This is a genomic window from Aureispira sp. CCB-E, from assembly GCF_031326345.1.
GTDB lineage: Bacteria > Bacteroidota > Bacteroidia > Chitinophagales > Saprospiraceae > Aureispira.
The window spans coordinates 1,845,485-1,903,155 of record NZ_CP133671.1 but is presented as its reverse complement, the minus strand read 5'-3'; the positions used below and the strand labels follow the sequence as shown (position 1 = coordinate 1,903,155).

The following is a 57,671-nucleotide window of genomic DNA, read 5'->3' as shown; positions in this document are numbered from 1 at the left end:
GCCAAACAAAACTATTATGATAGCCTAATGTTTCATCGAGTGATCAAAAATTTCATGGCTCAGGGAGGTGATCCAAATTCTAGAATGGCAAAAAAAGGACAACGGTTAGGAAATGGTGGTCCCCAATACAAACAAGATGCGGAAATTGGACAACATTACTACCATATTAAGGGCGCTCTTGCTGCTGCTCGTCAACCTGATGAAATGAATCCAGATAAGCAATCTTCGGGCTCTCAATTTTACATCGTTCACGGTAGCTCTGTTTCTCCTGGACAATTAGACAAGAATGAACGAGAATATAATATTATTTATACAGAAGAACAACGAAAGTTATATTATAAACTAGGCGGTGCTCCCCAATTGGATATGGAGTACACTGTTTTTGGGCGTGTTTACGAACGATTGGATATCATTGATAGCATTTGCTACAAAGAAACGGATGCCTATGCTCGTCCCAAGGAAGATATTAGAATCAAAGTGAGGGTCATTCGCGAATAATAAACAAACACTAGCTTCCTCTATGGATGGGGAAGCTAATGTTTTATAATAACGTTGCGCTTCAAGCAAGCAACATTCTACTCTGCATTTAACAACTGTTCTTCTTCACTACTGAAATCCAATTCAGGTACTATTTGGTTTCTCAACAAATCTTCAAATGTCTCTCGTTGACGAATTAAATGAGCCTGTCCATTATGGACTAAAACTTCTGCTGGGCGGTACCGACTATTATAATTAGAAGCCATAGAAAAACAATAAGCCCCAGCATTCTTAAAACACAAAACATCTCCTTCCTTAATTTCATTAATTTTTCGATTCCAACCAAAAGTATCCGTTTCACAAATATAACCAACTACAGTGTATATTTTAGGTTTCCCATTGGGATTCGATGCATTGATAATTTCATGGTGCGCACCATAAAACATAGGTCGTATCATGTGATTAAATCCTGTATCAATGCCTGCAAAGACAGTTGAAGTGGTTTGCTTAACGACATTGGTTCTAGCCAAGAAATAACCTGCCTCACTAACTAGAAATTTACCAGGTTCAAATGCTAATGTTAAATCTTTTCCCGTTTCTTCGCAAAAAGCATTAAACCGCTCTGACATCATTTCTCCAAACTGTTCCATATCAGTTTCGATGTCATTAGACTTGTATTTCACTTTAAATCCAGAACCAAAGTCAATGTATTTTAAATCATCAAATTTTCGAGCAACATTAAACAACAACGTTGCCGCATGAGAAAAGACATCCACATCCAATATATCTGAGCCCGTATGCATGTGTACACCTTCTACTTTGATGTTCAAAGTTTTTACTAAACGCTCTACCAAAGGCATTTGATGAATAGAGATTCCAAACTTAGAATCGATATGACCGACTGAAATTTTGGCATTTCCTCCAGCCATGATATGTGGATTGATTCGAATACAAAACGTCTGATTGGGATGATGAACTCCCATGTATTCCAAGGTTTCAATATTATCAATATTTACCTTAACCCCTAGTTTCATAGCCGCTTCCAATTCTTCTATAGACACAGAATTAGGCGTATAGATAATATCTTTGGCCGCAAAACCTGCTTCTAAGCCCAATCGAATCTCTTGATAAGAAACAGCATCCAAACCAGCCCCCAAGTTTTTGAGTAGCTTCAAAACGCTTAAGTTCGTCAAAGCTTTGCAGGCATAATTAATTTTAAGCTTTTTTACTTGACCTAAAGCCTGTTTCATTTTTTTGTATTGGCTAATGATTTTATTAGAATCATAAACAAACAAAGGGGTACCATAAGAGGCTGCTATTTCCAATGCGTTTACGCCACCGATTTCAAACTGTTGTGTCTCGTCATTTAATAACATGATGCTTAAAATTTTATAAATTATGCAAAAGAATTAATAAGAATATAATATCCTATAAATAAAAAAAAGCGATTGGTTCATTTTGACCAATCGCTTTTCACTGTATAAGAAGTTAGCTTTGTTTATGTCAAAATGCACCGAAGTCGAGGATACTTCTTATCCGCCTTTTTACAACATACCATAGCCTTTTTGTCCTTGCTAATACAAGTCAATTCTGATACCAATAATATGTGTTTTGTCCGTTGCATAATACGAATATAGAGATTTTGAAGAAAGAAACAAATTTTTACAACAAAATAGCCCACCCCCATTTTAAATCAACCAAGAGATTCAACTCTTTTTTTTTCATTATTAAAATTCCTTTTTCTATTTTATCAAGCTAAAAAAAAACAAACGACCTATTAAAGATTATCAAAACAAACACAAGATGTACAAAACCTTACTGATTAGTTTTCTCCTTTCTTTTCCACTTTCTTCTTATGCTCAAACAAAAATAGAAGCCGCTCTAAAAAGCTTTGAAAATGACAATGAGTTAAAGTATGCTTCTATTGGATTCTGTGCCATAGATATCAATACCAATCAAATCTATGCGCAGCGTTCACCTAATCGAGCATTAATTCCCGCTTCTTCTATGAAAGTCATTACTACAGGTTCTGCTTTGGCTATTTTAGGAAGCGATTATAAATTTAAAACCTACTTAGAATATAGTGGGTCTATCTCAAATGGAACGCTCAACGGCAATTTGTACATTAGAGGTACTGGCGATCCTTCTTTGGCATCTCCAATTATGGAAGAAGTTCCTACCAAAGAGGCATTAATGGCAGAATTTGTTGCTGTCATAAAAAAAGCAGGCATCCAAAAAATCAATGGTGCTATTGTTGGTGATGGAAGTTTTTTTGACGACCAAGTAATGATTCCCACTTGGCAATGGGGTGATATTGGCAACCATTATGGCGCAGGAACATCTGGCTTGAACTATCACGACAATTTGTACTACATCCACTTCAAACAAGCAAGGGATTATGGAGCTACCCCAACAGTTGATCACACTGTTCCTAATATTCCTCAACTTAAATTTGATAACCGAGTAACTAGTGCTGGAAGCCGAACAGGGGACAATGCGTATGTTTATGCTGCTCCTTATGGAACAGAAGTGACCCTTCGAGGGACAATTCCCAAAGGAAGTGGTTTGTTTGATATCAAGGGCGCAACTCCAGACCCCAGCCTACTCTGTGCTCATGACTTGCGCAACGCTTTGATTACTGAAGGAATCCCCGTGTCTAAAAAAGAAACCACACAACGTTTACTAAAAGACAAAAACGCTAGGAGAAAAATTCATACGCACTTCTCTCCTTCTATGACTGCCATTTGTAAACACACAAATGAAGATAGTCGTAATATGTATTGTGAAGCTTTATTAAAAGCGATTGGAGCCAAAGTTAAAGGTCTTGGTAGCACAGAAAATGGGATTGCGGCAGTCACTGACTTTTGGCGAAGCAGAGGATTGGATATGTCTGGCTTTTTCATGAAAGACGGCTGTGGGCTGTCTGCTAGAAATGGTGTTTCTCCCAAAACATTTGCTGAAATTATGCGTAAAATGTACATTGACAAAAAAACGTTTGGAGATTTTTATAACCAAATGGCTATTGCTGGTAGAACAGGAACTCTACGCAATATGTGCCGCAACTCTTCTGCTGAAAATAATGTACGAGCAAAAAGTGGTTCTATGAACAGAATCCGAAGCTATACAGGTTTTGTGACCACTAAAGGAGGAAAAAAGCTGGCTTTTAGTATGATTGTCAATAATTATTCTTGTTCTGGATACATGATGAAAAAGAAATTGGAAACGTTAATGATTGCTTTAGCAGAATCAAATTAAACTTTTTGATTATTAAAGTATTTTACTTTTATTTTTAGTTAATATTAAAAAAAATAAAATGACGATTTTCTTTTTCTTTTATTAACTTTCTAGTTAGTTTTAACTCTGGATTTAGAAGTTATTTAAATAGGCTATTCCTATTTGATAATAGTGCTGTATGTTCTTTTTTAATAAAAAGATCAAAAGCAACAGGCTACTAGTAAAAAAGACGCTATTGTAAACAACTTTTTAGACCAATCTCGACTAAACAACCATAATAGACCAAATACTATGGAGTATCAAACTAAAGAATTAACAATCAAAATCCGTCCTGATAATATCATCGAAATAAAAGCAAAAAAGGACCTTGAAGAATTTACCCTAGAAGGGGCGAAAGAAAACGTAGCGATGATGGAAGAAATAGTTGGTAATGATCCTAGATGTGTCATAGCATGGATGCCTGATAAGTACATGAAAAAAGACATCATTAAATATTACAATGACTTTGAACAAGAGTTTGTCACCACTGCCTTAATCACAAAATCCTTTTCTTCTAAAATTATTGGTAACCTTTTCATCACTTTAAGAACACGATTTGTTTCTAAAGGCAAAAGAAAAACCAATCCCATTCAATTATTTACATCTGAAGAAGAAGCTGTTAAGTGGTTATTAAGTGTAATGGCAACCTATGATAATTAATAGATTTTAATAGTAATATAGGCGGGGAAACGCATGGTTGTTTTCCCCGCCTACCTTATAGTAGGCACAGGCTACTGAGCCTCTCCAACACATAATTATGCTCCTTGAACATAATCTGTTAAATACTGAAAGTGAGGTCCAAGTTGTCCATCTTTAGCAATCATTGCTCGTTCCAACATTCCTGTGTTTTTGAGTCCCAATAATTCCTCTATTACATGCGCTGTAAATTGTTCTCCAAATGATTTTGAAGCATCTTTTGGCAACTCATTAGGCAGATTGTCAATTGTCATCATATCAATCGTATGTGCTTGATAAGGCTCTACAGCTGATTCCGATTCAGGATCATATCCAAATACAGGCTTTGCAATTGTTGTAGCAAATAAAGTAGATGGAATAGAAGCCACTGGCGCAATATCACAGGTAACATCGGCAATTACCTTGATGTTAAAATCTTCCTCCTTCATAGCAGCTTTAGTAAAGAAAGCGGGTGCCTCATTTGCCCAATAAATACCATTGACCATCAAATCAGCAACTTTGGTATAAGGCTCAAAGATTGATTTATAGTTTTGTGGATTTTGATAAAAATCCATCAATTCAAAGGGCTTATCTTCTTTAGGAGCTGCATAATGCTCACAATCCAACTGTGTATAAACAGCTTCATCGTACTCCTTTTCTAAAAAATCTTGAGGGCTAACCTTTCTTATCTCCATATGGTCGAATACTTCTGCCGCACCATTGGCAACACGTCCAGTTCCTGTCACAACAATTTTCATTTTAGGAAAGGACAATGTTTTGTAATAAGCTATTGCAGCAGCATAATCGTCGTATTTGTGCATTTGTTTTAGTTCAAATGCTCCTGTACGATTGCCATAAGTCATCATACCATTGTGCGCGCCAACAATTCCTGCAAAACGCCCAAAAGCAATCACTCGTTGTTTTTTCTCGTTCGTTAACACCTCATAATCAAACAAAGTGATGTTCTCCTCTAAGATTTTTTGTAGTAAAGCACGATTATATGGTTGTGCTTTGATTGTGTGTGAAAAGAAAAAGTATTTTTTGTTAGGAATCAGCTGCTCTTTAGGAACTTCTTTAATTCCCATCAATACGTCACAATCGGAAACATCCTCTTGCACTTTAATTCCCTCTGATGCATACGCTTCATCTGGCAAACAGCGCCCTGGTGACGGTTGTACAACAAACTGAAGATCGTATTTCTCTTGTAAAGTGGCACACTGCTTGGGTGTGAACAATACTCTAGAATCTGGTGGCACTTTTCCTTCTCTAATAATTCCTATTTTCATAATTGCGTGTTTTACTTTTTTTTGATGGTGGAATTTAGCCATTTTGAAGTTAAAAGCACCTTAAATGAACAGCAATTTTTAAAATCTTTTGAGAATAAACATCTTCCTTCGCACCAATAGACTACTAAACATTATCTATCAGCAATTTATATTTTTTTTCACCTTTTTCAATTAAAAAATTATCCTAAAAAACCTATTCTGAAAGTCGAATAGACCATTTGTGACGATAAATTTCCCTACACGAACTTTTTTTTATTTCAGAAACGTACACTTTTTAAATCGAGAAGAAGCTCTTTGAAAATATCGGAATAAAAATCGTGAAATTCAAAATAGGCATCCCACAACATTTTGCCTATGCAAAAGATAGAAAAATGGGAAGGTTGATCTTGTCTACATATTTTCTTTAAGGTTTTAAGGTCAACTTTTTTTGAATTTAAACCTGCTAAAACAGTGAATAAATAGGCTAAACAAACTGCTATTAAAAGTCTAGATACTCTATCTGGTGCTCTTAATTTACTTTTGTGAATATTAAAACCTCTAGATTTTAAGTCTCCAAATAAGGTTTCTATACTGAATCGTTTTTTGTATAAACGGATTACTTCGGGTGGATAATCTATATTCGAAACTAAATACCAAGGGTCTTTATGTTTAGGATCATGATGACAAAAAACGTGAATAGGACCATACTTTTTATGGGTATAAAGCACATTCGGAATCCAATTTGTCTGTGTTCCTTCACTAGGATATAAATAAGCACCTAGTGTTATTTTCTCATCTCTACCCTTAAATCTAATTAACCTATTTTTAGCAGTACGGCAAACAACATCCCAACCTTGGGTTTTACAAAAGTTTAATAATTCTATTTTTGAAAACTCGCCATCTCCCAAAAGTGTCACTTTACAAGTTTGAGGTAGTAGTTTAGAAAAATTCTCTAATAACTCAAGATGCATTTCAACTGGGAAATGACCTTTTTTGCCTCTACGAACTAACCAACACAGGGGAATTGCTCTTTTACGCCAAACCAAACTAATCATCAAGCAAACACAGCCATTTCCAACAGGACTTCCATCTATAGCAAATACTGCTTGTTTACGAGTAGCTAGATTCTCTAGTATCTTAGCTAAAAATGGCAAAAAAAATGCTCAGTATCTATATATTCATTACTTACCCAACGTTTAAATTTCTTTACTCGACTTTGGAAATCAAGATCGGGGCAAACAACCTTAGAGAGGTTGGTTAATCGACTATGATTTGTTTTTAAAAGGCTATAAATCATTATTGAAAGGGTTGCTAATCTCCTTGATGCATTACCTTTTAACTCTCCTCCTTGTGCATTTTCTAATGCTTTTTTTATATCTTTGATCTTCATGGTTAGTGCTATTTATTGTGTCCGCTAAAACACTTTTTTATAATAAATACACTAACCTATTTTTTATTCCTGACTTTTCAATCAACTTTCTCGTTTTTTTCAAAAGTGTACGTTTGCAAATTTTTTATAAAAATAATCTTCCTTGGAACTTTTAGACCTCAAAATTAGTTATAACTTTGCAAACCGTGAAGCGGAATTCATACCCTTCCACTTCCAACCTAAGAAATAACAAGTATTTCTAATTTGCGACAAAACGGGGCTGACTGGAATTGACAGCATTGAATGTTCTGTAAGTAAGCATGTCGAGACAGGTGTGATTATCTCGTTAAATATAGCACATAAACAACTTTAAATGGCAATAATAACTATGCCATGGCTGCCTAATCACGGAGTGATATAGGAACCATTGCGACCCACGCTTGACGCCTAATACACAGCGTGCCTCGCATCAACCAACCCTTTAGGCTAGCCTAGTATGCGTGTCTCCGTAATGCTTGGCGAAACAAGAAGAGGCTGGAGTAGTGACTCGTATGTTGTTAGACATATTGCTACTTGAGATCCGACTAACAACTACACATGTAGAAAGCTTATGGATGCTTTGACTGGACGAGAGTTCGAATCTCTCCAGCTCCACAACTTAAAGACAAAACTTCTTATTAATCAATAGATTATAAGAGGTTTTTATTTTTAGGGGTTGTCTCAGGGGTCGATTTGTGTCAAAATAAATACGTTCCCCAATTCGCACTTCTCCTATAAAATATATCTTCTTTTCGTTCTCGGTAATAATCCAAGCGTTTTTCCATTTCCTCCAAACGTTGCATTGTTCGGGTGGGTTTTCCTTGATAATGCGTTTTTTTAGGTTTTTCCCTAAACGCTTCTACCTTCTCTTTATAATCCCAATAACGAGTCAACCAATAATCATATTTTGATTGCCATTGACTATTATAATAAATTCTATTTTGATAAGCTGACCTTGCTTTGAATGTTTCCGAACCATAAGCAAGAAACAAGGTTCGACAACGCTTTCCACTCACAGGACAAACAAAGTACAACAATTCGCCCTTCCCTAAATTGCTCTTGACTCCTACAATAGATACTTTATACTCGAAGCTCTTTTTCTTCCCTTCTCTAGTTTGTGTATAGAGTAGTTCTACAAACTTTTTATCTTGCTTCCAATAGCCAATCACTTTTATACTTGCGCCACTTGTCCAACTATAACTTCCTCCCATCACAGCACCCTTTTTCAAAATGCCTCGCTCTTTTAATATGGATAGCTTAATTTTTAAGGAACCATGTACAGCGCAAGCCCCTGTTTTATCTCTTCCCATTGTATTTATTTTATTGTTCAGATAACCTAAATTCCTAAGGATAAGTTCTACTATCCAAGTCAAATATCTATTTACAAGATACGCTTTTTTCTATTCAAATAACCTAAATCTCTAGAGAAAACAAGGCATTACATCCAATAATATATATAATTTTATTAAATTGGTTGTCCTTTTCTTACACTAACCCTCTATAAACAAAAATGAAAAATTGGCAAGATTTTAAAATTCAATGTGGTTCTATTGAAGGCGCAAGAGCTGAATTTGAGAAAGTTTGCGCCTCTCTTTTTAGGAAAATCTACCCTAATGATTTTATTGAACCTGTTGCTGTAAAACAAGGTGATGGAGGTATTGATGTCTTGAGGGGAAAAATTGGTATTGAGCCAATTACTGTTATTCAATGTAAATTTTTTCTTGATGAAATAGGAAAATCTCAAAAACAACAAATCAGAGACTCATATGAAACAGCTTATCAAAACAGCAATTATTCATTAAATAATTGGATCCTATGTGTACCTCGTGACTTAACTATAAAGGAATTAAGTTGGTGGAATAATTGGAAAGCAAAAAAAATGCGTGAGGCAAAAAACAAAGATGACAATTTCATTCGTCTTTTCTCTGGAGGAAGACTCATTGATTTACTACAAGAATATAATCTTTACGATCGCATATTTCAAATTGATGAAACTACAGGTCAATTAGTTTCTATTAATGAGTTCGTACAATATTACAATAATGGTAGTCAAAGTATTGCAACACCTCTTGATAATCCTTTTCTATTTAGAGAAAATGAGCTTAATAATTTTATTGATACCTTGAAAAAAGAGGACTTTATTGTTCTGTCTGGTAAGGCTGGTATAGGAAAAACACGAATTGCAATAGAAGGCTTGAAAAAATTTCAAGCTCAAAACCCTAATTATGAAATTTACAGTCTATTAGATAAGAATATTAGTTTATTTAAAGACTTATCAAATTACTTTGACAACAATGGTAAATATATTTTATTCATTGATGATGCAAATAGAATTGAGCATTTTAAACAGATTTTAGGCTTTTACAAAACAGCTGATAACTTAAAAATCATATTAACCATTAGAGACTACTCAATGGAATTTGTAGATAAACTTAGACCTTATACAAAAATTACTCCAATCCCAATCCAAAACACTTTAGAAAGAGAACAATTAAAAAGCATTATATCTAAGCCTCCATTTAGTATAAATACCTCTAACATCAGTGATAAAATTCTTAACATATCTAAAGGAAATCCAAGATTTGCTATCATGTTAATCTTGTTAGTAAAAAAAGATAAAGACATTCTCCCACTGTTTAACATAGGTCAACTTTTTGATCTTTATTATCAAACTTTTGTGAATGACAATAAAGAATTCTCAAAATCTATAAATATTAAATGTTTAGGGCTAATATCTTTCTTTGATGGACTTCCTCTTAATGAAAAAGAAACATTACTTCCTATTCTTGAGAAATACAATATTAGTATTGAAGAATTTACAACCTCTGCAAATATTTTAACGAATTTAGAAATACTTGAAAATCAATATAATTTTGTAAAAATTTCAGAGCAAAACATTGGCTTTTATTTGTTATATCGAGCATTTTTCAAGGATACTAATCTATCTTTCTACACTTTATTAACTAATTACTTTAAAACAAGTACAACACGACGGTTTAAAAATAAAATCACTGCAATAAACAATACTTATGGCTATGATACTATCTCACGATGCATTACAACTCATTTAGAACGTTTCTGGGAAACTATAAAAACAGATCAAAATTTAGCTTTTGCATTTCTCTCTAACTTTTGGGGTAGTGATGTAGATTGTATGATAAGTTAGAAAAAAAGACAATGAAGACTATATTTGTAAGATGTGTTCAATATCTATACAAATAAAATGTCCTCATTGCCACAATTCAAAGGTCGTTAAAAACGGGAAAAAAACCACAGGAAGACAAAACTTTCTGTGTAAGAATTGTGGCAAACAATTTCAAGCTGAATATTTATACCAAGGAGCAGATCCAAGTATGAAAGCCCAGCTACAAAGTTCTTTATTACATGGTAGTGGTATTAGAGATTGTTACAAAATATTTGGAATTAGTCCTAAAACTACTCTTCGATTTATACTAGAGCAAGGAGAAAAAATTAAAATTACTCCTAGACAAAAGAAGTATAAAAAAGTGCAAATTGATGAGTTATATTCCTTTGTGAATCAGAAAGGTAAAAAAGTGTGGATTTTCTACGTTTACGCTCCTGAGACCAAAGAAATATTAGCTGTAACAATGGGCAAACGTACAAAAAAGCAACTTCGATATTTAATGACACAATTAAAGTGTCTAGATATAGAAATTGAATTTTACTGTACAGATGCTTTTAAGAGTTTTAAAGAGGTCTTACCTTATTATCAACATATTATTGGTAAATCTTTTACTAAAGATATTGAAGGTATTAATACTCTTATTCGCTCTAAAATTGCACGATTTCACCGAAGAACTACCAAGTTTTCTAAGAAACTTAAGTATCAATGGCATTTGTTTAAAATTTTTGTCTTTTATTTCAATGAACTTCCATCATACATTTAACAACACAACCACTTTTGGATATATCTCCAAGACTTAACATTAAATTATATATATACTCAAACTAATTCAATAAATTTTCCAAAAACAGAAAAGAATAATACATCTCTAATAAACCTATTAAGTAATTTTTACAATATTCCATCAAAGTTAAATGACGCTCTCGAACTGACTTGGCACTTCGTTCAAACTAATCCAATATCCTTAAATTCCATAGTTGAGTCAATAAATACAAATCTTAACTTAGATCTTATAGATAGGCAAAACTTATTCTACCGACAACACGCTTTATTTCAATCTATTAACAAAAACATCAAACAACCATCTTCATTACACCGTAATATCTTTTATAAACTAGCTAGCCAATTTATAATCAAAACTAATATTGCTTATGAACGAAAAAACCCTTTTGATTATCCTGTCAAAAAAATAGCAAAAGACCAATTGTACTATGATACACGTACTATAATTTGGACGACTATCCATAATGACAAAAACATTGAGAAATGCTTAGAAATATTAGAACAATATTCTCAAAGCATATCTCAATTTCACATTAAGACATTAGAACATGATTTTCCTTTTTTTTATAAAATCACATTAAATATTTTATCTCCTAAATCATTTGTTCATTGCAAAATAGTCCAACAAATCATTTGTGAGTACTCTATGAAAGAGATCAACTTTACTAAAGATTTATCCAACTTATCAAACTCCTTTACCAATCCAACCTATCAAATATACCTAACTATAAGATATGACTTTCGTTTAGATAATTATAAGTTCCCTAATCAGTTTGATTTTGAAACGTACCCAGGATTCAAGGAACAATTAATCAAAAAAGAACTATTATTGTTATCAATAAAGGATATTCAAACTTTCCTAACAATGTATCTCGATATATATAAAGTAATAAAGGACGATTTTTATCCTCCAAGAACTTTAGATTATATTATAGACACTAAGTACAGGACAAAAAATGGAGAAATTGAAAAATTAGTAAATTAGTAGTTGCGAAATCACTATTTACAAACTTCAATAACTCCGAATGAAAGATACAGAAAAAGTTCTTAAAGATATATTATCTGATCATTTTGCTGGTCAAAGTCAGCGATTGACCATGTTGAGTAAGCTGGTTATTTCCATAATAAAAATGAGCAGCATTAGCTATGCTCAACTTTCGCTGGTATTGAACCCTTTTGCAAAACGAGAATCTAATTTCAAAAGGATTCAACGTTTCATGAAAGAATACAAATTCTGTCGTAAGTGCTATATTCAATTAGTTTGGAAACTCATTGTTTTTAGTAATCAGTGGGTAGCTCTGAGCATTGATAGAACCAATTGGAAATTTGGGAAAATCAACATCAATATTTTACTAATAGGTATTAGCTATAATGGAACAGCAATACCACTTATTTGGACTCTATTAGACAAAAGAGGTAACTCTTCTCAACAGGAACGGATAGATTTAATGCAAAGCTTGATGAGTCATTTAACAATAAAGCAAAAAGGGCAAATCAAATATTTGTTAGCAGACCGTGAGTTTATTGGTAATCAATGGATAAGCTATTTAAAATCTTTGCCTTTAATTTTTATTATTAGAATCCGAAGTAACAGTTTGATGCGAAAGTTTGGACAAATAAAAGAAGTAAAAGTTGGCAAATACTTTAGCCAATCAACTTTTAAAGCTTTGAGAAAACAAAGAATACTTTTCAAGCACCAACTTTATATTGGAGGTCAGAAACTAGGTAAATCTGAATGGCTTATTTTGATAAGTAACAAACCTATTTCAAAAGGTAAAAGAATTTATCAAGAACGCTGGGGAATCGAAGTTTTTTTCTCAGCTTGTAAAACAAGAGGATTTAATTTTGAGGATACTCATGTAACAGCACCATCTAGATTATCCAGTCTACTATTTCTTGTTGCAATAGCCTTTGTTTGGTCTTATAAAACAGGAGAATGGTTAATCAAAAGAGGGGGTAAAATTCCAATAAAAAAACTAAAAACTCGAAAAGCTAAACTCTTTAGTATTTTTAGAATTGGCTTAGATTATATCAAAGAACGTTTACTTAACTTTTTAACTTTATTTCAGGAATTAAAACTTTTGTCCTGTACTTAGTTATAGACATTTACTTAAAAAAAGACTTTGACTTTGGATGTCATTTTTTTAAAGAAATAATAGCTAGACCTAACACCTTTTTCACACCTAATAACTCATTCAAAAAGCATTTGACTACAGAAGAAAACATTAATAAAATATGGGCTTTAATTCAAAGCTCGAACTTTGAGAAAAAGACTTACTGGGAGCTCCGTTTTTATGAATCTATACCTAGCTCTCTTCAATCAAAATCGTATATTGATCATATCTTAGAAACAGTTAAAAATCTGCCTAATTACACCTATTTTTATTTTGGTCAATTAGTTAATTGGCAAAAAAACTATCCTACTCTTTTTGAAAAAATTTTAATTCTGACCAATGAAAGAATAAAAGTAGAAAACATAAAGATCGTTTTTCTTTCAAGTATATTTAGAGTACATTATACATCTTTAGGTAAAAATCTATCTACAATTAAAGAAGCTTATTTAAATCAAATTAGGTTTCAGAATTCATTTGAATCAAGTGGCGAGGGATTAATCAATATAATAAAACAAGATAATTCCTTTTTATTGGATTTCACTAAAACTGTCTATCAAGAAGATTTAAATTTTCCTCATAAATTAAGTGGTATTTGGGAAATAAGTACAATAGAAAAACAACTAGAACCTGTTTTTGATTTCATTATATCTAAAACAACATGGTATAATAAAACCAACCTTAACAACTTTTTTGTTAACATAGATCTCAAATATTTAAAAAGAGCAGATGCTTTTATCTTAAAATATATTTCGAATGATTTAACAAATACAAAGAAAATTTCATTGATGCTAGATATTGCTAGAAATCAGCGCAAACAACTAGTAGATAAAATTTTAATTACCTTTGTTTCCTCCTACCCTAGTTTAAGTTTATTTAAAGAAATTCGTTGGCAAAGTAGCACTACAATTTCTTCTGGCAATACTTTTTTTGGAGATATACATGCAAGTTTTTGGCAAAAAATATTATCCGTTATTGAAAATGCAGACTTAGGTTATAAAACGCTTGAAATTAAACAATACCTTAGGAAAAAAATTAAAGAATACTTAGATAAAGCTGATAAAGAACGTAGGGATAAATTTATATTTGGAGATTAAATAACCTACCAGTATAGGCAAATACTTCCATCAAAAAAGTAAATAAAGAACATCTATATTGACAACAAAACAAGACAAAAGAGCTATACAACTATTTTACAAGCACTTAGAAGCATACCTTTTGTTTCAATACTTATAAAAAACGTCGCTTAAATCCAATTTTAGAAAGCTTCTATTCTTTTTTTTGCCGCTTATAAGAAGCATTTTTGCCACTTATGCTTATCTTTAGAACTTAAATAGAGGGTTTTAACCCATCAAAAACTTAGCAATTCTTAACCAATGGACATCCAATTAACAGAAGCCGAAAAAATCAAAATTCTCAATTCAGATGACATTTACAGTATCATGCAAAAGGTGTTGTTGCGAGAACAGAAGATTGACCAAAATAGAGAACATTTTTGGGTGATTGGTTTGGAGAGTAACCAACGGATTTTGTTTATAGAATTAATCAGCTTGGGAACGGTGAACAAAGCCTTGGTAGAGCCAATGGAAGTCTTTTCTTTGGCATTGCAAAAACGAGCCGTTAAGATTGTCTTGTGTCACAACCACCCAAGCGGCGAACTCAAACCCTCAGAGGCAGATAAGGACATAACAGACCGCTTAATTCAAGTAGGCTTGATTGTAGATACGCCTGTGGTTGACCATCTGATTATCTCTACTAAGAGTTATTTAAGTTTTGTGGATATTGGTTTGTTGGCAGAGTTGGAGAAAAGTACCAAGTATGTACCGCCTTATGTCTTGATTGAGCGAGCAAAGGAGGAAGCGGCTAAGATTGCAGAAAAGAACAAAGCTGTTGACATTGCAAAGGAACTCAAACGAAGAGATACGCCCGTGGAAACGATTGCCGAAATTACAGGTTTGACCGTTTCGGAAATTAAGCAATTGCGAGTTCGTAAGAAGTAAACTATATGTTATAAAACCATAATATACCATGACAGAAGAAACCTTGATGGACGACCAATCTTTGGACGTTGATTTATACGAAGAAGTACAACAAAAGAATAAGAAATATATTAAGTGGGCGGTATTCCTTGCTATCCTCAATACAATTTTATACACTTTGTGTCTGTTTGAAGTACTCCCAAGCACATTAGAACGTTTCGGGCTTGCTGCCTATATGAGCATTATTGGATTGCCTTTGATGTCCTTTTTGTCAGGCTTATTGCTTGCCTTTATTCCTTACAGAGGCTTAACTTGGAAACAAAAGTACAAAAGAGCCTCTTTATTCGCCTTGTTAGCGTGTTCTACTATCATGGCTATTGGACTCCTATTTATTGGTTTAGCCTTATTGTATGGATACCTCTTTAATTAAATAGAAATAAGATTCATCTATTAGATATACAAATTCCGTGAGAACACCCTAAAACCATAACACACCATGACAGAAGAAACCTTGATGGACGACCAATCTTTGGACGTTGATTTGTATGAAGAAGTACAACAAAAGAATAAAAAATATACCAAGTGGCTTATCTTTTTATCCATCCTTAATACCATTTTATTTCCTTTAGTTACAGTTGAAACATCAATGCCCACAAAAGAACGTTTTTGGACTGGACTCTCATCCATTTTTATCAGTTTTCCTCTTATATTTCTTCTATTAGGCTTAGTACTTGCCTTTATTCCTTATAAGAATTTTGAAACCCTACATAAAAAGAAAAGAAGAAGTTTTTTGAAAATTAGGTAGAGAAAAGAAAAAGACAGGTCATATTTGTAATGCGAATATCAAACAAAACCTGTCAATATGAAAAAAAACGATTTTTTCACAAGTCAAAGATAGTTTAAAAAGTCTATATCAGCAAGAGCCATCGGGGCATGCACTAAGCCGTTTGAACACTTTGTGTGGCTTAGTGACAGGAATGATTAAACGAAAAAGTAGCCATTTGCCAGATATAGGTAGTGGTTTACCTCAAGATATAGATGCCGCAAGTCGAGTTGTTCATGCCAAACGATTTCTGTCAAATAAGTGGACAGATTACAAGGTACATTATCTTCCCTTTCTAATTGCATTTTTACGTTTTGCTTTATCCAAAAAGAATAATAATCAAGACATTAGTTTAGTAATAGATGGGAGTCAAATGGGAAGTAAACATGTCGCTCTTGTTGTCAGTCTAGCTTGGAAAAAACGTAGTATTCCTATTTGTTGGGTAATCAGAAAAGGGCGTAAAGGACATTTCCCCCAACAAATGCATTTAGACATTATTCAACAAGCAGCCGAAATCTTAAAACCGATTCTTTTTACTCAAACTAAAGTGACTTTATTAGGAGATGGAGAGTTTGATGGAGCATCTATACAGCAATTATGTCGCCTAAAGTTAGGCTGGAAATATGCTGTAAGAACAGCCAAGAATACAATTTTACATGAGCAAGGAGACTGTTTTAAACCTCGATTTACAAAAGTACCAGATGGAGAAACATTTTTGTTTATCCCATCTGTTGAGTTTTCTAAAGAGAAAATTCAAGATGTAAATTTTCTGCATTGGCATGATCCTAAATATGATGAGCCAATATTTTTGATTAGTAATCTAGATGACCCCTTTGAAATTATAAGGCAATATGAACTGCGTTTTTCAATTGAAACCATGTTCAAAGATTTCAAATCAAGAGGATTTAATATGCATAAAACAAGATTAAAGGAAGCTTATGACATATTTAATCTGTTGATTGTTGGTGCATTAGCTTTTTGTTTTATTATGGGATTTGGTGCTTTACATCAAAACAGTCCAGTAAAAAAGAAAGTTCAAGAAAAACAAAATCAACAGTTTTCAATTTTTACATTGGGCTTAAAATTAGTTCATTATTTTATTGAAAGGGAAATCCCTTTCGTCTTTTCTCTCATATTTTCAAAGAACTCGTCTTAGTTTTTTCTAAGTTTTTATGTAGGGTTTCAAAATAAGAATTTAAAATGGACTCAAAAATATAAAAGAGCGGCTTTATTACCTCCATTGATTATTCATATCATTATGGCAATTGGATTTATTTTTACTGGCTTAACACTGATATATAAATACACTGTTACTTAAAGAGATCACAATAAATGGATAATAACAACTTAATAGATGACCAATCTTTAAACATTGACTTTCACGAAGAAGTTAAAGCTAAAAACAAAACCTATACATTTTGGGTATTTATATCCATGCTTATCATTCCTGTATTATACCCAATGAGTATGATAGATGGTAATCAATCTATTCTAGGACGATTTGTAGATTCTTTTATTTATACTGTTGTTGTTACTCCCTTCCTTGCTGTTCTGTTGGGTATTCCGATTGCATTACTTCCTTACAAAGGCTTATTTTTGCATCAAAAGTATAAACGAGCTTTTCTACTTGTTTTATTATGTTTAAATACTGCTTTAATTCTCATTTTGTCCTTTATAGGTTTGTACACTCTTTATGATTATACCATCAACTAACTAGAACTAATTCCGTGAGCACGGTAGTTTTTTCACCTATATTACAAGTACGAAAGTACTCTTTTTCAATTCTCTTGTAAAAACGTCCATTTGTCTTGTATTTTTTGAGACAAATCAAGACTTATTCCTTGCTGTTGGAGTGCTTGGAATTTCTTTTTATTATCGTAATAAGTAGAACTGTTCTCCTTGCGGTGTTGCACTTGTAAATAAGATGGTGTTGTGGTGTAATATTGCCATGTTCTAGTTTCTGTAAAACTTAAATTTGGTGGTCTATTATCAAAAATTAGCCCTTTGCTTAGTTTAGTGATTCGTTTGCCTAATAAGGTTAATACATCATCATTTAAGAGGTCTTGAAGGTTAGACAAAGGAATATTCCAACTGTTACGGATGTATTCTGTTTTGGCTTCTATTTCAACCCGTATAAGCTTATTTTCGTCATACATCCCTAAAGCTTTACACAATTGAGCATCCTCTAAAATAGCTTTCTGAATGGGGTTGTATACCTTGATTCTATACTTTTGATAATACGCCTTTTTACCATAGAGTTTAGCCCCCTGCAACATTCGTTCAACTTCTCTATTCTTGTATCGAATGAGTTGTTGGATCAGTTGTTGGGCGTTGGCTACTTCTATATTCACACTAAACTCAAACCATCCTTTTAGTTTGAATCGTTCTGTTTCCAAGCCTAACAAGTAGCCTAAATTAACAATCGTATCTTTTAATTGACTTTTAGTAAAATCGTTGTCGTTGCGTCCGTCGTGGTATATCTTGTGCAAAGAATTTGAAACTCTCAAATAAGCCGTTTCACCTGTTGAAAACATCATATCCATATTGGACAAACCTTTGGAATGCATACTGGCTTTATTAGCCTTATATATAAATTCTCCATGAGGAAAAAATACAAAATTTTGCCATTCAAAAGTATCTAAAATACTATTCGCCACTTCATAGGGCAAAGTTCCTTCCTTCAACAAAGGATACATATTTACAACATCTATCACAACCGCCGCTTAACGTCTGTATTTTTGCAAGGTAGAGAACGAAGCCAAGACCTCTTCCCTATTGTATCGAACGGCATTCCCGTTGCGGTACTTTGTCAATTTACCTTCTCTTGTCCAATTGTCCAAGGTTGCCAAACATACGCCTAAGAGTTCGGCGGTATCTTTACGAGTGAGTAAGACATTTTTGTCTTTTTCGGGTTCGGCTGTTGGGGCTTGTAATTTTTCAAACTCTTGCGCCACGCTTTGAGCTATGATGCCTTTTAAATCTTCTAAGGGAATGACTACTAAAGAACCGTCCATTGTTGTTGTATTTTGTTATTAATGATTGATTACAACACAATTTTACAGCATCTTAGGATAGCAAAAAATACGGCGTAGGTTCCCACGTAGTAAATAAGAACTAAGATTCTCTTATTTATCCATAAAACCTTCTACAAGGCTTATTTTTCCTGTACTTTTCTTAGGTCTCAAATCTTCTTTTGACAAAGTAGTTTCTATTGTTTTGGTAGTTGTATTTTTGAATATTGCAAAGTTAGCTTTCAAAAAAGCGGCAATTTCTTCGTTCGTATTATCCAAAAAAGGAAGATAATTCCCCCTCTTCTTAGTGATCATCGTTTTAAGTTGATAAAATATATCTATCAAGGTATTTTTATTACCATTCCAAATCAAAGTAGGACTATTACTTAGTGGTGGCTCTACCTCTTTGGCTACGTCGATACTTGGGCGTTCACTTACATTATACACATTATTCAACAATTCCATGAAAGCCGTATAAAATGTGTGTAAAGCTTCTTTAGAACTCTTCTTATGCTTACTATCTATTACTTCTTTTATTTCTCCTAATTGATACAAGGAATAAACTTTATCTCGAACATAATAAAGCAAGGTTTTACGATGTGCTTCTGATTCCAACGAATCTAAGAATAAAGTTACTTCTTGAAAAGCTTCATTCGGTTTAGCATATTGTTCCAAGATTACTTCAATGAATAATTCTCCTTGATTGCGTTCCTCTACTTTCATTCCAAAGACATCATCGCCTTCAAAAGAACGCCTATAACCTATATAGGTATAAACTGGCTTTTGACGATTTAACCAAAACCAATATTGGGTATACGCATAAATATAATAAAATGCAACTTCCCCACCATCTGTAAAATCAATTTCTTGATTCTTTAAATCGGTTTTAAAAATCGTTAAATCATACTTCAATAAGGTTTGCACTTCTTTATCTCCCTCCGTGGCATCTACCACCATAAAGAATTCATCATTCTGAAATATAGGAAGGATTCTATCTAACTCTAAATTGATTAAAGAATAGGCATTTTGATTTTCTGCCTTAGCAATAGAATACAATCGTTTTAAGGCTTCAAATTCTCCTTTAGCCTTATCTAAGAGTTTTTTTGTTGATTGTATCTCATTAGGCGAATTAATATACTTAATCGTGATTTCATCATAAGTTTCTACAGTTTTATAGAACAAGGCGTTTAAATTTCCAAATAAACGATAATAATAACCCCAATTCATAATAGGAATAATTTAGGTTTAGTTAAAAAAAGGATTCTTAGCCATCAAGACGGCGTTCTCTTCATTGTTGATTTTAATGTACTTCATAAAGGAAGTTTCTGTTGTGTGCCCTGTTATTTTCATAATAGAAGTAGAAGGTATCCCACTTTTATAAGCATTAGTAGCAAAGGAACGTCTTGCCGTGTGTGTGCTTATCATTTCGTATTTTACTTTCTTCTCTTCTATGCGCTTTCCTCCTATTGATTTAGAATCAATTACCTCTTCCTTAAATTCTGCTAATGCTCCTAATTCTTTAAGGTATTGATTCATCTTTTGATTGGATATAGTACGGGGTAAAATTACTTTGCCATCATCGTATTTTTTAAAAATAGCTTCTACTATGGGATGTATTGGAATGGTAACTGGATGTTGTGTTTTTTGAGTCACTATATCAATGACCTTAACACCATCAACTTCTTGTATATGTTCGGGGCGTATGTTGGTAAAGTCGCTAAATCGTAATCCTGTAAAACAACCCACCAAAAACAAGTCTCTCACTCGCTCTAATCGGTTGTTATTGGATAGGTCTAACTGATGTAATTCTTTGAGTTCGGCAAGCGTAAGATAGATATTTTTAGCCTCTTCCTTTGGCACTCTAAACTTCTTACTTTTATACGCCATGTTCTTATTGATACCTCGTTCCGTTGCTTCATTTAAAACGGTCTTAATTGTGGTAAATAATTTATTAACATAATTCGTTGAAAACTGTTTTTCGTTAAAAAGATAGGTAGTATACGTTTGAAAAAAGTTTAAATCTATGGTATCAAAATCTAAGTTCTTAAATTTTCGCTGTCGATAATCTAATAAATGATTGTAGGTAGTGCGGTACACTTTTAAAGTACCTTTAGTGTACTTGGGGCTTTTTTCTCGTTCCTCGATTAAATGAATAAAGAACTCTAAGAAAGTAGGCAATTTTGATTTTTCTTTTAACACTTCTCTAAAAGTCGCTACATCCAAAGCACTCTTTAAATCTTCGGAATTGGGTAAGATACCATCATTGATACATTGGCGGTATGTTGTGAGTGTAATGTTTTCTAACTTATCCAATAAAGCATTCAACTCTGACGACTGAGGATATTGCCTTGTGCTTTTTGCTCGCTGCTTGGTACTATTCCAAAACTTAGGTTTAATCTTCTGCCCTGTGGAATATTTAAACCGCTTTCCTTTGTATCTAAAGATAAGATGTATTAAAGTGTCTTTGTTGGAATCATCCAACTCTTTGAGGTTAAAACGTACGTTGCCCATTTATTACTTGTTTAATGTAGGGCTAATGTACAACATTTTTTAGTAGGGGTCGCTTAAGGGGTCGGTTTTATTAGTTTATTTTAACTTTTGTTTGTGCTATTTTAGTTATATATTTACATATACACGTTAATAATCAGCAACTTACCAATCTAAATCGTAGTAAACAAATATAAAGGTTCGGGTTTCTCCAGCTCCAGAAAACCCCTTAATTAGTTACTAATTAAGGGGTTAAATATTAAAATGATACACAATGTAATTATCCGAAGTCTCATTGTTTTTTACTTACATGCTATGACGCAAAAAAAGTTAAAGAACAATGATAAAAAAAAGTACGCCTAAGTTATATACAGGCAAAAATTCTCTCTCGGTTCGATGGTTTGTTTACTACATAGATGAAAAGGGCAAACGAATCAAAAAATATGGTGACATTAATAAATCATTCACCTTAAAAGGACGTAAAGCAGCTGCTCAAAAGTTCATTGAAGAAATTCAACAAAGCCACATTCAAAAATCCAATCTTAGCTAGTAGGGAATAGTTTTAATTATTTTTTTTCCGAGTTATCATAACTTCTTCATCCCAACAAGCAGGTCTAGGATGATGTCTAAGAATGGCGTTTATTACATTCATTGATGTTTGAGTGCCAGATGCTCCATATACATTCATTACTTCTCCTGGTATTGGGGCACGATTGGGATGAGTAGGACTATGGACATGGTATTTGTAGGTTGAACCATTAATTGTAACTACTAATTGATAATCTCCTTCAGGTCTTATTTTATGGTTGCTACTTGGAATTTGTTCCCATGTACCATTTTTCACATGATATTCATTTAAAGAATCATATTGAGAACCATATTTATGACAGTCTTCTATAATAGTTAGTTTTAATGCTTTAATTTCTTTGTCTACCCCTAAAGCATCTTGAATGTCAGGATGTTCCATAACAGTGGCGATTATATGCTCTATAGAATCAAATTCTCGACCTTCTTCCTTGAATAAATTGAGAATAGATTCAGCTTTTGCTTTAGCTGTATTATTCTCAAATTTAAAATATTTTGGGGAATACGCTAGCATCATAGGGTTCCCTATATCCTCAATTTTTATTTTACTTTTCTCTTGCTTTTCCTCTTCTGGAACAGTTTCATCTTCTGATGAAAGGTCACCTTGATTTTGATTTCTAAGTTGGTCGATTACCTCATCATTAGAAGCGTTTTCTTCCAAATAATCTTTTGCTTTTTGCCTTGAACCACATTTTACTATTAACCAAAGCATTGTTGGTATAGCGATACATAAGGTAGTACACAAAACATATAAAGGATCTCCACCTTGTAAACTCAATGTTAAGTGAATAGTAGATTCTTTTTTAAGTCTATAATCACCAGCAGACTTATTATCATTTAGTTGTTTCCCAGCAACAATTAAACGTTGTTCACTTGCTGGAACACCTAATTTATCCTCTATCTTTAACTTGATTTCTGAAATAGAATTGTCAGAAGAAATATCTAAGGTGTAAGTTTTGCCATTGTAGTTTTTAATAAAAACTTGGAAGGGTTGATTTGGTGCTTTTAGAGTCGTATCTATTATCGCTAAAAGTTCCTTATACATAAGATTCGTATCCTTTTGTAATTGATTTTCATCTGCTATTTCTATCCAGCGATTGAGGTTTAACTGAAGCTCTTTAAGAGCTTTTTTGAATTCGGTTGTCATAGCTATATTATTTGAGTATTTATGTGGAGAATTTAATTATTGAGTTTCAATATCAATTAAAAATAAAAAAATATACCAGCAAAGCACCATATTAGATACTTTTTAATATAAAAAATACTGTTTTTATAAAAAAGAGATTAAGTTAGTCTGTCTATTGTCGAGCAAGAAAGCGCATCAGTATGGAGCAGTGGATGATTTACAGTCTAGAGGAGTAAAAGATACCTTGTTTCTCTGTTCTGATAATCTCAAGGTTTTAAATAAGGCTGTACAAGCAATTTTTCCTCAGAGTATTCATCAGATTTGTATAGTTCATCAAATAAGAAATTCGCTGAGAGATGTCTCTTATAAAGATAGAAAAGTGGTTGTAAAAGTCATAAAAGAGATTTATCAGGCAAGTAATGAGGAGATGGCTCAAAAAGGCTTTGAAAAATTTAAGGCTGATTGGAATACTAAATACCCAATGGTGGTTAAAGTCCTGGGAAACAAAATGGGAAAATCTGACAGCATTTTTGGGGTATCCCAGAAAATTCGAAAGTTGATTTACACCACCAATATCATTGAGAACTTCAACGCCCGTTTACAGAAATATACACTTAAAGAAGCACTGTCGATTTGGCTTAGCCCTTTTGATATTCGTATCTTTTGTCTCTTAAAGAGCATATTCCTGAGCATTTCAATAAACATCTATCGCTCCCCATCCCACTTAAATACAGTGCCATTTAGTGGTGGAGGAACATTCTTTAATCCCTTTGCTTTAGCAGCTTCGTACCACCTTTTATAAATAAGATATAACTTCGTAACTATTTTATTATCAACAACTCTATATCTTACAAACGATTCTCCTTTGAATGTTCGACACAATTTATATTTCAAATTCGTTGTTTGAGAAACTTCATTCGTTGAGTTCATGTACTGAATTTGAATTTGTTCACAAAATTCTAAATCCCCATAATAGATGGCACTAATCAAATATAATGCAATAAACTGATTAGTTCCTAAATTAGCCTCTTGAATAGTTTTTGATTTTTTAGCGTTAAAATTCTGTTGAGTAGCTTCATTCGTATATTCAAACCATGTGTTATTAATACGTTTATCTCCTTTTTTACTGAGTAACGCTTCAAGCAGCTCTAGTTTGAGACTATCATTTCCTAGAGTTATTGCCTCCATGATTTTAGTTTTAGAATTTAATAGTGGATCCCTATCGGATCTTTGGCAAAAAACAATCTTTATAGAACAGTTCATCAGAAAAAATAATACAACTATTAAATGTTTCATCCGCTCTTTGTTATTCTTTTTTCAATTCTTGTTTGATTATTTTCACTATTCCGCCTCCCCCACCTCAATAACTCCAGTATGCCTAAAAAACAACTGCTTAAAAGGCGAACCATCTATTTGGTGATCAATCCAACCTATATAATTAAAAAATGTTAAAAACTCCTCCTTGTAATTGGGCGAGTTGGAAATTTGTTCCACCATTTTCTTTCGAATAGCAATCATTTTTTCTTTGTGCTCTTGTTTGGGTAATTTAATCAAGTTATTCAACAAGTCAATTAATCCCTTTTCAGTTTCCAGCAACAATTCATTTTTTCTAAGCAATCGTCGAAGATTTTTTAACAATGATGTGAGCAAGACATACTCCTCCTCTTCATAGTAAATAATCATCTTGAGTAACAAACTAGGGTTTTTAATCAAACTATTAACCTCCTTTTTCAGCAAAAAATCATCAATAATAATTAGCGTTTCATAGTACTCTTTTTTAGCATAATGGTACAACGCTTTTTTGTAATGAAACAAACTTCTATAATGACTGTGCGAGTAGTTTTTGATAAATGCTACCTTTTCCTTATTATCGATGAGAAGTTGGTCAAATTGCTCAAAATCCCCCAATAAAAGATGTATATCCATTTTACCCAGAAGCACATGCATATGGATATTTTTATTCTCAATATTCTTAGGATACTTTAAGACCGTCGATTCTATTTCTTCTATAATTATGTGCATTTGGTCGATACTGGGCGCAAAGTTTAACATACTAATCAAGGACGAATAATAGTATAATTTGCAATGTTCAAAAACCTCTTGCGGCTGTTGTTTGAGTTCTTCGTAAAGTTGATGAGAATAGCAATAAGAATCGTTGGGATCCATTAAAACATTTCCTAACATTTTTCTCAATTGCAACTCTTGTGCTCTTGTCGTAATACCATAGGTATTTTCTTGAGGACTATACACTGGCAACGACTCTTTTATGGCAAGAACAGCATCAAAAGCCTGTCTTGAATTTTTTCCCTCTACGGTATACATTAACTTTCCTGTATGCGTTCTATAGAAATAAAAAGCGTTTAAAGCTTTGATTGTTGCCTCGTATCGCTGTGTATTTTCATCAAAATCAGATGCTTCTATATTGGCATAACGAAAACGAGTGTTGTGTAAAACAAACCACCAATCGTAGAATATTGGAAGAAAAAAGACCTTATCATGCAATATGGCCAGTTCTAGCAGTTCTTGATTTTTTTCTTCTACCTCTACTAGCAATTCCTTTTGAAAAAGGATTGCCAAATCAGCTAAACCTTCACGCAAAACAGCATCAACATCTTGGTAAGCAGGTTGGTTTCTTAAACTTTTAAGAATCAGTTTGTAAAGATAATTTTGCAGCCCACTTAGACCTTTCACTCCTTTAAATTTCTTTTTAAACTTCTCTCGATCAACTACTTCTAACTTATCTAGGTAATCAAATATTTTTAGATAAAAAACCTCTTCTTTTCGTTTTTGTTTTTTAGTAAAAAGCTTAAAGAATCGTTTTTCTTCTTTTTTTAACGACTTAATCAGTCGGTGTAATTTGATTGTATTTACTCGGTTCATTCTATTCTTGATTATCTTTTTCCAAAAACAATGCGTTTTGTCTCTCTTCTATCGAATCAATTTTAACTACCCCCAAATGCATAAAGAAAAGATCTGTAAAAGGAACATTAAAAATTTGGCTATCCATCCAACCGATGTAATTGAAATAGATTAAAAATTCTTTTTGAGCAGCATCAATCGTCGTCAAATAATCGGCTATCTCTTTTCTGGTTTGAATTAGAATAGCTTTGTGCTCAGAATCAGGAAGCTTAATAAGTTTTCCCATTAAAGTGATCAACTGCTTTTCGGGGTCTAACAATGCTTCTCTTTTTCTTAAAAAACGAGTGAAATTTTTAAGATAAGAAGCCAATAAAATGTACTCCTCTTCTTCATAATAAATAATCATTTTTAGATACAAACTAGGGCGCTTGAACATCATGCTAACATCCTTATCGCTCAAGAACATTTCAAACGTATCCAAAGCATTGGCGTAATCCTTTATTCCATAATAATAAAGCATCAATTTATAATACCAACAATCGCGATAATACTGGCTACCCGAATGAACTATAAGCTCTACAATATCTTTGCGCTCTTGGATGAATTGCTCAAACTTTTGAAAGGCTCCTGTTAAGAGATACAAATCTATTTTATTAATTAATATTTGTATCAATAAATGATTGTCTAGGTGCTTTGTTTTGCCATCCGTAAAAGTTTCTATCTCTTCTATTGTCTCTGCTAAATTTTTTAAGCTCGGAGCGCTCCCCATCTGTGCAGCAAGGGCTTTGTAATAATATTCTTCGTACACTTCAAAGGATTTGGGGGGTAATTCCTTCAGCATTTGTACCAACTCTTTTTTATAAAAATAACTCTTCGAACTATCCATTAAAATAGCGGCATGGACTCTTCGAAACTGAAGTTCTTGAATTCGAATGGCAATATTGCCCTGTTTGTCATTGGAATCATATTCTGGAAAGAACTTGATGATTTGATTCAGATCTTCGACAATATTCTTAGAATCTTGATCTTTTACCAACCACATCATTCGCCCCAATTGAGTTCTATAGAGATGATATTGTTGTAAATTTTGAATAGAATTAGTATACATCTCAATACTACTTTCCAACAAAGATTTGTCTACTTCGTGATAATGAAAATAAGTATTCTGCAAGATAAACCACCATTCGTGAAGCATGGGCAGAAAAAATACTTTGTCATGCTGTACCGCCACCTCTAACAATTGCTCTAACTTTTCTTGGCTATCAATAAATAGTTCCTTTTTGTAAAGTATCTCTAAATCCATGAGCCCCTCTCTCAGCAAAACATCAACATCTTGGTAAGTAGGCTGGTTGCGCAAACTTTTAAGGATTAATTTGTACAAGTAATTTTGCAACCCACTCAACCCCTTGACTGTCTTAAACTTTTTCTTGAATTTGTCTCGATCAACCTCCTCCAACTTATCTAAATAGTCAAATACTTTTAGATATAAAACATCTCCTTTTCTGTCTTGTTTTTTAGTAAATAGTTTAAAAAATCGCTTCTCTTCTTTTTTTAGTGTTTTAATTAATCGATGTAGTTTGGCTGTGTTTATCCTATTCATTCTATTTAATTATTAATCAAAATCTTATATGATTTTAAGTAACGTTGGGGATATTAAAAGTACCATTTTTTAGGTTTGCCTTACTTCAACTAGTCTCATAACTTTGCGTCATTCTAATTTAAATCCCAAAATATGCAAGAAACCAAAAAGATGAATGTAAAGAATGTAGGTTCATTTATTTCTAATGAATACTTTCAATTTTTGACTAGCAATTTTAAAAACCATTTCCCAAGTATCAACAATGATATTTACATTATTCCTTGTGATTTAATTTATCAAACGCTTCAATCTTCTGATAAAATCGCAGGAATACGCTTTATGTATGGTTTGAGAGATTCACTCAATCCTAATTCTATTCACTTATTTCTAGTACCTTGCGTTACTCCTTCTGACAATGTTGAAAATTGGAGCCCGTTGGTATCAAAAAGTGGTTATTACAACCACCAAGGTGATTTGTTTACAATAACAGAAGTTGCTGAAATGGTCCATAACTTTGTGGGGTATTATGCCGAAGGGGTTCGTGCAACCTATAAGGATGCTACTAGAGGAATTTATTTTGGAATTAATTCGTTGTTGGATATCTTAAATATTCCTCAAACTTATTCCATTCAATTCCACTTAGGACTTAAAGATACGACAATTCCTGCAGTACTTCAACCTTTGGATCAATTAGGGCAACCAATTCCTGATATTTATATGGATTATGGGGGTCTAGATCCTGATAACATTCCAGATGATCCATGTATAGCTACCTTAGCTGTTGAAACATTATCTATTGAAAAAGAACTGAATTTATTTAGAGCATTTAGAGATACTTCTATGAGAGACTATCTCTATGGAGGAATGCTTTATGAAATGTATTATTTTATATCGCCTTTTGTGACCTCGGTTATTGCTCATCACCCTAACAAAAACGAATTGTTAAAAGATTTGTATAACAATGCGATTACTCCGTTTAGAATATTAATTCAAAATGAAAAGCATCAAGAAGCTTTGTTTTTATTAAAAAGAGTTTTAGAAGACTTAGTCAATACACATCAAGTCTCCTATACATTAGCTTGATACTAATTTTTTCATTTCCCCTTAACAGCAGCAATCAAAATTTTGCCCTTTTCTTTAGCATTAAAGAAAAAGACAAAGTTACTGTTAAATTTAGTTTATCCTTTCATTTAGCAATTTAGTAGTTCTACGAGAAGCTTTTTAGCTTCTCGTTAGATTACTTAATATCATCTATATAGTTATTTATCTACTCTCCTTACAATTATCAAATATTATTTATCTTAATTACAACTAAAACTATATGTTTAAATCTAGTCTATTATTCACTAGTGCGCTTGCACTAAGTTTATTTCTTAACACTGATGCCCTTGCTCAAACAAAAATCTGGGGAGTTGGCTCCTCTGTAGGTGTTGCAGAAGCTGAATTTCAGAATTCATTTATTCAAGACACCATAGGACCTTATGATCCCAATGCTTGGACGGCTTTAACTGTTTATGAAAATTGGGGCAATACAACAGGAGGTGCTAGCCACGCTTTTTGGACAAGAAGTACTTTAGGACATTCTCAAGGTCTATATTCTAGCCCCCCTTATTATAATCCAACTCCACTTCCTTCGCCATCTTTAAGTAATGGAATTGCTATCTTTGATTCTGACTTTTTGGATAACGATAGTATCAGCGTAGGAGCGGGTTCTTCTCCTGCAAAGCATAGAGGGGAATTAATTTCACCTCGAATTGACTTAACTGGGTATACAGACTCCGCTCTTGTCGTTAAGTTTTTCTCTCAATATGTTGCCAATGGAGTAAACACCGACGAATTGAGCGTTTCTATGTCAACAGACGATGGTACTACTTGGAGTACGCCTTTTGATTATAGAATTTTGCAAGAAGAAGATGTAGCTGGTTTTGTTAGTGTGCCTATGCCTACCGTAACAGCAGGAGTAACCAACTTAACAGAATGCCGCATACGATTTGTCTTTGATACATACTATTTCTTTGCGTCTATTGATGATATTAGCATTGAAATTGCTCCTGATTATGATATTGCAATTGGAAAATCATCACACGTTAACAATGTTTTGGGTAAAGGAGATATTGTTAGAATAAGTGGCAACCAATACTTTCCTTTATCAAACATAGATCCTACCGATTTAAAAGAGTGGTTCTGGGGTGCTAAGTTGATCAATTTTGGTGGCAAAACATTGTATCCGCAAGACAATGCACAAATGCGTGTTTCAATTGATTTTTATGAAAGCAATACAGGAAACCTAGTGAGCAATGTTTATAGTGATACACTCAACGTGGACACCTTAGAAGCGGGACAGTACAATGGCAAGGTTTTTATTGCCTATTTAAAAAATCTTGATTTTATTATTAATAATGGCGCTGGAGAATATCGTGTAAAATACTGGGTAACTCACGATCATTCAGATGCTACTACAGATAACGATACTGCTTACCATTCATTCAACATTACTAGTAAAACTTCTAGTTATTTATCTAAAGCAGGTTTGAGTACATCCGATAATCGTGTAGCATATTCTAGACGTTATTTCCCTGGCAATGGCAATTATACACACTTTGAGTGGGGATCTGCATACCATTTTCCAAAAGGGCAGACCAACAATATTAGAATAGATTCTATTGATTTCCGCTACTTTATTCCTACTTACAGTGGACCTGATTCTCAAACACTGGTTGTGAATATTTACACCATAGACGATGGTTCAGGAGCTACTCCTGCGAATGGCTATATTGGAAGCGATGAGTTGACTTTGGTAGCTGAAGGATATGTTTTGCTAACTAATCTGACGTCTATGGCTCCCAAAAGTTATGGCATTGCAACAGCAACCAACTTTGTTGATGCTTTAGGAAATCCGATGGGTGCTTTAGAAGATGATCAAATGTATTTCATATCGATTGTGCAAACTGCTGCTTCTGGTGGAGGTGCTTCATTCAACTATAGCAATGGTATATCTATAGCTGGTGAATATCAAAACTATGCTTTAAACAGACTTATGAGCATACCTGATACACTTCTTATTAATACATCTAGAGTTACACAAACTGCTGTGGGGCAAACCCCTAATTCTTATGGATTAGGATATGGCTTGGATAATGTCCCTTCAATTGGTATTCACTTTGCACCAGATTCAACAACAACAAGCATTGCTCAAGTAGAAGCGAATAACTCTCCATTGATGGTTACTCCAAATCCTGCTACAAAGAATATTCAGATAGAGATGAATCTTACCACTGCTACCGACGTTCAATATACTTTAACTGATGCAATGGGACGCGTACTAAAAACCGTCAACAGCAAACAAGTTACTTCCGAAATACAGACGATTAATATAGAATCACTCCCTACAGGTGTCTACTTCTTGACAGCAAAAACAGATCAAGAAAAATGGACCCAACGTATTATCAAACAGTAAGATTTTTAATTTTTAGCTTTAGGCTATCGTATAGAACAGAATTTTTTTATCAAGTATAAAATAGTAACTCTACCCAACTCTTGGTTAAATAAATGTAAATTGGAATAGTATAATTTTATATTTAATATACTTTTTTGTTTTGTACACAAAGCTTAGAATTTAAGTACTTTGTTTTAATGAATTTGAAAACCGCTTCAATATTTGAGGTGGTTTTCTTTTTTCAATAGTTAGCTGCGCTGCTACTATTTTTTATTACTTAGAAAATTTTATCTGAATTATTTTTACAAATATACAAACACAAGCACAAAACCAACTAGTATTCAACACATTAACCAACTAACAACAACTGTAAGCATCTTAAAAGCTCTATTTTTTTGATTTGCTTTTAATAATAATACTAGATAGTTTTGTTTGGTCTTCAAAAGCATACCAAATCAAATATGATCAAACAACTATTTAGTGATTTAGAATCACGCAACGAAAAAAAAATTAAGGCAGCACTTCAACAACTAGAAAATGAGCCTGCCCTTAAACAACAGGCTGAACAGCGTTACCTAAAACTTATCCAAGCTCGATTGAATACCCCTGAGGCTACCTTAGCAGATATTTATGCTGCCTCGCCTAGCAAAGAGGAAGTTGATTTAATCAGAGAACGCCTATCTTCCGACGAATCGTTGAGTTTTGAAGGGCTGATGGAAGATAATCTTTCGCAATCCGAAAGCAAAGCTTTTGTTGATTTGGTTGGAGGGGTTATTGCAAGTTGCTTGGACATAGAAGCTCATCTTACACAAGCCAAAAACATTGACAATTACAAGGATCTAAAAACCTTTTTGGACAATAATAACTATGGGCTAAAAGCCCCTTTGAAAGAACAAATTGATTTATCTAGTAACAGCCGGTGGTTTGCCAAAATTGCTAGGAAAATTTATTCTGCCAAAACTTTTAAAACCATTTATTTTAATCATACTGTTTTTGTCTATGCCAACCAATCTCTTGTCTTAAAAGAGTTTATGTATTTCATCCTTGGGTATCGAGAAAAGCACCCTCACACCCCTTCTAATGCTTTTTTGGCAGGATATGAAACGATTTACATTGATATTGCTCAATCAACTACTATTAACCTAACAGAAGTTGCTTGGATATTGCCACTGAAATACCATATTAATTTACTGGATAGTACCATTGAGTTACCAGACAATCCCCTAAGCCTAGGTCGAAAAAAATGGGATCTTTTCAGAATTAGCAATGAATCAGCTTGGGCATTCTCTCAAAATGACCATTTCTTTTTATCAAGAGTCACAAAATCTGAACTTGAGAAAATTCTAACGTTACTAGAGTCTCGAAAAGCAGAAAAAGTTGAGAAAGCACTACGTGCCTTAGAAGAAAATATTGATTTTAAAAAAATTGCAGAGCAACGATATTTGCCACTCATAAAAGCGAGACTCAATAAGCCCAATGCAACACTTGCCGATATTTTAGAAGCAAGCCCTAGTCCAGAAGAAGTTCGACTCGTAAAAAAGATAAAATATCTAAATCCTGAAAAATATACTTTAAACCTTACAAATTTATCGGCTAAAGAAAGTAAAGCTTTTGTTGATTTGATTGGAGGGATTATTGCTGGTTCTATTGATATCAACAATTACATAGAGGCGGTTAAATCAACCAAAAACCAAGAAGAATTAAATAATTTATTATGGCGCCGAGATGAAGATGGCTATGGCAATACCTTGCAACTATCTCTTTTGCGTCAACAAGACCTCAACCCTAAAGGTTGGTTTGGTCAAATCATCCAAAAACTCTTATCGACCAATAACTATAATGTATTTTACAACTTAGATTTTATACATTTTGAATTGGACAGAGAAGCTGCTGAAGCATTTAACAACTCTATTGTCTTACCAGCGTTTATGTATTATATCTATCGTTCTACCTATAACAATGGTTTTGAAATTAACATTCGACAAGATGTTTTCCCTAATCTAACCAACTTATTTTGGGTCTTCGGAAGCGTACCTACTATTAAAATTCACGATCAATCTATCGACATAAAAAAACAGATCCCTCCCAACAACTTATTAAACTACTCTAGAGAAATTCCCAACATAGTTGTTCCTAATGATAGTAATAATAATTCATCCACCTCCACTAACAATAAAACACCTAACATGATTAAACAATTATTCAGCGACTTAGAATCGCGCAATGAGCAAAAAATCAATGCCGCTCTTCAAGTATTAGAAAATGAGCCTGTTTTAAAACAACAAGCCGAACAACGTTACCTAAAGCTTATTCAAGCTCGACTAAATAATCCTAAAGCTACTCTAGCGGACATTCATGCTGCTTCGCCTAGTGATGAAGAGGTAGATTTGGTCAAAAAGGTACTCTCTTCAGGAAATTGCTATGATTTTGAATACTTGGATGAAAGCAACTCTAAAGCTGTAGTAGATTTGGTGGGTGGAATTGTCGCGAGTTGTTTGGATATGGATGCTTATATAACAAAAGCTAAATCCATTACGAGTTACGACCAATTGTGGGAATTTTATGAAACTCAATTTCAGATGTTAAAAAATGCTTTAAAGGATCCTATTGATTTGTCTTCTAATAGTAGATGGTTTGCTAAAATTGCCAAAAAGGTAAGAGCGGCAAAACGATGTTACCAGTGGCGATTTGATCATACCAACTTTGAAACAGCCAACAAATCCTTGGTTTTAAAAGAATTTATTTACTTTCTATTTGAGAAAAAGCACAAAGATGATCTGGATAGTTGGGCTCCTTCTATTGAAATTGATGTTTTCCAATCTACTCCCCCTAATTTAACGGAAGCGATTTGGCTCCTGATATACCGAACTAATTTTGTTATCAAAAATACCACTCAAGTAGCTATTTCTCCTTCTCCGCTATCTTTAGAGTTAAATCAAAATGTTCATTTTAAAATCGAAGCCGATATTTCTGATTTCAATCATGGTCCTTATTATACGGCTTATAACGAAGAGTTAGTCAAAATTCTACTAAAACTAGAGTCTAGAAATGAGCAAAAGATAAACAAAGCGTTAGAAGAATTGGAGTGGAATGTTCACTATAAACGAATTGCAGAAAGGCGTTATTTACCTCTAATACGACTTAGGCTGAATAATCCTGAAGCTACTTTGGCTGATATGTATGCTGCCTCGCCTAGCAAGAAGGAAGTTAATTTAATTACTTCCAAAAAATTCTTGGACATCGAAAATTATACTTTAAACCTGAAACTTGCAAGCCCAGAAGACTGTAAAACATTCATCAACCTAATCGGAGGAGTTATTGCTGGTTGTATGGATATCAATAAATATATTCAAGTTGCCAAGACAACTAAAAATACTACGGAATTAAATGCCCTACTCTGGACAAAAGAAAGCAGTGGTTATGGCGATGAGCTTTCAGTTCATCTAAACCGCCATTATCGCCTTGTACAAACCTCTAAATATAGTCAACCTAAAGGTTGGTTCACGGATATTGTTAAGAAGTTAAGTTCAACCAACAAAGGGAGTCTATTTCACAACTTAGATTTTATCAATTTCCAACTAAAAGACGAGGTTGCTAAGGCTTTTAACGAAGCAGAGATGTTGCCAGAATTTATGTACTACATCTATCGTTCTACCTATAATAATGGCTTTGAAATCAATATCAAACAAAACATCTTCCCCAATTTGACCAATTTATTTTGGATCTTTGGAGCAATTCCTACTATCAAAGTCCATGATCAAGCAATCAACATTGTGGAACAACTGCCTCCTAATGATCTATTAAACTACTCTAGAGAAGTTCCTAATGTTCAACTTCCTGCTTAGTATGTTCTGATAACCGTTGTCAGTAATTGTTATATCAAACAACTATAAAAATCGGCAACAATATTTTGAGATTTATTAATGACAAAAGCCTGCTTTATCCACCAAAAGGAACTAAGCAGGCTTTTTCTATTCTATAAAGTTAACTTGTTTGAGAATTTTCATGCCCTTTTCTTTTGACTATTGGTCTAAAAGAAACGTTCGTTGTACAACTCTCCTATTTTTTTGCGCTTGATAAACCAATAACTCATCATCATTTCAATAGACCCAGAATTATATTCTCTCAGTGCATTGGTACTGTAATCGTACGCTGCCGCTATACGTAGTTGAGGTGCTACTTGTATTTGTACAATAGCGCTAATAGATGACCCTACTCGATAAGTTACACCAAACAAAACTCGATGCACAAACACAAAACTTAGATTAATATCTATTGCTAATGGTGCATTAACGACGTATTTTAATAAAAGATTTTGTTGTACTTGAACCTTTTTAGATAGGTCAAAAATAAACCCTCCCATCATATAGTAATGCTGTGTAAATTCTGGTTCGACAGCACCATTAGATGCTACAATATTAAAATCCCCTTCATTCACAAAAATATGCGGCACCGAAAGACCTAAGTACCAGTTTTTAGCTTGATAATATGCCCCTGCTCCAAAATTCGGTAAAATTCTGCTTGTGGTAGATTGAGGAATTGCAGCATCAAAATTATCAATTAAATCAGCTTGGTCCCAACGTATTTGAGTATAATACATAGAACCTCTTAAGCCTAAACTCAAAAAGGATTCATTCTTAAATCGAATAATATAAGCATAACTAGTCTCTATATTAACGCGATTTGAGAAACCAATTTCATCATAACTAAGAGATAAGCCTAGTCCTAATTTTTTTTTGAGAACCGCACCATGTCCATTAAGGGTAATGGTTTGTGGTGCTCTATTAATACCCACCCATTGCTTGCGATAGATAGCAGAAAGCAAAAAAGAAGACTTTGCCCCCGCATAGGCAGGATTAAAACTCAATTTATTGAACATAAACTGAGTGTACTGAATATCCTGTTGACCTTGGCTATTAAAAGAAAGCAAACAGGCACATAAAGATAAATATATATACTTTTTCATAGCGTCGTTGTTTATCGTTTAATTTCTATAGATCCATTTTGTGGTGTTTTGCCTTCTATATGTAGGATATAAAAATAGACACCATCTGGCAAAGGTTGATTTTGGTGTGTCCCATCCCAATCGCTAACGTAATTGTCTGTTTCAAAGACTAAGTTCCCCCAACGGTTAAAGACGACCAAAGCTGCCTTTTCAGTAGTATTCTGCAAACAAGGAATAACAAAGAAATCATTTTGTCCATCGTTATTAGGTGTAAATGCTGTTGGAGTATAACAATCCCCTGGAGGTTGAATAGCTACTGTCACCAATGCCGTATCACAGACAACAGGGCAATCTGAATTACAAATTTCGTAAATAAAATATTGGTTCAGTACGGCACGATTAATATCTACTTCAAACTGTCCATTATTCAAGTTCGTCATTTGACCATCAATCATTGGCGTTTGGATAAAAATGTCCCAATTGGGTGGCAGTGCATCATTTAGGATAACATCAATTGTAGCTATCGTTCCATCTGGTACAAGATTAAAACTATCTATGATAGCTATAGGGTTAACATCATCTAAAATAACATACATTGTATCAGAAGAGTAATCTACGCAAACCCCATTTGACAAAGACCAGATTAGCATAGTCGTATCTTGTGCAAAATTACTAACCACAGTAGTTGGTAGACTTGGATTGTCTATGATTGCCGTTGTTGGAGTTGACCACTGTCCTACTCCCATTGTAGAAATAGTCGCCGCCAGATTGATGGTATCAGGACTGCATGTTACATCTGGTCCAGCATCGGCTTGATCCGTTGGTATAGCATCAATATTAATGACCACTGTATCACTAGCATAAACACCACAAGAACCATTTGCCAATTCCCAAACAAACATATAAGCATTGCCAGGAACCAAACCAGATACTGTAGCCAAAGAATCGGAAGGGTCTCCTATAATTACCCCTGCATTAGCTTGCGCTGTGCTTTGAGTCCAGATTCCCGTACTAACACTAACAGGGCTTGCTTCTAAAGAGGTTGTTGTATCTTGACACAAGTTTTGATCAATACCTGCATTGGCAATATCTGGACTTGCTGGAATCACTTCTATTACAATAGAATCCATAGATAGATTCGCACAAGTAGCATTAGACAATGTCCAGTAGAATACGTGGATACCAACAGGAATACTAGTCAATAAGGTATTGGCGGCATTAGGATCATCGATAATTGCCCCCGAATTAGTCGTCCATGTTCCCACCAATGGGCTCGGAGGAGCTGCTGCATTTAACCTTGTAGAATCAACGGAACATAGTAATTGGTTTGTACCAGCCATAGCAACAGCCGCAGTGTCTAACACTGTAACCTCTGCGATACAGGTAGATGTGTTGCCACTACTATCCATAACAGTCAAGGTGATGGAGTTGACTCCTATATCTGGACAATCAAAGGTGTCTTGACTCAAAGTAAAACTCTGTAACGCACAATTATCAAAACTACCTCCATCTAGACTAGTCGCATTAATATTAATTGTCGTTCCTGAAAAATATACCGTATCGTTTTGACAAATAGCTGTAGGAGAAATGGTGTCTCTTACCGTAACCTGTGTGGTACAAGTGTCTGCATTTCCGCTCTGATCAACAACATAAAGTTGAACGGCGTGTGGATTAGAAACTAGATCACTACAATCAAACGTATCCCTTGACAAAAGATAGCTAACAATCGTACAATTGTCAACACTACCGTTATCAACATCTAAGGGTTGCAATATTGCCAATCCATTGCTAGGGTCGATTGACACTGTTGTATTTAAATTACAGTTGGCGGCTGGTGCAGCTATATCCTCTACATAGATTGTCGTAGAACAAGAATCTACATTACCACTAATATCTGTACCAATTAATGTAACCGTATTTACTCCCAAGTTTGTACAATCAAGTGTTAGAGAGGGCTGCCCATTAATTGTTAAAGTAGGAACGCTACAATTGTCTGATGACCCCGCATTAATTGCTAAAGGTCCTACAACTACATTGGGTCCTGTTAGTTGTATTGTATCAGGTTGACAAGAGACAATTGGTTTAATCGTATCGCTCACAATTATAGTCGTTGTACAAGTAGACACATTTCCTGTAGCATCTCGAACAACTAGCGTAATAGGATTGGGATTGTTGGTTAAGTTAGTTGCATTGAATGTTGCATTAGGCAAGCCTCCAACACTGTAAGTCAAAGATCCACTACAATTATCTGTACTTCCATTATTAATAGAACTCGCTGGAATCGAAGCAAAACAAGTATTATCTAAATAAACGGTCAAGTTTCCAGCTCCTATACAATTAGCAGTAGGAGGTATCGTATCCAATATGGTTACATTAGCAGCGCACTGTGTCGTATTTCCTGATACGTCCGTAATAATCAACTGCACAGTATTGGTTCCAACTTGATTACAATTAAAGTTTACAGAAGAAAAGCCATTTACAGTTGACGTAAAGGAACAATTATCATAACTACCAGCATCAATCAAATTTGGTGTTATAACTGTAATTCCTGTACTCCCTAAGTACAATGTTGTATCGTGACATAAAGCGGTTGGATTAACAGGATCGTTTACAATAATGTTGGCAGCACAATTTTCTTGATTACCCGAAGCATCTAAAACAGATAATGTTACAGCTGTGTTTCCGATATTTGCACACGAATAGAAGAAAGAATCTGTACCATTCACTAACATGGTGTCAATACCACAAAAATCATAACTTCCATTATTAATATCCTGCGGAGTAACAAAACCATTTCCAAACGTATCTAATTGTACCGTATAAGGAACCGTTGTACAATTGGCAACAGGAGGAACAGTATCTAATACTGTTATGGTTGTTACACAACTTGCTGTGTTTCCAGAAATGTCTGTTACAACAACAGTCACCATATGTGTTCCTATACTATCACAAGTATAAACAATATTATTTCCTTGACCTGCAAAAGTAGAGGTCAACGCCGTACAATTATCTCCCGTTGGCGGCACCAAAACGGTCGTTGGAGTTACAGTTACTGTTCCTGCTCCTAGATATACGGTAGCTGTCTGACAAGATGCAGTAGGATTTGTATTATCTTGAACTGTAATTTGAGAAGTACAAGAATCTGTATTTCCATTCACATCAGTAACTACCATTGTAACAGTATGAGGATTGGTATAAATATCGTTACAGAAAAACGTATCTTTAGACAGATCATAAGATGTAATGGAACAATTGTCAGCACTTCCTAAATTAATCATACTTGGAGTCAATACTCCAAAAGTTCCACCCGAATTTAAATTCAAGGTTCGATTGGGACGGCAACTTGCATTGGGAGCAATATTATCTTCGACAAATACAGTAGTTGTACAAAAGTTGCTATTTCCACTAGAATCTGTTGCCGTTAGAGTTACTGGATTGACTCCTGCATCAGAGCAATCAAAATTTAACGACGACTGTCCTCCATTCAAGGTATAGGTTAAACCATTACTACAATTGTCTGTAGACGTTCCTAGAACCATTGTGGGCGTAAGCATTGCAGTCCCAGAAACATTTAATTGGAGTGTGTCTACAACACATGTCACTGTCGGACGAATGGTATCAATTACATTGACTGTTGTATGACAAGTTGTTGCATTCCCACTAGGATCCGTTACGGTTAAAGTAACTGGGGTTGTTCCCAAATTAGCCGCATTAAATGTAGCATTTAGTAAGCCACTTACCGTATAAGCACTACTAGTCAGATTACAATTGTCGGTACTTCCATTGTTAAACGTAGCCGCAGGAATCGAGGCAAAACAACTGGCATCTAAGTAAATATTGAGACTTCCTGGTGCAATACAATCTGCAACAGGGACAATCGTATCTAATATAGTGACATTAGCCGAACATTGAGATTGATTGCCAGGTAATCCTGCATTATCGGTTACTGTCAGCTGAACAGAGTTGACACCAGCTTGGTTACAATTAAAGCTAACAGAAGACTGATTGTTTATTTTACTCGTAAAGGAGCAATTATCGCTACTTCCTGCATCTATATCTGCGGGGAATACTGTTACAACTCCTGTTGCTCCCAAATAGATTGTTGTATCATGACATAAAGCTGTTGGATTAATGGCATCTGTTACTAATACACTGGCCGTACAGGTGCTTTGATTTCCAGAACTATCCAAAACAGATAATGTGACGGTATTGGTTCCTAAATTATTACAGTTAAAGCAAAAAGAATCTACTCCATTGACCAACATCGTATCTAAATTGCACAAATCGCCACTTCCATTATCAATATCAAAAGGAGTAACACAACCAATACCAAATGAATCCAATTGCAAGGTAAAAGGAACTGGTCGACAGCTTGCCGTTGGTGCAATTGTATCTACAATCGTTACTGTTGTGACACAACTTGATGTATTCCCAAAATTATCTACTACTAATACACGCACCGAGCGACTTCCAATACTATCACAATTATAAGTAATGCTATTTCCCGTAGAAAAAGTAGCACTTGCTATTCCACAATTATCGCTTGTTGTTGGGTACACCAACACACTATCAGGTGTAATCGAAACAACCCCTGAAGTATTGATATAAAATGTCCTAGTTTGACAAGATACCGTTGGAGCAATATTATCTTGTATCATAATATTTGACGTACAAGTAGCTCTATTTCCAGAAGAATCACGAACCGTCAACGTAGCAACTTGCGTACCTAAATCTGCACAAGTATAAACTTCTGAACTCGCATTATTAATCAAATATTCCACCAATCCGCAGTTATCCGTACTATTCGAATCAATAGCAGTGGGCAAAACAGTCACGACTCCTGTTGGTCCTAATTGTGCTACAATAGATGCCTCACACAATGCCCTTGGGCGGATCGTATCAATAACATCTACTGTTCCTATACAAGTAGCTGTATTTCCCTGTGCATCTTCAACAATTAGTGTAGCAGATTGTGGGGTAAAAATAGTCGTACAATTAAATGTTGTAAAGCCATTCCCTAATACATTCACAAAACTGTCGGTTACACCGCAATTATCCCAACTTCCTGCACTCAAATCAGCAGCATATACGGTTGCAATTCCAGAATTATTAAGGTAAGCACTTGTATTCGTACAGGAGGCTATAGGTCGAATAGTGTCCCACACACTAACAGAAGCATTGCATGTACTGCTATTTCCAAAACTATCAATAACCGTAAGAACAACTACATTAGGATTACTAGTTATATTAGAACAATTGAACGTTGTTGTTGGATTTCCTGCGATTTCAAAGGTTAGGTTGGTCCCTGTGCACAAATCCGTGCTACCATTATTTAAACTATCTGCCTGAATAATAGCATTGCCCGTTCCATCCAAATAAATAGACGCATTTTTACAATTCGCAATAGGAGGAAACGTATCAACAACTGTAATCCAACCAATACATGAATCTCGATTTCCATTAGCATCAAAAACATGTAAAGTTGCCTGTTGAATACTATTTAAATGAGAACAATCAAAATTGATACTAGAAAGACCATTGATATTAATGCTATCTATACTGCAATTATCTGCCGAGTTATTATCTATATCACTAGCAAAAACAGTTCCTACCCCACTTGAATTTAGGTAAACTGTATCATTTTTACAGATTGCAACAGGGGCAACAGTATCGACAACTACAATAATAGCATTGTGACAAGTATCTAAATTACCAGAAGCATCAGCAACAATTAAACGAACAGTATCGATACCTAAATCAGCACAAGTATACACGGGAGGTGGGGCAAATTGATTGCCAATCCATCGTCCGATAACAGGAGGACAAACATCAAAACTACCTCCATCTACATCTGTAGCGGACACCGTCACAGCCCCATTTGGATTATTTGTTAAATAGGCGGTATCTTGACCACAAACTGCAGTTGGAGCGATGGTATCAATGACATTAACAATAATATTACAATTGCTTATATTACCACTTGGATCACTTACTTGAGCAGCAAACTGTTGAAAGCCAGTCACACAACTAATGGGAAGGTATGGACGCCACGGACCTCCTGATAATGGTCGTACTTGCTTAATCATTGAACCACAATTATCGGTTGCAATAATAGAATCTGCCCAAAAAGTATCTCGTCCAGTAGCATCCAAGTACAATGTCCCTAAGACATTTGGAAAACACTGAGATATTACTGGAGGTTCGTTGTCTATCACAGAAACCAAACTAACACATGACTCTACACTATCTAAATGATCTCGAATTGTCATGGTTACTGGGATCGAACTTCCAACATCCGAACAATTAATAGTAGCAGGTGAAAAACTAATATTTTTGACCATGCACGATACATCGCTAATACTATCTAAATCTACAAATTGAAATGCATGTACCCCTGTTGCGCCAATCCCAATAGTAGGGTTTGTTTTGCAACTAGCTTTTAATTGTGTCGCATCGCAAGTGATAAGAGTAATACAATAGGAGTGAATACATAATTGAGGACCTGAAGTGGGTGCATCATCAATTCCTCCAATACTCCACAAACCATGTGGATTTTCTCCACAATAAAATCGCAGTGGATCTTGATTGGGCCGAACGGTATCGCGTCCTGGCACTGGTGTAGATGCTGGCAATAAAGAATTGCCTATATCTCTAAAAACAATGGTGTCACGAACAATATTTGACAATCCTGTAAAACTAGAAGAAGTTCCTGCAAAAGGACCTGTTAAAGCAGATGCCGCTAGGTATCTTGTCGGACCAAAAGGTGCTTGAATAACAAATCCAACATGACTTAAATCGGCAGGTATCCCTGTTATTGAGGTACAACTTCCATCATCTGTTTTAGACCAGACAATTTCTACCAAGACATCGACTATTTTGTGCCCAACAGGTATGTCAGAAGGCGTAAACCCTACATTACCAACCAAAGTTCCTGTCGTATTTCCCATACTTATCGTTGGCCCACCATAACATTTGGTTGTTACCTGTTGAAAATTGGTTAATTGGGCTTTGGAGGACTGTGCAAAGAAGATAAATAGTAAACACAGAAACATCCCATAATTTGGGACGAAATGCAGTTTGTTTTTCATATCCTTGGGGGGATTTAATAACCTGTCAATTAAATTATTGTGCAAAGCTAAGCAATTTTTACTTTTCTGACTTTTCATAAGCTACAGAATAAAAAGAAACTTCTACTTTCCCAATATCAATTGCCTATATCTATTGCGATCCCCTTAAGTTCTGCAAGAACAACAAAACTTCACCAAGCTCTGATTACCAAAACAATATGCATAAAAATAAAACTTCTTAAGTTTGTAATTCTTAATTATAAAATAGGACAAAACTATTTTTTTATTAAGAAAAACAAAATAAGTTATTTGTTAGAACTGGACACAACACCACTTCTATTGTACTATTTTTCAGAGAGGCAAGTAAAATTCTTACATAGTATATAATATTAACTGTCCATTAAATTAGAATAAATAATGATTGATTATATTCTGTCTTAAGATAATTGTATTAGATGAGGCGGGGAAATTGACAAGCTAGAAAAAGAAATAGTTTTCAGTTAAAAAATTACATCTCTTCTGATCGATTAGTTCTTTAGAGTTGTATTTTGCTTTAATTCAGTTCATTAGAAACTAAATTAACAAATTTATTCTAATAAACGTTAAATATTTACTTCTTTTCTGCTATATAATTATCTTCTATAATAAGCATTAATAGAATGCGGCTATGGAGTTCCAATCATTATTATAGTTTTGGAATTGAAAGAATCAACAAGTTTATTACCTACTTATTGTAGCTTAAATTCTACTCGCCTATTGATTGCTCGATTTTTATCTGAAGTGTTTTTTACCAAAGGTCTTGCTTCTCCATAACCAACTGCTTTGAGCTTTTTAGGCTCTATTCCTTTGGCGATTAAATAAGCAACAACAGCAGCAGCTCTTTGCTGAGAAAGTTCTAAATTATAGGCACTACTCCCCTTATCATCCGTATGACCTGCAATTTCAATCGTAGCACCTTGGATGCTTTTTAAAGTTTTTGCCAAACGGTTTAACTCTAAATAAGAGGAAGGCTTTAAGACAGCTTTGTTAAACTCAAAAAAGATATTATTCAGACGAATTTCTTGTCCTTTTTCAATCGGAGTTAAATACAAATCAACTGTTTGTTCTTTATAATTATCCAAATCTACTAAATCAATAAAATTGCTAATGGGATAAAACCCCTCTTTTTCTGCTTGATAACTATATTGATTTCCCGCAGGTAAGACAATTTGATACCTCCCTGTCATGGGGTCTGAGCTAGCTACTCCTAAGTTCGAAGCCTTTAAATTGGCCGTAGAATCATTTAGAATTTGGTATTGAATAGGCACGGCCATTGGTTGCTGGGTTTTGGCATTAAAAACCCTCCCCTTTATCAAAACAATTGGCTCTGGTTTTTCTGGGTTTTCAATGCTCCAAATATCTCCTCCAGAACTAATATAAGCCTGATCTCCCTTCGCCGTTAAATAAAAACTTAAATCTTCTTTAGAACTATTTATTTGAGGTCCCAAATTTTTAGGTATACTCCAATTTGTCCAAGTATCATCTAAACGCTTGGTTACAAATATATCATGCCTTCCATAGCCTAAATGTCCCTGTGAGGCAAAATACATTGTCTTTCCGTCCGCCGCCACAAAAGGATTTGCTTCATTTGCAAAGGTATTGACCGATTTTCCCATATTCAAGGGCACCGACCATGTATTATCCTCTCTCAAAAAACTTACATATAAATCTTTTTGTCCTTCGGAATCGTCTCGCTGCACGGATAAAATAAGTGTCTTATTGTCTGTACACAAAAAATACCCTACATAACGATTTTTATTGTAATAATTCTTAATTTCTACTGCTTGAGGTATTGACCACCCTTCTGCCGTTTTGTGTGTTATTGATAAGCCGTTTCCACCTTGAGAGCCATCTTCATTATACCTATTGGCAACAACCAAACTATTGTTATCTGGCGAAACAGAAACAACAAAGTTCGCCCCGTCATTATTCAATGGTTTTCCAATGTTTTTTAGTAGAGACCATTGGTCACCTTCCATACGTTGAGTAACCCAAATATCATTGCCCTTTTCAATGTTTTCAGGATGATCGTTACGACATACATACATGGTATTCCCGTCCGCAGACAAAATTGGTGCTAGTTCGGCATAATCAGAATTAATTTCCTCTCCTAATCGAACTCGCTGTCCAATTTTGTTGGCATTTTCAACCACCTGAATTCCAGAAGGTCGCTTGGTCACGGTGATATAATCTATTTCTACAGACATTTTACCTCCTAAAAAAAATGCTATACGATTTCCATAATTACTTCCGCCTACACTTTTTCCCAGAATCTTTCCGTTGATCGCATAAGTCATTATTTGTGCATCTTTCTTTATCTCCAAGACATTATACTCAAAAACTTTATTCAAAGCTTCTTCATCTTTATAATTCGCCAAAATATGGCTGGCATTGTTATAAAAATTATCTACCTTAAATTGCCCTCTTCCATTGATCAGCAACTTCTTAAAATCTCGATTGTCTTTTGTCAATCCTACCACCAAACCATATCCAATTCCTGTGCTTCCTGCAATTTGACGCAATTTAATTTTTACGGTAAAATCTTCTTGATTAGGCATTAGGTTGTCTAAAACTCTATTCAGCCGTTGGCTTACATTATTTTTATTTTTAATATAATAATGACCATCTTGTATTTTTATCTTTAGATTATTATTATCTATTTCATACCATTCCAAACGGTTATCATCAAAGTTATCATTCAATAATAAACTATCTTGTGCAAAGGTGCTTGTAACAATAACACAAAGCACCCCTATTATTCCCATTAATCGTATCATATTAGAGGTTGTTTAGAGAGCGAGGTCTAAAGAAGTAGTGGTCAAATTTTAAATAATAATGTCTTTCTTATCCATTGGTTACAAATTAAGGAAACAATCAGAAAATACGGTACCATAAAAATAGCGATTTTTAGTACTGCTACTTGCTTAACGAACTGTTGTAGTGTTCTTTTTTTTCTGCCCACTTATTTATGTATCAAAATTTTAATTTTCTAAACCTTCTCATAAAAAGGTCTTATCTGTTTTTTCAAAAAAATAAGCCGCAAGTATCTCAAATACTTACGACCTATTTATGATTTTGTCACAAGAGTATTAAGCGATTAATACTGTCTCTATCTTCGGATTTCAACCGATCCTTGTAATGGTTCTTCGTCTCCTATTTTAAGAATATAAAAATAAGTAGCATCGGGCAAAGGTTTGCCTTCATGTGTTCCATCCCATTGATTGTTGTACTGATCTGTTTCATACACTAGATCTCCCCAACGATTAAAGACCAATAATTTTGCGCCTGTTAAATTACTCAAACAGGGAATTTCAAACACATCGTTTGTACCATCTTCATTAGGTGTAAAAATATTGGGCGGTTCACAATCACCTATTGTTGACACAGTAATATTAACCCATCCTGTGTCACAACTATTGGGACAATCAGGATTACACAACTCATAAATAAAGTATTGATTAGCAGTATCTCCTAATTGTAAAGTCAAATCAAACAATCCATTATTTAAATTAAGCAACTGACCACTGGTTGTTGGTGTGTTGATATAAATATCCCAATTCGTTGTCAAAACATCATTCGGTAGTACGTTAATGGTTGTTGTGTTCCCTGCTGTAGCCGTAAAATTATCGGCATTGGCAATCGGAGCGATTCCTCCTTGAATGACCAAAACAGTATCACTAGAATAAACACCACAATTTCCACTTGATAGTGTCCATACCAACACCGTTGTATCCTGTTGAAGGTTAGTTACTGCTGTTGTCGAAACGCTATCATTTAAAATCACGGCAGAAGTATTCGTGCTCCACAAACCATTTCCAAAAGTAGAATTAAACGCTTGCAAAGGAACCGTATCCAATCCACAAGCTATTATATCTGCTCCTGCAAAAGCGTTATCACTAGGAATATCATCAATCGTTACAAGCATCGTATCGGAATCATAAATTCCACAAACACCGTTATCTAATGACCAAACAAAGGTATACAACTGCCCCGATTGCAAACCCGTTACTTGTGTATTGGGGCTAGTAGGGTTATCTATAACAACCCCTATACTAGTTTGAGCACTGCTTTGTGTCCAAGTTCCTGTACTGCTGCTTGGCATGTTGGCTGCTAATACTGTTGTCGTCATGTTACACCAATTTTGGTCAAGTCCTGCAAAAGCCGTATCTGCCCCAATAGGAACAACTGTAATTACAACAGAATCTACGACCGATGCATTACAACTATTGCTTGTCACAGTCCAATAAAAAGTATTTGTTCCTATAGGAATGTTTAACAAAGTAGTATTGGAAGCATTAGGATTAACAATTGTAGCACCACTATTGCTTGTCCACACTCCTACATTGGGCAAAGCAACAGGATTAGCATTTAATACTGTACTATCCAAACCGCATAAATTTTGGTCAAGTCCTGCAAAAGCAGCAGCAATACCACTTCCAAAAACACCAACAGTTGTGCTATCCAAAGAACGAACACTACATCCATTCGTAGTAATCACCACATAATAACGCCCAGTATCTGCATAACTAATATTCCCCAAACTAAGTGGCGTTCCAAATCCTACACTATTCCCTGTATTTACATGAAACCATTCGTAATTAGCAGAAGCAACAGTAGAACTGGTAGACAAGGTCACCGAGTCCCCCATACAAACAGGTCCTGTATTGCTCACACTTGGAGCTAAAGGTATGGGATTAACTAGTACTTCCATCGCACTTATAGGCGATACACACCCATTCGCATCACTTATGCTCAATGTATATGTTCCTGCGGTATTCGCGCTAGCAACAATCGCTGCGGGTGTTTGCAAGCTGCTACTATAAGCATTGGGTCCCGACCAATTGTACCCACTAGCTGCTGTGGTAGTATTTAACACAATCGACTCCCCTTCACACAAAGTAAGTGTATCCGTTAAGTTAGGAGCTAAAGGTGTTGGGTATACTATAACGGTTGTAGAATCTATGCTTTCGCAACCATTCCCTGAAATAGCACGAACGTAAAATGTTGTATTCGTTGTTCCCACGGCTGCATTGATAGAGGTTCCTGTTCCTATCTGACTACTAGTTGACAGATTAGAATTAGAGTACCAAGTAATTGTACTTGCCGTAGAACCAACAACAGAAACACTAAGGTTGACACTGTCATTACTACAAACAGAACCACTATTTACAACTGCAACAATATGAGGTTGTGGTTCTATAACAATGGTAATAGTATCCGATATACTTCGGCACCCTGTAAGAGTATCGATACAGACTGTATACCAATCTCCCCCCAAATAGTTGGCATTTCCATAAGGAATAGCTGTACTAGAACCAATTGTCCAAAGTACATTGTTACCGCCTGGACTTCCCAAAGTTGTGGCACTATTTCCATTGGGTCCAATCCATTGAGACTGACCACATAACCCTGAAGAAAATAACTCTAAGGTATCTCCTTCGCAAATAGGACCATTATAACTAATCGTAGGCGCCGTCGCCACTCCATTAACGCTGACATAAACAGAAGTGTCTCTAGACAAACAACCATTATTATCTACTACAATCAAGGTGTATCGCCCAGTGTCATTTAATGTAGCGGAAGGAGTAACAATTGGATTCTGAACACTATCAACAAAACCATTGGGTCCAGACCAATAATAAGCATTAGCAAGGCTACTTGTTGTCATAACAATTGGTTCCCCCTCACAAACTGCAAAGTCAGCTGGTACAACGGGTGCTGTACTTGGCGGTAGAATCGTTACGGGAGTAGCTATTGGAGCGGAATGGCATCCAACGCCATTCGTTATCACCAAATAAAATGTAGAATCTGTTGTTATGTTGGGTATTGTTGGATTTTGCCCCGTTCCTGCTACGGTATCCAATGCCAAGCTCGAATACCAAGTGTAGGTGTGAAATGCATTAACAACATTGGTGCTGAGCACAGCATCTCCTCCGATGCAAATAGGACTATTACTAAATGTAGCTTGTGTATCTGGCAAAGGTGAAATAATAACCAAGCTAGCATTAGAAGTACTAAAACATCCTGTCGTAGTATCTATACATCTTAACACCCATACCCCCCCCACATAATTGGTATCATTAGGTAAAATGAAGATACTGGAGCCTGAGATTGCAAAGTTAGGCCCATTAGGCCCTACCCATACCATTGAGTCACAATGATTGCTCGTACTATCAGCATCCAAGAATAAAGTATCGCCTTGGCAGATAACATCAAAAGGCTTGATATTGGGTTCTGCTGGCAAGGTATCAACAGTTACTATTATTTGGGCACTATCGGTCGTACAGCCATTAAGATCGTCTACTGTTAAGTAATAAATTCCTGCATCTGAAGTATCGGCATTCGAAATAACAGGGTTAGCTTGACTAGATCCAAAGCCATTAGGACCACTCCAATGATACGCTGAAGCAGTAGTGGTAGTAGTCAAAATAATGTCCTCTCCTTCACAAACACTCAAATTACTAGGAACTATAGGGGCGGGTCCCGCAGGACGCACTAAAACAGTTGTTGGAGTGGGTACTGAGCTACAGCCTCCTGACGGAGTTACGACGACATAGAATGTCGTATCAGCTTGCAAATTATTGACAAACACTACGAAACCATTAGCACCTACAATGGTGTCTGTCATCAGAGAATCTCTACACCAAGTATAGGTTCCTACGATAAAGTTGGTACTCAATATTGCTCCCTCTCCAATACAAACTGGACCATTGTTGGTTACAACAGGTGCAAATTTAGAACGAATGGTTATATTGACTGGTGCAGATGCAGCTTCACAGCCTGTTATCGTATCCAAACAGAAGGCTTGCCATGTTCCTGCTTCGTATCCCGTACTATCTGCTGCAATACTCAAATTATTTCCAGAGAAAATATTTCCTAATGGACTAATCCAATATACTGAATCGCAAGCACCAGATACGCTTAATAATAAACTATCTCCCTCACAAATACTTAGCAGTCCTGTAATCGTGGGAGAACTAGGTGTACGGTGAACAATTACATTCAGACTTGTATCTAAAGAAGCACATCCATTGGTATCTATAATCGATAAAGTATACACACCTGAATCCGCAAGGCTTACTCCCAAAACCATTGTATTTTGAGTAGTGTCAACAAAACCGTTGGGAGCTGTCCAAGTATACTTGGGTGCTAAGGAAGAAGAAGTCAAGAACAAAGTATCTCCTTCACAAATAGGCGCATTACTACTAATAGAAGGCTTGGGGGTTGGTGCAAAAACATTGACAGTAGTAGAATCTATTATAAATGAACACCCGCTAAAGGTGGTTACTTCCAAATAAAAAGTCGTTGTCGTGGTTATTAAGACCTTTATAGATTGCCCTGTATCGACCGAAGTATTGTTTGCCAGCTTCCAATCATAAGTCACCCCTGTAATTGGTGTTGTTGATAAAATTGCAGAATCACCAATACACACTGGTCCCGAATTGGCAATAATTCCTGACAAAGGCTTTTCTATAATATCTACATTGACAATATTAGACAAAGATTGGCAACCTGTGATTGTATCGATACATAACATCTCCCAGCTTCCATCTCTATAATCGGGATGATTAGAAGGGATTACTAAGGTAGTAACAGTAGAATCGAATGGAGCCCCCGAAGGTCCTGTCCATCTAAAAATATCACAAGCAGCGGATACATTTAAGATCAAATCATTGCCCTCACAAACAGGTCCATTATGACTAAGAACGGGTACCGTTGGATTGCTCTTCACAATAACAACAATGGTATCCTCAAAAGAAAGACAGCCATTATTATCAACAATAGATACTATATAATTTCCAGCATCAGTCATCGTTGCATTATTAATTGTTGGGTTTTGTAGAGATGATGTATAACCTCCTGGTCCTACCCAACTATAATTGCTGCCATTCGTCAAAACACCCAATTGTATCAAATCTCTTTCACAAACTTCTACCGTATCTTGATACACAATAGGTGTAATACGAGGGTGCAAATTCACAGTCGTGTTAGCGACCGGTGACAAACAACCATTGGTACTTACTTGCTGTACATAAAAGGTTGTATCGCTAACAATACCTCCTACTGTAATCACAAGGCTACTATCAATAACATTGGTCAACAAAGAATCTGCATACCAAAATGTTCTATTTCCAGAAGATCCCACTACAGATAATTCAACCGTATCCCCCATACATACGGGACCATTGTTAATGGCAATAGGTCTAGGAGGGATTGGATCAATATTCACCAATACTGTATTAGAAACCGCAGAACATCCAGTCAAGGTATCGTAACAAATCAAATACCAAGCCCCATTGACATAGTTACTATCATTGGGGTAAACAATCGTTTGGTTCAAGCTCCCTCCTTGTGTTGTTATTGGACCAACCCACAAAGCACTGTCACAGATAGTTCCACTTGTTTCAATAACAACAGAATCTCCAGTACATATACTATTCGGATTTAACAAGGTCAATCCCGTATATGCGTTTGTATGAACTGCAATATGAATACTTGTATCGGGGGAAAGACAACCATTGCTATCTTCTACCAATAATGTATATAAACCACTATCCGCTGTAGTCGCTGTGGCAATAATAGGATACTGCCTATTTGAAGCAAATCCATTCGGACCTGTCCAATAGTAAGTATAAGGGCTCGCATTGGTTCCCAATAATATACTATCTCCTTCACAAAGTAAGGTATCAGTAGCAAAGATATCAGGCGTTGTTAATGGAGCTACTACAATTACTGTTGTAGAATCAATGGTTGAACAACCAGCCAAAGTTGTTCCTCGAACATAAAATGTACGATCTGAAGTTAACAGTCCTGTATTGGCGACATGTCCTGTTTGGATAATTGTTGTCAATAAACGATCCTCTGCCCATTCGTAAGTTAAGGCTCCTTGTTGAGGAACAGACAACGTAGCCGTGCTGTTACTACAAATCGGACCATTGTTACTCGGTAATAAACTAGCGGGTAAAGTATTAATCGTAATATTAGCAGGCAATGACGTATCCGATACACATCCTGTAATTGTATCGGTACAAATTACACGCCATGCCCCAGAGACATATTCTGCACTGTCAACAGGTATAATTAAAGTTGAACTTCCAAACACATCCAATGTAGTTCCTATTGGAGAGAACCATGTTGACAAGTGACAAGCCCCTCCTTCCAAATGAATGCTATCTCCAAAACAAACGTTATTTGCAGTAGTTATTGTAGGTTGGATTGGCACAGTATTGATATGTATCCGTATGCTATCTGTAGACTGGCAACCTGAAGTATCTGTAATCGTCAAACTGTAAAATCCTGTATCCAATGAGGTCACGGCAACAATTGGGTTACGTTGTATGCTGCTAAAACCATTCGGACCTGTCCAATTATACGCCACTGCATTGGTAGAAGTTTCTAATCTCAACGAATCATTCTCACAAATCGTATCTGATACAGCATCAACATTAGGTGGAGCAGGTAGCGCATTAACGATCACCTGAACAGAATCTAAAGCAGAACAACCATTAACAGCAACAACACCATAAAACACCGTATCTGTAGTAATCCCTGAAAGGGTAATACTAGAAGTATTGGCAATTAATAATATTGGGTTCTTCGCGTACCATTGATAATTGGCACCACTAACCAATGCCATGCTTAGATTTAAATCCTCTCCTGCACACAACGGACCATTTTGTGTAATAACGGGTGGATTAGGAACGGTTCTAATAGTTATGGTAATTGTATTCGAGACACTTTGACAGCCTGTTGCAGTATCCACACAAATTAAATTCCAATCTCCTGCTAAATAATTAGCACTAGTATCTGTCAGCACCAAGGTATCTCCTCCCTCAACCAATTGATTCAAAGGATTTACCCAAACCATACTATCACAAGTAGTTGCCGCAATCAAAATCAATGAATCGCCTCTACAAATATTCGTACTTGGACTAGTTATACTAGTTGCCGCTAGTGGAGGGACGACAATTACTCGTACAGTAGTATCTTCCGATGGGCAGCCTGTAGTATCTATCAATTCTAAAGTGTAAACCCCATTATGAATAGATTGAGCAGGAGTTATAAATGGATCTTTTTGATTGGAGGTAAATCCTGTCGGTCCAGACCAATCGTAACTCCCCCCTACAGGCACAATGGTAGCAGTTGTTAAAAACAAGGTATCGCCTTCACACACAAGTATACTATCAGGCAATTGAGGTGCTGGCAACGCACGGTGTACGAATACTTGTGTTGTATCGGCACTCGTACAACCATTTACCTCAATTTCTAATCTAAAAGAACGATTACTGGTAATATTAGGCACCACAATCTCATTTGCGCCCCCTACAAGTGTCAAACTTGGCAAGGCTATCCAATTGTAACTAGCGCCTGCAACAACTGGTGTCAATAGTCTAACAGAATCCCCTACACAAACAGGACCGCTATTCGATGCCACTGGGGATGCTGGAGTAGGTCGCACTGAAGGACTATGATAAGTTGGCAATGAGGCACACCCCGTTGCATTATTGATCCCAACAACATCCCAAGTAGCAGTATAATCCAATGAACCAAACAAAAGTACTACCGTATCACCAGTATAAGTCGTTCCATTAGAACTCAACCAAGTATAGTCATCGTTTCCTGTTGCGACAAGAATTAAACTATCTCCATGACAAGGATTATTATCTACAACAGTAGGAACATTGGGCAAAGTATTGACAATTACTTCAAATGTCGTGTCAGGTGTAACGCAACCGTTCAAATCAATAATTCTTAAACGGTATGTTCCACTATCTTGTAATGTCGCAGAAGCTTTCATAGGCATAGCGGCATGGCTAGTATTCCCTATAGGGTTCCTCCATTGATACCCCAATGCTGGTGTTATCGTTGATGCTCGTAATGTGTCGCCTTCACAGATGCGAATTGTATCTGGTGGTATTGGAGCCATAGGAGCAGGATAAACAGCAATACGAGCACTATCTCTGTCGGAACAACCATTGACAGATATTGTCAAGTAGAATGTTGTATCAGTTGTTATATTCAAAAATGTAGCTCGATTGTTATTACTAACAACTATATTCCCTGCTGTTGTCCAGGTATAATTTGCATTAAACACAGGGAAAACACCCAAGCGTACACTATCTCCTATACAAACAGAGTCTCTTCCTTGTATGGTTGGGAAAATAGGTTTGGGGCGTATTCTTACAGTATCAATAGTAGAAGCAGATGCACAACCTGCTGCATTGACACAAATTATATTCCATGGACCATTAACATAATCAACACTATTGGTATCAATTCCTAACATTGGACTTGTTGTGCGGTATTGATTGCCTAAAGGACTGATCCAATAGATCGTATCACAAATGGAACTAACGCTCAAAAGGATACTATCGCCTTCACATACAGGGCTATTGGTATTGGTAATAGGTGCAATAGGTAGTTCATTGACAGAAATTTGTACGAATGCAGTATCTGAAACACATCCAAAACTATTGGTTATAACCAATGCATAACGACCAGAATCCAATACACCAACAGGATAAATAAAAGGATCTCTTTGGTTGGAATTAAAGCCATTAAATTCGTGTGCCCATTCATAATTAGCTCCCGATGAAGGAGTATTAAATTGTAGGGTATCTCCTTCACATACGGGACTATTGCTTATAATAATCGGCAGACTAGGTTTTGGGTTAACAGTTGTGATTACTCGACTAATTGGAGAAGGACAACCATTGACGGTTTGAACTAAAAATACAGTATCTGTCGCAAACAAATTATATCTCAGCAAGGTATCAAAAACACCCAAACTCACATTTTGATTAGAATCTGCAAACCATTCATTTATTGCTCCTATCACGCTAGGCGCTATCAAAACAGCAGAATCACCAACACAAATAGGGCTATTGCTACTAACAATAGGTTGCGGTGGAGAAGGTTGCATATTGATAAATATAGGAGCCGATTCAGAACGACACCCCGTTAGTGTATCAACACAACTTAGAGTCCACAAGCCCGTTTGATGATTTTGGAAAAAGGGTGGAATCAACAGAATCGTATCTGTTGTTCCAATTGTACTAATTGGTCCATTAAAATATAAGCTATCACAAGTTCCTCCACTTGCTTCCAAAATTATTGTATCGTTAAAACATAGCGTTCCTCCTCCTAATAAAATAGGTGCTGTAGGTGATGGGTTGACATAAATTCTAATAGAAGTATCTCTAGATACACAACCATTGTTATTTTCAGTGTATAAAGAATAAACGCCATCGTGAACCGTTCCTGAAATTGGAATAATTTGGAACTGTCCTTGTCCTGTCCATCCATTAGGTCCTGTCCAATTGTGCTGATTAGCAGAAGTAAAAGATATGAGTTGAATGTCTTCCCCTTCACAGACAATCGTATCCAATGCTCGAATATCTGGAGCAGGAATTGGAGCGGGATCTATCAATGAGATATTTGTCGATGTCATACAACCATTCCCATCTGTAATACTAGCCGTATATGATCCTGCCCTTAAATTTGTAAGGGTACTAGTTGTCGCTCCCGTAGACCAAAGATACGTATAAGTACCTGTTCCCCCGTTAACAGTCAAAGCAATCTCACCGGTCGAATCTCCATGACAAGTAATTCCAACTATCGATGAAGTAACGGTAACTGGTGAAGGAGCAACCAAGGTCTCTGTATCAGTTACCGTACAACCATTTCCATCTGTTGTTGTTACTGTATAAATACCTCCACCAAGATTATTGATGGTCGCCGTATTTTGTCCTGTAGACCAAGCATATGTTCCTGTCCCTGTTCCCCCTGTTGAAAAGGCAGACAAGCTCCCATCTGTTGTATTATGGCAAGAAATATTATTTAAAATAAAGATATCTACGTCTAATTCTGGTGGTTCTGATAATGTTTCACAAATAGTTGCTGTACAACTATTAGCATCCGAGACCGTCACACAATAAGTAATATTAGCTTTCAAATTATTAACCACTGCACTAGTTCGGTTATTCGCCGCAGCATTCCACTGATAAGTGTAGCCTCCTACCCCACCACTAGGAGATACCGAAATAACACCTGTTGTATCTCCATGGCAATTTATAGGAGCGGTAAATGTAGTGAGCGTTATTATAGCCGGTTCATTAACAATAATAGAATCTATCCCTTGACATCCTAATGAGTCCGTTGCTGTTACATAATACTTTCCGACCGCCAATCCTGTTGCTGTTGGACCTGTCTGACCATCTGACCAAGTATAGTTATACGGCGAACCTACAGTATATGGAGTTCCGCCCTGTGCTAGTGCAGAAGCACTTCCATCATTACCACCATTACAAGATACGTCTGTTGATGAGATTGTATTAATGAATGTTACCAAAGCAGGTTCTTGAATGGTAACACAAACCACATCGGAACAATTTGACATGCTCTCCGTAACAGTAACACAATATGTTCCTGCTGCCAGTCCAGTAGCTGTGGCTGTTGTCTGGTTTCCAGCAGCAGCATCCCATTGATAGAGATAACTAGTACTACCTCCACCGACGCCTCGTGCCGTTGCTTCTCCTGTCAATTCGCCTTTACAAGCTACATCTACTTTAGAAGCAATACTCGCTGTCACAGGAGATGATACCGTAATTTCAGTAATTACATCTACAGGACAAGCATAATACGTTTGTCCTCCACTGCTTAGTCGTCTAGATATAGTAGCTCGATAGGTTGTTGTCGTTGTAGGTACTGCAATAAAAGAATCTGGTGTAACTTGGGTTAAACCACTAGATGGATTCCAAACAACTGTATCTAAACCATTTAACCCCAACAATTTAATCTCCGATGTATCTCCTATACAAATGGTATCGTTAGGCAAAGGCAATACATTTGGATTAGGTACTACATGCAACCAAATGGTATCCCTAGGAGATGGTCCACAACAAGCTGAATGAACATACAATTCAATCACATGAAAACCTGCCACATTAAATGGTATACCCGACACAGTGGGTATATTACCTGGATTAGATGGGCTTATGGCTGTTGTAAAATTCCAATAAATAGTATCCGTAGTATTAGAACTCGTAAAGATAGGCATATCTCCTATACATACTTGAAATGTATCTGCTCCACCTAAAGGTACTGCTGTAGTTGAAATAGTTGGTTGTGCAGGACCAGGGAAAGCGATGTTTTGAAAGCCTCTGTAAATCCCATTCGGTCCCGTTCCATTCCTAACCGTATAACGTCCTGTATTTAAATAGGTTGTCACTCCAGGATTATCACTACTATTATTCGGCATTGCCGTTCCTGCAACAAGATCAAAATTCCAATTTGTATTTCCTGTACCTGATGGCAATGTTGTATTTCTAAATCGTACTTGTTTGTTACTGCAATTAATATCTTCTACAACAATAGTTGGTTGCCCTGATAAATTAAATGCCGAATCACGTGCGGCTGGTACAACTCCTTTTCCATCCCAAAAAATATTTACTTCGATACCGTCAGCACCTTCTCCACCACGACCGCCACGACCGCCAGTACCGCCAGCGCCACCATTTCCACCTCTTCCCAACTGTGCCAAATTAGACACACCACCAGCACCACCAAGACCACCTAAGCCACCATTACCACCACTGC

Annotated in this window: 34 protein-coding genes and 1 other RNA gene (2 of these 35 running past the window's edge); 18 read left to right on the top strand and 17 right to left on the bottom strand. The window is 35.4% G+C overall.

The genetic code is table 11. The features are described 5' to 3' along the window. Positions 1-498, top strand: partial view of a peptidylprolyl isomerase gene (locus QP953_RS07180; protein ID WP_052596130.1) — the 3' portion only. It extends 303 nt beyond the left edge of the window; only the last 498 of its 801 coding nucleotides appear in the window; the start codon falls outside the window, past its left edge; the stop codon is at positions 496-498. Between the two features lie 77 nt (positions 499-575). On the opposite strand, the gene lysA is transcribed toward QP953_RS07180, so the two are convergent. Next, positions 576-1,853, bottom strand: a complete 1,278-nt coding sequence (gene lysA, locus QP953_RS07175; RefSeq protein ID WP_052596128.1) for a diaminopimelate decarboxylase — start codon at positions 1,851-1,853, stop codon at positions 576-578. 427 nt (positions 1,854-2,280) lie between these two features. Between lysA and dacB the strand changes: the two genes are divergently transcribed. Both dacB and QP953_RS07165 read left to right on the top strand, forming a co-directional pair. Beyond that, a complete protein-coding gene (gene dacB, locus QP953_RS07170) occupies positions 2,281-3,732 on the top strand; it encodes a D-alanyl-D-alanine carboxypeptidase/D-alanyl-D-alanine-endopeptidase (RefSeq protein WP_309554466.1) in 1,452 nt (483 codons plus the stop codon). A 270-nt stretch (positions 3,733-4,002) separates the two neighbouring features. After that, positions 4,003-4,410: a hypothetical protein gene (locus QP953_RS07165; protein WP_052596124.1), complete on the top strand. Its 408-nt coding sequence runs from the start codon at positions 4,003-4,005 to the stop codon at positions 4,408-4,410. 95 nt (positions 4,411-4,505) lie between these two features. Here QP953_RS07165 and QP953_RS07160 read toward each other — a convergent pair whose 3' ends face one another. The 3 genes from QP953_RS07160 to QP953_RS07150 all read right to left on the bottom strand — a co-directional run bounded on the left by QP953_RS07160 (position 4,506) and on the right by QP953_RS07150 (position 7,080). Continuing rightward, positions 4,506-5,711 (bottom strand): NAD(P)-dependent oxidoreductase, encoded by a 1,206-nt coding sequence (locus tag QP953_RS07160; protein WP_309554464.1) that lies wholly within the window; start codon positions 5,709-5,711, stop codon positions 4,506-4,508. Positions 5,712-5,968: 257 nt separating this feature from the next. Then, positions 5,969-6,844: a transposase gene (locus QP953_RS07155; protein WP_309553047.1), complete on the bottom strand. Its 876-nt coding sequence runs from the start codon at positions 6,842-6,844 to the stop codon at positions 5,969-5,971. After that, complete coding sequence (locus tag QP953_RS07150) at positions 6,832-7,080, bottom strand: hypothetical protein (protein WP_309553048.1); 249 nt, start codon at positions 7,078-7,080, stop codon at positions 6,832-6,834. The genes QP953_RS07155 and QP953_RS07150 overlap by 13 nt, the downstream gene beginning before the upstream one ends. A 255-nt stretch (positions 7,081-7,335) precedes the next feature. Here QP953_RS07150 and ssrA point away from each other — a divergent pair. Further along, positions 7,336-7,716, top strand: a transfer-messenger RNA (tmRNA) gene (gene ssrA, locus QP953_RS07145). Between the two features lie 80 nt (positions 7,717-7,796). Here ssrA and QP953_RS07140 read toward each other — a convergent pair. Next, the gene (locus QP953_RS07140; protein ID WP_309554463.1) at positions 7,797-8,408 is read right to left on the bottom strand and encodes a hypothetical protein; all 612 of its coding nucleotides are present in this window, start codon (positions 8,406-8,408) and stop codon (positions 7,797-7,799) included. Positions 8,409-8,608: 200 nt separating this feature from the next. Between QP953_RS07140 and QP953_RS07135 the strand changes: the two genes are divergently transcribed. The 9 genes from QP953_RS07135 (at position 8,609) to QP953_RS07095 (ending at position 17,652) form a co-directional block, all read left to right on the top strand. Beyond that, positions 8,609-10,264 carry a hypothetical protein gene (locus QP953_RS07135; RefSeq protein ID WP_309554462.1) on the top strand — a complete coding sequence of 552 codons (1,656 nt, stop codon included), beginning with the start codon at positions 8,609-8,611 and terminating at the stop codon, positions 10,262-10,264. Positions 10,265-10,295: 31 nt separating this feature from the next. After that, positions 10,296-11,006 (top strand): IS1 family transposase, encoded by a 711-nt coding sequence (locus tag QP953_RS07130; RefSeq protein ID WP_052599927.1) that lies wholly within the window; start codon positions 10,296-10,298, stop codon positions 11,004-11,006. Between the two features lie 1,045 nt (positions 11,007-12,051). Further along, the gene (locus QP953_RS07125) at positions 12,052-13,122 is read left to right on the top strand and encodes an IS4 family transposase (RefSeq protein WP_309554461.1); all 1,071 of its coding nucleotides are present in this window, start codon (positions 12,052-12,054) and stop codon (positions 13,120-13,122) included. Positions 13,123-13,232: 110 nt separating this feature from the next. Then, positions 13,233-14,234 (top strand): hypothetical protein, encoded by a 1,002-nt coding sequence (locus QP953_RS07120; protein ID WP_309554460.1) that lies wholly within the window; start codon positions 13,233-13,235, stop codon positions 14,232-14,234. Between the two features lie 279 nt (positions 14,235-14,513). Continuing rightward, positions 14,514-15,137, top strand: a complete 624-nt coding sequence (locus QP953_RS07115; RefSeq protein WP_309554459.1) for a JAB domain-containing protein — start codon at positions 14,514-14,516, stop codon at positions 15,135-15,137. 28 nt (positions 15,138-15,165) lie between these two features. Further along, the gene (locus tag QP953_RS07110; protein ID WP_309554458.1) at positions 15,166-15,546 is read left to right on the top strand and encodes a hypothetical protein; all 381 of its coding nucleotides are present in this window, start codon (positions 15,166-15,168) and stop codon (positions 15,544-15,546) included. A gap of 66 nt (positions 15,547-15,612) precedes the next feature. Further along, complete coding sequence (locus tag QP953_RS07105) at positions 15,613-15,921, top strand: hypothetical protein (protein WP_309554457.1); 309 nt, start codon at positions 15,613-15,615, stop codon at positions 15,919-15,921. Positions 15,922-16,093: 172 nt separating this feature from the next. Next, positions 16,094-17,095, top strand: coding sequence for a transposase (locus QP953_RS07100; RefSeq protein ID WP_309552816.1), 1,002 nt, complete (start codon positions 16,094-16,096; stop codon positions 17,093-17,095). Positions 17,096-17,271: 176 nt separating this feature from the next. Then, on the top strand, positions 17,272-17,652 hold the full coding sequence (locus QP953_RS07095) for a hypothetical protein (RefSeq protein ID WP_309554456.1): 381 nt from the start codon (positions 17,272-17,274) through the stop codon (positions 17,650-17,652). 65 nt (positions 17,653-17,717) lie between these two features. Here the strand turns inward: QP953_RS07095 and QP953_RS07090 are convergent, their stop codons facing one another. The 4 genes from QP953_RS07090 to QP953_RS07075 all read right to left on the bottom strand — a co-directional run bounded on the left by QP953_RS07090 (position 17,718) and on the right by QP953_RS07075 (position 21,461). Beyond that, the gene (locus tag QP953_RS07090; RefSeq protein WP_309554455.1) at positions 17,718-18,653 is read right to left on the bottom strand and encodes a hypothetical protein; all 936 of its coding nucleotides are present in this window, start codon (positions 18,651-18,653) and stop codon (positions 17,718-17,720) included. Positions 18,654-18,662: 9 nt separating this feature from the next. Then, positions 18,663-18,953, bottom strand: a complete 291-nt coding sequence (locus QP953_RS07085) for a helix-turn-helix domain-containing protein (RefSeq protein WP_309554454.1) — start codon at positions 18,951-18,953, stop codon at positions 18,663-18,665. A gap of 111 nt (positions 18,954-19,064) precedes the next feature. Next, the gene (locus tag QP953_RS07080; RefSeq protein WP_309554453.1) at positions 19,065-20,177 is read right to left on the bottom strand and encodes a hypothetical protein; all 1,113 of its coding nucleotides are present in this window, start codon (positions 20,175-20,177) and stop codon (positions 19,065-19,067) included. Positions 20,178-20,195: 18 nt separating this feature from the next. Then, the gene (locus tag QP953_RS07075; RefSeq protein ID WP_309554451.1) at positions 20,196-21,461 is read right to left on the bottom strand and encodes a site-specific integrase; all 1,266 of its coding nucleotides are present in this window, start codon (positions 21,459-21,461) and stop codon (positions 20,196-20,198) included. Positions 21,462-21,777: 316 nt separating this feature from the next. Between QP953_RS07075 and QP953_RS07070 the strand changes: the two genes are divergently transcribed. Further along, complete coding sequence (locus tag QP953_RS07070) at positions 21,778-21,987, top strand: hypothetical protein (RefSeq protein ID WP_309554449.1); 210 nt, start codon at positions 21,778-21,780, stop codon at positions 21,985-21,987. 12 nt (positions 21,988-21,999) lie between these two features. Here QP953_RS07070 and QP953_RS07065 read toward each other — a convergent pair whose 3' ends face one another. Further along, a complete protein-coding gene (locus QP953_RS07065) occupies positions 22,000-23,169 on the bottom strand; it encodes a ubiquitin-like protein (protein ID WP_309554448.1) in 1,170 nt (389 codons plus the stop codon). Positions 23,170-23,356: 187 nt separating this feature from the next. Here QP953_RS07065 and QP953_RS28600 point away from each other — a divergent pair, with 187 nt between their 5' ends. Next, entirely contained in the window at positions 23,357-23,950 is a 594-nt protein-coding gene (locus QP953_RS28600; protein ID WP_408913531.1) for a transposase, read from the top strand. Here QP953_RS28600 and QP953_RS07060 read toward each other — a convergent pair. The 3 genes from QP953_RS07060 to QP953_RS07050 form a co-directional block, all read right to left on the bottom strand. After that, on the bottom strand, positions 23,854-24,336 hold the full coding sequence (locus QP953_RS07060; protein WP_309554447.1) for a hypothetical protein: 483 nt from the start codon (positions 24,334-24,336) through the stop codon (positions 23,854-23,856). The two genes, QP953_RS28600 and QP953_RS07060, sit on opposite strands and share 97 nt — an antisense overlap. 153 nt (positions 24,337-24,489) lie before the next feature. Continuing rightward, complete coding sequence (locus tag QP953_RS07055) at positions 24,490-26,028, bottom strand: hypothetical protein (protein WP_309554446.1); 1,539 nt, start codon at positions 26,026-26,028, stop codon at positions 24,490-24,492. A gap of 1 nt (position 26,029) precedes the next feature. Continuing rightward, positions 26,030-27,607, bottom strand: coding sequence for a hypothetical protein (locus QP953_RS07050; protein ID WP_309554444.1), 1,578 nt, complete (start codon positions 27,605-27,607; stop codon positions 26,030-26,032). A gap of 132 nt (positions 27,608-27,739) precedes the next feature. On the opposite strand from QP953_RS07050, the gene QP953_RS07045 reads away from it, so the two are divergent. From QP953_RS07045 to QP953_RS07035, 3 genes are all read left to right on the top strand, one after another. Continuing rightward, on the top strand, positions 27,740-28,669 hold the full coding sequence (locus tag QP953_RS07045) for a hypothetical protein (protein WP_309554443.1): 930 nt from the start codon (positions 27,740-27,742) through the stop codon (positions 28,667-28,669). Positions 28,670-28,907: 238 nt separating this feature from the next. Continuing rightward, positions 28,908-31,043 carry a T9SS type A sorting domain-containing protein gene (locus tag QP953_RS07040; protein ID WP_052596013.1) on the top strand — a complete coding sequence of 712 codons (2,136 nt, stop codon included), beginning with the start codon at positions 28,908-28,910 and terminating at the stop codon, positions 31,041-31,043. 440 nt (positions 31,044-31,483) lie between these two features. Then, a complete protein-coding gene (locus QP953_RS07035) occupies positions 31,484-34,867 on the top strand; it encodes a hypothetical protein (RefSeq protein ID WP_309554442.1) in 3,384 nt (1,127 codons plus the stop codon). Between the two features lie 185 nt (positions 34,868-35,052). Here QP953_RS07035 and QP953_RS07030 read toward each other — a convergent pair whose 3' ends face one another. From QP953_RS07030 to QP953_RS07015, 4 genes are all read right to left on the bottom strand, one after another. After that, positions 35,053-35,988 (bottom strand): type IX secretion system membrane protein PorP/SprF, encoded by a 936-nt coding sequence (locus QP953_RS07030; protein WP_309554441.1) that lies wholly within the window; start codon positions 35,986-35,988, stop codon positions 35,053-35,055. 11 nt (positions 35,989-35,999) lie between these two features. Then, a complete protein-coding gene (locus QP953_RS07025; RefSeq protein ID WP_309554440.1) occupies positions 36,000-43,055 on the bottom strand; it encodes a gliding motility-associated C-terminal domain-containing protein in 7,056 nt (2,351 codons plus the stop codon). Between the two features lie 707 nt (positions 43,056-43,762). Further along, on the bottom strand, positions 43,763-45,850 hold the full coding sequence (locus QP953_RS07020) for an OmpA family protein (RefSeq protein ID WP_309554439.1): 2,088 nt from the start codon (positions 45,848-45,850) through the stop codon (positions 43,763-43,765). 332 nt (positions 45,851-46,182) lie between these two features. Continuing rightward, positions 46,183-57,671, bottom strand: partial view of a gliding motility-associated C-terminal domain-containing protein gene (locus QP953_RS07015; protein ID WP_309554437.1) — the 3' portion only. 2,941 nt of this gene lie beyond the right edge of the window; 11,489 of the gene's 14,430 nt are visible here — the last part of the coding sequence; its start codon lies beyond the right edge, outside the window — the gene reads right to left on this strand; it ends in the stop codon at positions 46,183-46,185.

Bases quoted from the DNA above. Each gene is read 5' to 3' on its own strand.
- lysA (WP_052596128.1), bottom strand. From the start codon at position 1,853: ATGTTATTAAATGACGAGACACAACAGTTTGAAATCGGTGGCGTAAAC.
- dacB (WP_309554466.1), top strand. From the start codon at position 2,281: ATGTACAAAACCTTACTGATTAGTTTTCTCCTTTCTTTTCCACTTTCT.
- QP953_RS07165 (WP_052596124.1), top strand. From the start codon at position 4,003: ATGGAGTATCAAACTAAAGAATTAACAATCAAAATCCGTCCTGATAAT.
- QP953_RS07160 (WP_309554464.1), bottom strand. From the start codon at position 5,711: ATGAAAATAGGAATTATTAGAGAAGGAAAAGTGCCACCAGATTCTAGA.
- QP953_RS07150 (WP_309553048.1), bottom strand. From the start codon at position 7,080: ATGAAGATCAAAGATATAAAAAAAGCATTAGAAAATGCACAAGGAGGA.
- QP953_RS07140 (WP_309554463.1), bottom strand. From the start codon at position 8,408: ATGGGAAGAGATAAAACAGGGGCTTGCGCTGTACATGGTTCCTTAAAA.
- QP953_RS07135 (WP_309554462.1), top strand. From the start codon at position 8,609: ATGAAAAATTGGCAAGATTTTAAAATTCAATGTGGTTCTATTGAAGGC.
- QP953_RS07130 (WP_052599927.1), top strand. From the start codon at position 10,296: ATGTGTTCAATATCTATACAAATAAAATGTCCTCATTGCCACAATTCA.
- QP953_RS07125 (WP_309554461.1), top strand. From the start codon at position 12,052: ATGAAAGATACAGAAAAAGTTCTTAAAGATATATTATCTGATCATTTT.
- QP953_RS07115 (WP_309554459.1), top strand. From the start codon at position 14,514: ATGGACATCCAATTAACAGAAGCCGAAAAAATCAAAATTCTCAATTCA.
- QP953_RS07110 (WP_309554458.1), top strand. From the start codon at position 15,166: ATGACAGAAGAAACCTTGATGGACGACCAATCTTTGGACGTTGATTTA.
- QP953_RS07105 (WP_309554457.1), top strand. From the start codon at position 15,613: ATGACAGAAGAAACCTTGATGGACGACCAATCTTTGGACGTTGATTTG.
- QP953_RS07100 (WP_309552816.1), top strand. From the start codon at position 16,094: ATGATTAAACGAAAAAGTAGCCATTTGCCAGATATAGGTAGTGGTTTA.
- QP953_RS07095 (WP_309554456.1), top strand. From the start codon at position 17,272: ATGGATAATAACAACTTAATAGATGACCAATCTTTAAACATTGACTTT.
- QP953_RS07085 (WP_309554454.1), bottom strand. From the start codon at position 18,953: ATGGACGGTTCTTTAGTAGTCATTCCCTTAGAAGATTTAAAAGGCATC.
- QP953_RS07080 (WP_309554453.1), bottom strand. From the start codon at position 20,177: ATGAATTGGGGTTATTATTATCGTTTATTTGGAAATTTAAACGCCTTG.
- QP953_RS07075 (WP_309554451.1), bottom strand. From the start codon at position 21,461: ATGGGCAACGTACGTTTTAACCTCAAAGAGTTGGATGATTCCAACAAA.
- QP953_RS07070 (WP_309554449.1), top strand. From the start codon at position 21,778: ATGATAAAAAAAAGTACGCCTAAGTTATATACAGGCAAAAATTCTCTC.
- QP953_RS07065 (WP_309554448.1), bottom strand. From the start codon at position 23,169: ATGACAACCGAATTCAAAAAAGCTCTTAAAGAGCTTCAGTTAAACCTC.
- QP953_RS07060 (WP_309554447.1), bottom strand. From the start codon at position 24,336: ATGGAGGCAATAACTCTAGGAAATGATAGTCTCAAACTAGAGCTGCTT.
- QP953_RS07055 (WP_309554446.1), bottom strand. From the start codon at position 26,028: ATGAACCGAGTAAATACAATCAAATTACACCGACTGATTAAGTCGTTA.
- QP953_RS07050 (WP_309554444.1), bottom strand. From the start codon at position 27,607: ATGAATAGGATAAACACAGCCAAACTACATCGATTAATTAAAACACTA.
- QP953_RS07045 (WP_309554443.1), top strand. From the start codon at position 27,740: ATGCAAGAAACCAAAAAGATGAATGTAAAGAATGTAGGTTCATTTATT.
- QP953_RS07040 (WP_052596013.1), top strand. From the start codon at position 28,908: ATGTTTAAATCTAGTCTATTATTCACTAGTGCGCTTGCACTAAGTTTA.
- QP953_RS07035 (WP_309554442.1), top strand. From the start codon at position 31,484: ATGATCAAACAACTATTTAGTGATTTAGAATCACGCAACGAAAAAAAA.
- QP953_RS07030 (WP_309554441.1), bottom strand. From the start codon at position 35,988: ATGAAAAAGTATATATATTTATCTTTATGTGCCTGTTTGCTTTCTTTT.
- QP953_RS07025 (WP_309554440.1), bottom strand. From the start codon at position 43,055: ATGAAAAACAAACTGCATTTCGTCCCAAATTATGGGATGTTTCTGTGT.
- QP953_RS07020 (WP_309554439.1), bottom strand. From the start codon at position 45,850: ATGATACGATTAATGGGAATAATAGGGGTGCTTTGTGTTATTGTTACA.